General features: G+C 59.9%; 58 protein-coding genes and 1 tRNA gene (1 of these 59 running past the window's edge). 27 read left to right on the plus strand and 32 right to left on the minus strand.

Going from position 1 to position 57,093, the window contains the following annotated elements:
• Window positions 1-16 precede the first annotated feature (16 nt).
• On the plus strand, window positions 17-1,213 hold the full coding sequence (locus HRH33_RS21250) for an MFS transporter (protein ID WP_034114969.1): 1,197 nt from the start codon (window positions 17-19) through the stop codon (window positions 1,211-1,213).
• Here the strand turns inward: HRH33_RS21250 and arfB are convergent.
• Window positions 1,210-1,623 (minus strand): alternative ribosome rescue aminoacyl-tRNA hydrolase ArfB, encoded by a 414-nt coding sequence (gene arfB / locus HRH33_RS21255; RefSeq protein WP_034114970.1) that lies wholly within the window; start codon window positions 1,621-1,623, stop codon window positions 1,210-1,212. The two genes, HRH33_RS21250 and arfB, sit on opposite strands and share 4 nt — an antisense overlap.
• A 109-nt stretch (window positions 1,624-1,732) precedes the next feature.
• Window positions 1,733-3,154: an amino acid permease gene (locus HRH33_RS21260; protein ID WP_034100097.1), complete on the minus strand. Its 1,422-nt coding sequence runs from the start codon at window positions 3,152-3,154 to the stop codon at window positions 1,733-1,735.
• Between the two features lie 635 nt (window positions 3,155-3,789).
• Here HRH33_RS21260 and HRH33_RS21265 point away from each other — a divergent pair.
• Complete coding sequence (locus tag HRH33_RS21265) at window positions 3,790-3,927, plus strand: hypothetical protein (protein ID WP_034100099.1); 138 nt, start codon at window positions 3,790-3,792, stop codon at window positions 3,925-3,927.
• Window positions 3,928-4,000: 73 nt separating this feature from the next.
• Entirely contained in the window at window positions 4,001-4,960 is a 960-nt protein-coding gene (locus HRH33_RS21270) for a CgnE/CgnB domain-containing protein (protein WP_094065424.1), read from the plus strand.
• A 159-nt stretch (window positions 4,961-5,119) separates the two neighbouring features.
• On the opposite strand, the gene rluB is transcribed toward HRH33_RS21270, so the two are convergent.
• From rluB to HRH33_RS21295, 5 genes are all read right to left on the minus strand, one after another.
• Window positions 5,120-6,328: a 23S rRNA pseudouridine(2605) synthase RluB gene (gene rluB / locus HRH33_RS21275; protein WP_034100103.1), complete on the minus strand. Its 1,209-nt coding sequence runs from the start codon at window positions 6,326-6,328 to the stop codon at window positions 5,120-5,122.
• Between the two features lie 291 nt (window positions 6,329-6,619).
• On the minus strand, window positions 6,620-7,534 hold the full coding sequence (gene scpB / locus HRH33_RS21280; RefSeq protein ID WP_040269289.1) for an SMC-Scp complex subunit ScpB: 915 nt from the start codon (window positions 7,532-7,534) through the stop codon (window positions 6,620-6,622).
• Between the two features lie 12 nt (window positions 7,535-7,546).
• A complete protein-coding gene (locus tag HRH33_RS21285) occupies window positions 7,547-8,245 on the minus strand; it encodes a segregation and condensation protein A (RefSeq protein ID WP_164365898.1) in 699 nt (232 codons plus the stop codon).
• A gap of 120 nt (window positions 8,246-8,365) precedes the next feature.
• Window positions 8,366-8,995 (minus strand): L-threonylcarbamoyladenylate synthase, encoded by a 630-nt coding sequence (locus HRH33_RS21290; protein ID WP_034100108.1) that lies wholly within the window; start codon window positions 8,993-8,995, stop codon window positions 8,366-8,368.
• Window positions 8,996-9,008: 13 nt separating this feature from the next.
• Entirely contained in the window at window positions 9,009-9,872 is an 864-nt protein-coding gene (locus tag HRH33_RS21295) for a PHP domain-containing protein (RefSeq protein WP_034114972.1), read from the minus strand.
• Between the two features lie 87 nt (window positions 9,873-9,959).
• Here HRH33_RS21295 and HRH33_RS21300 point away from each other — a divergent pair, with 87 nt between their 5' ends.
• The 7 genes from HRH33_RS21300 (at window position 9,960) to HRH33_RS21330 (ending at window position 15,459) form a co-directional block, all read left to right on the plus strand.
• The gene (locus HRH33_RS21300) at window positions 9,960-10,556 is read left to right on the plus strand and encodes a septation protein A (protein ID WP_167416678.1); all 597 of its coding nucleotides are present in this window, start codon (window positions 9,960-9,962) and stop codon (window positions 10,554-10,556) included.
• 1 nt (window position 10,557) lies between these two features.
• Window positions 10,558-10,857 carry a YciI family protein gene (locus tag HRH33_RS21305; RefSeq protein ID WP_034139113.1) on the plus strand — a complete coding sequence of 100 codons (300 nt, stop codon included), beginning with the start codon at window positions 10,558-10,560 and terminating at the stop codon, window positions 10,855-10,857.
• Window positions 10,858-10,964: 107 nt separating this feature from the next.
• A complete protein-coding gene (locus HRH33_RS21310; RefSeq protein WP_034100116.1) occupies window positions 10,965-11,372 on the plus strand; it encodes an SH3 domain-containing protein in 408 nt (135 codons plus the stop codon).
• Between the two features lie 7 nt (window positions 11,373-11,379).
• Complete coding sequence (locus tag HRH33_RS21315; protein WP_034139114.1) at window positions 11,380-12,057, plus strand: response regulator transcription factor; 678 nt, start codon at window positions 11,380-11,382, stop codon at window positions 12,055-12,057.
• A gap of 135 nt (window positions 12,058-12,192) precedes the next feature.
• Window positions 12,193-12,657: an LTXXQ domain protein gene (locus HRH33_RS21320; RefSeq protein WP_040269291.1), complete on the plus strand. Its 465-nt coding sequence runs from the start codon at window positions 12,193-12,195 to the stop codon at window positions 12,655-12,657.
• Window positions 12,658-12,724: 67 nt separating this feature from the next.
• Window positions 12,725-14,071: a sensor histidine kinase gene (locus tag HRH33_RS21325; protein WP_167416677.1), complete on the plus strand. Its 1,347-nt coding sequence runs from the start codon at window positions 12,725-12,727 to the stop codon at window positions 14,069-14,071.
• Window positions 14,072-14,109: 38 nt separating this feature from the next.
• On the plus strand, window positions 14,110-15,459 hold the full coding sequence (locus HRH33_RS21330) for a CoA transferase (RefSeq protein ID WP_167416676.1): 1,350 nt from the start codon (window positions 14,110-14,112) through the stop codon (window positions 15,457-15,459).
• Between the two features lie 51 nt (window positions 15,460-15,510).
• Here the strand turns inward: HRH33_RS21330 and arcD (HRH33_RS21335) are convergent, their stop codons facing one another.
• Window positions 15,511-16,938, minus strand: coding sequence for an arginine-ornithine antiporter (gene arcD, locus HRH33_RS21335; protein ID WP_167416675.1), 1,428 nt, complete (start codon window positions 16,936-16,938; stop codon window positions 15,511-15,513).
• Between the two features lie 446 nt (window positions 16,939-17,384).
• Here arcD (HRH33_RS21335) and arcD (HRH33_RS21340) point away from each other — a divergent pair, with 446 nt between their 5' ends.
• The 12 genes from arcD (HRH33_RS21340) to HRH33_RS21395 all read left to right on the plus strand — a co-directional run bounded on the left by arcD (HRH33_RS21340) (window position 17,385) and on the right by HRH33_RS21395 (window position 31,771).
• Entirely contained in the window at window positions 17,385-18,812 is a 1,428-nt protein-coding gene (gene arcD / locus HRH33_RS21340) for an arginine-ornithine antiporter (RefSeq protein ID WP_034100127.1), read from the plus strand.
• A gap of 24 nt (window positions 18,813-18,836) precedes the next feature.
• The gene (gene arcA / locus HRH33_RS21345; protein ID WP_094065430.1) at window positions 18,837-20,093 is read left to right on the plus strand and encodes an arginine deiminase; all 1,257 of its coding nucleotides are present in this window, start codon (window positions 18,837-18,839) and stop codon (window positions 20,091-20,093) included.
• Window positions 20,094-20,162: 69 nt separating this feature from the next.
• Window positions 20,163-21,173 (plus strand): ornithine carbamoyltransferase, encoded by a 1,011-nt coding sequence (locus tag HRH33_RS21350; protein ID WP_034100131.1) that lies wholly within the window; start codon window positions 20,163-20,165, stop codon window positions 21,171-21,173.
• Between the two features lie 88 nt (window positions 21,174-21,261).
• Complete coding sequence (gene arcC, locus HRH33_RS21355) at window positions 21,262-22,191, plus strand: carbamate kinase (RefSeq protein ID WP_034100134.1); 930 nt, start codon at window positions 21,262-21,264, stop codon at window positions 22,189-22,191.
• Between the two features lie 18 nt (window positions 22,192-22,209).
• Window positions 22,210-22,572: a DUF5064 family protein gene (locus HRH33_RS21360; RefSeq protein ID WP_034100136.1), complete on the plus strand. Its 363-nt coding sequence runs from the start codon at window positions 22,210-22,212 to the stop codon at window positions 22,570-22,572.
• 186 nt (window positions 22,573-22,758) lie between these two features.
• Window positions 22,759-24,267: a sigma-54-dependent transcriptional regulator gene (locus HRH33_RS21365; RefSeq protein WP_167416674.1), complete on the plus strand. Its 1,509-nt coding sequence runs from the start codon at window positions 22,759-22,761 to the stop codon at window positions 24,265-24,267.
• 424 nt (window positions 24,268-24,691) lie between these two features.
• Complete coding sequence (gene gcvH, locus HRH33_RS21370; protein WP_034139123.1) at window positions 24,692-25,075, plus strand: glycine cleavage system protein GcvH; 384 nt, start codon at window positions 24,692-24,694, stop codon at window positions 25,073-25,075.
• Window positions 25,076-25,085: 10 nt separating this feature from the next.
• Window positions 25,086-27,926: an aminomethyl-transferring glycine dehydrogenase gene (gcvP, locus tag HRH33_RS21375; RefSeq protein ID WP_167416673.1), complete on the plus strand. Its 2,841-nt coding sequence runs from the start codon at window positions 25,086-25,088 to the stop codon at window positions 27,924-27,926.
• Between the two features lie 115 nt (window positions 27,927-28,041).
• Entirely contained in the window at window positions 28,042-29,418 is a 1,377-nt protein-coding gene (locus tag HRH33_RS21380) for an L-serine ammonia-lyase (RefSeq protein ID WP_034100144.1), read from the plus strand.
• Window positions 29,419-29,458: 40 nt separating this feature from the next.
• Window positions 29,459-30,583, plus strand: coding sequence for a glycine cleavage system aminomethyltransferase GcvT (gene gcvT / locus HRH33_RS21385; RefSeq protein ID WP_094065437.1), 1,125 nt, complete (start codon window positions 29,459-29,461; stop codon window positions 30,581-30,583).
• Window positions 30,584-30,976: 393 nt separating this feature from the next.
• Window positions 30,977-31,189: a cold-shock protein gene (locus HRH33_RS21390; RefSeq protein WP_003365337.1), complete on the plus strand. Its 213-nt coding sequence runs from the start codon at window positions 30,977-30,979 to the stop codon at window positions 31,187-31,189.
• 93 nt (window positions 31,190-31,282) lie between these two features.
• Complete coding sequence (locus HRH33_RS21395) at window positions 31,283-31,771, plus strand: RDD family protein (protein ID WP_034100149.1); 489 nt, start codon at window positions 31,283-31,285, stop codon at window positions 31,769-31,771.
• A 66-nt stretch (window positions 31,772-31,837) separates the two neighbouring features.
• On the opposite strand, the gene nadA is transcribed toward HRH33_RS21395, so the two are convergent.
• The 18 genes from nadA to HRH33_RS21485 form a co-directional block, all read right to left on the minus strand.
• Window positions 31,838-32,896, minus strand: coding sequence for a quinolinate synthase NadA (nadA, locus tag HRH33_RS21400; RefSeq protein ID WP_034100151.1), 1,059 nt, complete (start codon window positions 32,894-32,896; stop codon window positions 31,838-31,840).
• Between the two features lie 340 nt (window positions 32,897-33,236).
• Window positions 33,237-33,312: transfer RNA gene (locus HRH33_RS21405), tRNA-Lys, on the minus strand.
• Window positions 33,313-33,459: 147 nt separating this feature from the next.
• On the minus strand, window positions 33,460-34,107 hold the full coding sequence (gene queE, locus HRH33_RS21410) for a 7-carboxy-7-deazaguanine synthase QueE (RefSeq protein ID WP_034139129.1): 648 nt from the start codon (window positions 34,105-34,107) through the stop codon (window positions 33,460-33,462).
• Window positions 34,108-34,271: 164 nt separating this feature from the next.
• Window positions 34,272-35,105 carry a tol-pal system protein YbgF gene (gene ybgF, locus HRH33_RS21415; protein ID WP_034100154.1) on the minus strand — a complete coding sequence of 278 codons (834 nt, stop codon included), beginning with the start codon at window positions 35,103-35,105 and terminating at the stop codon, window positions 34,272-34,274.
• A 6-nt stretch (window positions 35,106-35,111) separates the two neighbouring features.
• On the minus strand, window positions 35,112-35,612 hold the full coding sequence (gene pal / locus HRH33_RS21420; protein WP_034100156.1) for a peptidoglycan-associated lipoprotein Pal: 501 nt from the start codon (window positions 35,610-35,612) through the stop codon (window positions 35,112-35,114).
• 55 nt (window positions 35,613-35,667) lie between these two features.
• The gene (tolB, locus tag HRH33_RS21425) at window positions 35,668-36,948 is read right to left on the minus strand and encodes a Tol-Pal system beta propeller repeat protein TolB (protein WP_034100158.1); all 1,281 of its coding nucleotides are present in this window, start codon (window positions 36,946-36,948) and stop codon (window positions 35,668-35,670) included.
• A gap of 17 nt (window positions 36,949-36,965) precedes the next feature.
• Window positions 36,966-38,039: a cell envelope integrity protein TolA gene (gene tolA, locus HRH33_RS21430; RefSeq protein WP_034139130.1), complete on the minus strand. Its 1,074-nt coding sequence runs from the start codon at window positions 38,037-38,039 to the stop codon at window positions 36,966-36,968.
• A complete protein-coding gene (gene tolR, locus HRH33_RS21435) occupies window positions 38,039-38,491 on the minus strand; it encodes a protein TolR (protein ID WP_162276712.1) in 453 nt (150 codons plus the stop codon). The genes tolA and tolR overlap by 1 nt, the downstream gene beginning before the upstream one ends.
• A gap of 23 nt (window positions 38,492-38,514) precedes the next feature.
• The gene (gene tolQ / locus HRH33_RS21440) at window positions 38,515-39,210 is read right to left on the minus strand and encodes a protein TolQ (RefSeq protein ID WP_010208111.1); all 696 of its coding nucleotides are present in this window, start codon (window positions 39,208-39,210) and stop codon (window positions 38,515-38,517) included.
• 1 nt (window position 39,211) lies between these two features.
• A complete protein-coding gene (ybgC, locus tag HRH33_RS21445; RefSeq protein WP_034100165.1) occupies window positions 39,212-39,667 on the minus strand; it encodes a tol-pal system-associated acyl-CoA thioesterase in 456 nt (151 codons plus the stop codon).
• 139 nt (window positions 39,668-39,806) lie between these two features.
• Window positions 39,807-40,865 (minus strand): Holliday junction branch migration DNA helicase RuvB, encoded by a 1,059-nt coding sequence (ruvB, locus tag HRH33_RS21450; protein ID WP_034100167.1) that lies wholly within the window; start codon window positions 40,863-40,865, stop codon window positions 39,807-39,809.
• Entirely contained in the window at window positions 40,866-41,477 is a 612-nt protein-coding gene (ruvA, locus tag HRH33_RS21455) for a Holliday junction branch migration protein RuvA (RefSeq protein ID WP_034100169.1), read from the minus strand.
• Window positions 41,478-41,544: 67 nt separating this feature from the next.
• Window positions 41,545-42,069, minus strand: coding sequence for a crossover junction endodeoxyribonuclease RuvC (gene ruvC, locus HRH33_RS21460; RefSeq protein ID WP_173603548.1), 525 nt, complete (start codon window positions 42,067-42,069; stop codon window positions 41,545-41,547).
• Between the two features lie 158 nt (window positions 42,070-42,227).
• Window positions 42,228-42,974 (minus strand): YebC/PmpR family DNA-binding transcriptional regulator, encoded by a 747-nt coding sequence (locus HRH33_RS21465; protein ID WP_094065439.1) that lies wholly within the window; start codon window positions 42,972-42,974, stop codon window positions 42,228-42,230.
• A gap of 149 nt (window positions 42,975-43,123) precedes the next feature.
• Window positions 43,124-44,899 carry an aspartate--tRNA ligase gene (aspS, locus tag HRH33_RS21470; RefSeq protein ID WP_034139132.1) on the minus strand — a complete coding sequence of 592 codons (1,776 nt, stop codon included), beginning with the start codon at window positions 44,897-44,899 and terminating at the stop codon, window positions 43,124-43,126.
• A 108-nt stretch (window positions 44,900-45,007) separates the two neighbouring features.
• Entirely contained in the window at window positions 45,008-45,229 is a 222-nt protein-coding gene (locus tag HRH33_RS21475) for an FmdB family zinc ribbon protein (RefSeq protein WP_003193872.1), read from the minus strand.
• 170 nt (window positions 45,230-45,399) lie between these two features.
• Entirely contained in the window at window positions 45,400-45,741 is a 342-nt protein-coding gene (locus tag HRH33_RS21480; protein ID WP_034100178.1) for a ribbon-helix-helix domain-containing protein, read from the minus strand.
• A 180-nt stretch (window positions 45,742-45,921) separates the two neighbouring features.
• Complete coding sequence (locus HRH33_RS21485) at window positions 45,922-46,395, minus strand: Dps family protein (RefSeq protein ID WP_034139133.1); 474 nt, start codon at window positions 46,393-46,395, stop codon at window positions 45,922-45,924.
• Window positions 46,396-46,795: 400 nt separating this feature from the next.
• On the opposite strand from HRH33_RS21485, the gene HRH33_RS26545 reads away from it, so the two are divergent.
• Window positions 46,796-47,398 carry a cold-shock protein gene (locus HRH33_RS26545; RefSeq protein ID WP_034139134.1) on the plus strand — a complete coding sequence of 201 codons (603 nt, stop codon included), beginning with the start codon at window positions 46,796-46,798 and terminating at the stop codon, window positions 47,396-47,398.
• Window positions 47,399-47,467: 69 nt separating this feature from the next.
• On the opposite strand, the gene HRH33_RS21495 is transcribed toward HRH33_RS26545, so the two are convergent.
• Both HRH33_RS21495 and HRH33_RS21500 read right to left on the minus strand, forming a co-directional pair.
• Complete coding sequence (locus HRH33_RS21495) at window positions 47,468-47,674, minus strand: SlyX family protein (RefSeq protein ID WP_034139135.1); 207 nt, start codon at window positions 47,672-47,674, stop codon at window positions 47,468-47,470.
• A 3-nt stretch (window positions 47,675-47,677) separates the two neighbouring features.
• On the minus strand, window positions 47,678-48,103 hold the full coding sequence (locus tag HRH33_RS21500; protein WP_094065440.1) for an HIT domain-containing protein: 426 nt from the start codon (window positions 48,101-48,103) through the stop codon (window positions 47,678-47,680).
• A 746-nt stretch (window positions 48,104-48,849) separates the two neighbouring features.
• Between HRH33_RS21500 and HRH33_RS21505 the strand changes: the two genes are divergently transcribed.
• Window positions 48,850-50,148 (plus strand): OprD family porin, encoded by a 1,299-nt coding sequence (locus tag HRH33_RS21505; protein ID WP_167416672.1) that lies wholly within the window; start codon window positions 48,850-48,852, stop codon window positions 50,146-50,148.
• Window positions 50,149-50,331: 183 nt separating this feature from the next.
• On the opposite strand, the gene HRH33_RS21510 is transcribed toward HRH33_RS21505, so the two are convergent.
• Together HRH33_RS21510 and HRH33_RS21515 are read right to left on the minus strand one after the other, a co-directional pair.
• Complete coding sequence (locus HRH33_RS21510) at window positions 50,332-51,174, minus strand: mechanosensitive ion channel family protein (RefSeq protein WP_167416671.1); 843 nt, start codon at window positions 51,172-51,174, stop codon at window positions 50,332-50,334.
• 122 nt (window positions 51,175-51,296) lie between these two features.
• Window positions 51,297-51,782: a YajQ family cyclic di-GMP-binding protein gene (locus HRH33_RS21515; protein ID WP_034100192.1), complete on the minus strand. Its 486-nt coding sequence runs from the start codon at window positions 51,780-51,782 to the stop codon at window positions 51,297-51,299.
• A gap of 123 nt (window positions 51,783-51,905) precedes the next feature.
• Between HRH33_RS21515 and HRH33_RS21520 the strand changes: the two genes are divergently transcribed.
• From HRH33_RS21520 to HRH33_RS21530, 3 genes are read left to right on the plus strand one after another with little or no spacing between them, the layout of a single operon-like run.
• Window positions 51,906-52,823 carry a putative 2-dehydropantoate 2-reductase gene (locus HRH33_RS21520; protein ID WP_167416670.1) on the plus strand — a complete coding sequence of 306 codons (918 nt, stop codon included), beginning with the start codon at window positions 51,906-51,908 and terminating at the stop codon, window positions 52,821-52,823.
• Between the two features lie 46 nt (window positions 52,824-52,869).
• Complete coding sequence (locus HRH33_RS21525) at window positions 52,870-54,906, plus strand: sensor histidine kinase (RefSeq protein WP_167416669.1); 2,037 nt, start codon at window positions 52,870-52,872, stop codon at window positions 54,904-54,906.
• A 2-nt stretch (window positions 54,907-54,908) separates the two neighbouring features.
• Complete coding sequence (locus HRH33_RS21530; RefSeq protein ID WP_034100196.1) at window positions 54,909-55,487, plus strand: cob(I)yrinic acid a,c-diamide adenosyltransferase; 579 nt, start codon at window positions 54,909-54,911, stop codon at window positions 55,485-55,487.
• A gap of 117 nt (window positions 55,488-55,604) precedes the next feature.
• Here the strand turns inward: HRH33_RS21530 and HRH33_RS21535 are convergent, their stop codons facing one another.
• Together HRH33_RS21535 and argJ are read right to left on the minus strand one after the other, a co-directional pair.
• A complete protein-coding gene (locus HRH33_RS21535) occupies window positions 55,605-56,549 on the minus strand; it encodes a Nudix family hydrolase (RefSeq protein WP_167416668.1) in 945 nt (314 codons plus the stop codon).
• A 19-nt stretch (window positions 56,550-56,568) separates the two neighbouring features.
• Window positions 56,569-57,093, minus strand: the end of a protein-coding gene (gene argJ / locus HRH33_RS21540; protein ID WP_034100200.1) for a bifunctional glutamate N-acetyltransferase/amino-acid acetyltransferase ArgJ. The gene runs 693 nt beyond the window's last position; the window shows 525 of its 1,218 coding nt (coding positions 694-1,218); its start codon lies beyond the right edge, outside the window; the stop codon is at window positions 56,569-56,571.

Here is a 57,093-nt window from a genome sequence, read left to right on the forward strand (position 1 = left end):
AATGTGGACCCTTCCCATGCCCGATACCCAGCGCCCCATGGCGGTCACGCTGCAAGTTGTTTCCATCGTCTTATTCACCTTTATCGGTTACCTGAATATCGGCATTCCCCTGGCCGTATTGCCAGGCTATGTGCACAGCGAACTGGGGTTTGGCGCAGTGATCGCCGGGCTGGTGATCAGCGTGCAATACCTGGCCACATTGCTGAGCCGCCCGTACGCGGGGCGCATCATCGATAACCTGGGCAGCAAGCGCGCCGTGCTGATCGGCCTGACGGGCTGCGGCCTGAGCGGTGTGTTCATGCTGCTGGCGGCGTGGTTTTCCAGCCTGCCGGCGCTGAGCCTGGGCAGCCTGCTGATCGGCCGTCTGGTGCTGGGCAGCGCTGAGAGCCTGGTGGGTTCGGGCGCCATCGGTTGGGGCATCGGCCGCGTAGGCGCGGCCAACACCGCCAAAGTCATCTCGTGGAACGGTATCGCCAGCTATGGCGCGCTGGCCGTCGGCGCGCCGTTGGGGGTGCTGCTGGTCAGCCATCTGGGGCTGTGGAGCATGGGGGTGAGCATCATCCTGCTGGCCGCCGTGGGGCTGTTGCTGGCGTGGAACAAAGTCGCGGCGCCGATTGTGAGCGGTGTGCGCCTGCCATTTATGAATGTGTTGGGGCGCGTGCTGCCTCACGGCTGCGCGCTGGCCCTGGGCTCTATCGGCTTTGGCACTATCGCCACGTTCATCACCTTGTATTACACCACCCAGCACTGGGATAACGCGGTGTGGGCCTTGAGCCTGTTCGGTGCCAGCTTTATCGGGGCGCGCCTGTTGTTTGGCAACCTGATCAACCGCATCGGCGGCTTTCGCGTAGCAATCGCCTGCCTGTCGGTGGAGATCCTCGGTCTACTGTTGCTGTGGCTGGCCCCGGACGCCAACCTGGCCCTGGCGGGCGCGGCGTTGAGCGGCTTCGGGTTTTCCCTGGTGTTTCCGGCGCTGGGGGTGGAGGCGGTCAACCTGGTGCCGGCCTCCAGCCGTGGCTCGGCGGTGGGGGCTTATTCGTTGTTCATCGACTTATCACTGGGCGTCACCGGCCCGCTGGCCGGCGCCGTGGCGGCAGGCTTCGGCTTTGCCTCGATCTTTCTGTTCGCCGCCCTCGCCGCCCTCGGTGGCTTGCTGCTAAGCCTGTACTTGTATCGTCAGGCGCCCAAAGCCCGCGAAGCACGCGACGCCTAGAAATCGACCTTGCCGCGCCCGGCCTTGATGCTGCCGCGCTTGGTCTTGGATTCCAGGCGACGCTTCTTCGAACCCAGGGTCGGCTTGGTCGGGCGACGCTTCTTCTCCACCTTGGTGGCGCTCTGGATCAATTCCACCAGCCGCGCCAGCGCATCGGCGCGATTCTGCTCTTGGGTCCGATACGACTGAGCCTTGAGCACCAGCACACCGTCGCTGGTGATGCGACTGTCACGTAGCGCCAGCAGCCGCTCTTTGTAGAACTCCGGCAGCGACGACGCAGGGATATCGAATCGCAGGTGCACCGCGCTCGACACCTTGTTGACGTTCTGCCCGCCAGCACCCTGGGCGCGGATGGCAGTCAGCTCGATTTCGGCATCGGGCAGGTGGACGTTGTTGGAAATCACCAGCATGGGCAATAGGTTCCTCTGGGGGCGGCCAAGGATACGCGAATGCGCTCAGCCTATGCCCTAAAACGACAAACCCGGCGCATGGCCGGGTTTGCTCGACTGCAAAAAATCCTTACTTCAGCGCAGACGCGACCAAGTCCAGACGCTGCTGCGCACTGCGTTTGTTCTTGATCCAATAACACACGGCCATGAACGCCACCCACACCGGGATCGCATACACCGACACCTGGATGCCCGGAATCATCAGCATGACCACCAGGATAAACACCACGAACGCCAGGCAGATGTAATTACCGTACGGGTACCACAGCGCCTTGAACAACGGCACCTGGCCGGTGCGGTTCATGTGTTGGCGGAATTTGAAGTGGGAAAAGCTGATCATCGCCCAGTTGATCACCAGCGTGGCCACCACCAACGACATCAACAGTTCCAACGCGTGCTGCGGGATCAGGTAGTTCATCAGCACCGCCACCAGGGTGATCGCCGCCGAGGCGAGGATCGAACGTACCGGCACGCCGCGCTTGTCGATCTTGGCCAGCGCCCGCGGGGCATCGCCCTGTTCGGCCATGCCCAGCAGCATGCGGCTGTTGCAGTACGTGCCGCTGTTGTACACCGACAGCGCCGCCGTCAACACCACGAAGTTGAGGATATGTGCCGCGGTGTTGCTGCCCAGCATCGAGAACACCTGCACGAACGGGCTGCCGCTGTAGGCATCGCCGGACGCGTTGAGGGTCGTCAATAGGCTGTCCCAGGGCGTCAGCGACAACAGCACCACCAGGGCGCCGATGTAGAAAATCAGGATGCGGTAGATCACCTGATTGATCGCCTTGGGGATCACGGTGCGCGGCTGATCGGCTTCGGCAGCTGTAAAACCGAGCATTTCCAGGCCGCCAAACGAGAACATAATGATCGCCATGGCCATCACCAAGCCGCCGACGCCGTGGGGGAAGAAGCCGCCGTGGTCCCACAGGTTGCTCACCGACGCCTGCGGGCCGCCGCTGCCGCTGACCAACAAGTAGCTGCCCAGGGCAATCATGCCGACAATCGCCACCACTTTGATGATGGCAAACCAGAACTCGGCTTCGCCGAACACTTTGACGTTGGCCAGGTTGATCACATTGATCAGCACGAAGAAGGCCGCCGCAGAGACCCAGGTCGGGATCTCCGGCCACCAGTAGTGCACGTATTTGCCAACAGCCGTCAGCTCCGACATGCCCACCAGAATGTACAGAATCCAGCAGTTCCAGCCCGACAGGAAGCCGGCGAAACCGCCCCAGTACTTGTGGGCAAAATGACTGAAGGAACCGGCAACCGGCTCTTCGACGATCATTTCGCCAAGCTGGCGCATGATCATGAAGGCAATGAAGCCGCAGATGGCATAACCCAGGATCATCGACGGGCCGGCGGACTTGAGCACGCCGGCCGAGCCCAGGAACAGGCCGGTGCCGATGGCGCCACCGAGGGCGATCAACTGGATATGACGGTTTTTCAGGCCACGTTTCAGTTCGCCTGAAGAGGAATCGGGTCCACTCATGGAAAGGGTCTCACGCAAGGTTTGATGATGTTGAATGCACGTTGCTGTCTTGAATCTCTGCTCAAGCAGCGCCGCTCAAACCCCAGCGCAGGCACCAGGAATACAGCGTCTTTCTAAGGGTCATGCGTCACCTGTTTGTTTTTATCTGTGACGAAATCGAACCCGTCCGGCTCGTGGCCGGGCGGAGTGATCGGGGTGGTTAACCCCAGGTTTTGGCCTTTTGCGCAGGTACGCAAAGGGGGGTCACAGTAAAACGCGCGCATTGTACACCGCTCGACAGCCTGGGGCGGCCATTGCAGCGGGCGTGCGACGATCTGTCAGGCATTCCTTACAGCGCCGAATAACTCAATAATGCGGCGAACAAGTCGTAAATTAATCGTTACAGCGCGGAAAATCCTCGTTACAGCTGTAACTCACGGGAAAATTGACGCTCAGAAATTTCCTTCATGATGGCCATCCCCAGTGTCTTGAATTTCCTCGGAAAAAAATTCGCGCGGAAAATCAGAACAAAAAATCCAAATGAAACCGTGTCAATAAAAATTTTGCATTCTGAAACACCCTCACCTAGGTTTCCCACTTGCCCAGCGAGACCGCTGGCAAGCCGTTCTCAAACAACGTCCTCTAGGAGATACACCATGCAAGTACTGGAAAACGACCTGGAAACCGAACTGCAACTCGACGATTGGTTTGAAGCGCCGACCCATGAGGCCGCCGTAGAAATGATGCAAGCCGATGCTGTAGTGCCGTTTGGCACCGCGATGTGGCCTTTCTAACCCACGACAGGCATCCAGCGGGTGCTGTGCACGGCACCCGCTCCCTTACCCAAGACACACAAGGACATCCGTCATGGACAAGGCCCGCGCCGTCGAACATTTCCTCTACTACCTGGCTCATCATCCGGCCCTCAACGGCCTGAGCTGCCCGACCGTGCTACTGGGCCATACCGAGCGCTATGACGCTATCGCCCGCGCCATTACCCAAGGCAGCGCCGGTCGCTTCAATTTCCAAGTGCAGCGCCTGGACCTGACCGCCAGCGATGCCATGGCTCAGGCCATCGAAGCCTGCGACCTGTACCTGTTTCTCTACGATTCCTCCACGCTGCCCAACCCACGCGCCGAAGGCCCGGACTTTATCCGCGCCCTGCAAGCGGTGATGGCCGAACACTGGAAGAAGTCCCTGCTGTTCAAGGATTACGGCGACTATTTCTACGATACGTTCAGCGTCGAGCCGCAACGCATCGCCGACCTCAACGCCACGCTGATCCGACGCATGGGCCAGGCCACGGTGCTGAGCTTCACCGACAAGCACGGCTCACGCCTCCAGGCGCCCCTGAGCAGTATCAAGAAGTGGACGAATATCAACGGCGTCGGCAACCACGACCTGGCTCCCGGCGAGATCGCCACCCACAGCGAAGCGATCAATGGTCAGGTGCGGTTTGTCGGCACCTTCCTCAGCACCATCCCCTTCGCGCGTAAATACGGCGTGCTGCAATCACCGCTGGAGCTGTGGATCGAGAATTCGACCATCTGCAGCGTGGCCAGCGACGTGCCGGGGCTGGCCGATGACTTCAACAAATACCTCAACGCCAACCCGTCCAACCGCCGTGTGGAGGAACTCGGCATCGGCACCAATGAAGGGGTCAAGGATTTATACGCACGCAATGCTGGCTTCGAGGAGCGCCATTGCGGTCTGCATCTAGGCTTGGGTGGCGGGCAGAAAGGCAGTCATCACCTGGACTTGATCTTTGCCAGTGGGGTGTTGGCGTTGGATGACAAGCCGGTGTTCGATGGCAGGTTTGCGTTCTAGCGCCAGCTACAAGTCGCAAGCTACAAGTCACGAGTCGAGAGTCGAGAGTCGCGAGCTACAAGCTACAAGCTACAAGTCGCAAGCCTCAAGAAAAAAGCGCCAGCCTGTGAGGGCTAGCGCTTTTTCTTACAGCTTGCAGCTAAAAACTTACCACTGCTCTTAAGGCTTCTTGCGACCAAACCCTGGACGCTGACCGGAACCGCCCGGAGCGCCACGGCGCTTGCCCGATGGCTCGTCCGCGACCAGTTTCGGGCCAGGGCGTTTGTTCGCCGCCGGCTTGGCTGGGCGCTTGGTGCTGGCGCTGTCGGCCGGGCGATCGGCTTCACCGCGGTTGCTGCGGCCACCGGTCGGTGCAGGTCGCGGAGCGCGTGGCGCACGTTCGCCTTCCTGACGCGACGGCGCTGTCGGGCGACGCTCGCCTTCGATGTGCGGTTCGCGGGAGATGCGCCCGCCAGTCGCCGGTGCATTCAGGGCCGGGCGCAGGGTGCGCGCAACGCGTTCGGTACGGGCTACCGGGCGCGACGATTTACGCTGCATCCGCTCAAGCTTGTCTTTGCTCTTGGCGTTCATCTGCGGCATCGCCACCGGGGTCAGGCCCACTTCGGCACTGAGGATGTCGACTTCGTACTGGCTCATTTCGCGCCAGCGCCCCATCGGCAGGTCGGAATTCAGGAACACCGGGCCGAAACGCACGCGCTTGAGGCGGCTGACCACCAGGCCCTGGGATTCCCACAGACGGCGCACTTCGCGGTTACGGCCTTCCATCACCACGCAGTGGTACCAGTGGTTGAAGCCTTCGCCACCCGGTGCCTGCTTGATGTCGGTGAACTTGGCGGGGCCGTCTTCCAGCACCACACCGGCCTTGAGGCGTTCGATCATCTCGTCGTCGACTTCGCCACGTACACGCACGGCGTATTCGCGGTCCATCTCGTAGGACGGGTGCATCAGACGGTTGGCCAGCTCGCCGTCAGTGGTGAACATCAGCAGGCCGGTGGTGTTGATGTCGAGACGACCGATATTGATCCAGCGGCCTTCTTTCGGCTTAGGCATCTTGTCGAACACGGTCGGACGGCCTTCCGGGTCGTCACGGGTGCAGATCTCGCCATCGGGCTTGTTGTACATGATCACGCGGCGCACCGATTCGGCGGCCTCTTCGCGCTTGATGACCTTGCCGTCGATGGTGATTGCATCATGCAGATCGACGCGCTGGCCAAGGGTGGCTTCCACGCCATTGACCTTGATGCGCTTCTGGGTGATCCAGGCTTCGACGTCGCGGCGCGAGCCCACGCCGATACGCGCCAGCACCTTTTGCAGCTTTTCGCCTGCTGGGCCGATTTCCTGGCTGTCGTTCTGGTCTTTATCGTTCATCTTAAGCACCTCCCGGTGGGTCGATTCAGGCGTGGCCTGAAGAGTGTTGAAAGCGGGGCTTTGGCCGAATAGCTCGGCAAAGGGTCGCGAATCATACGCGCATGGCGCGCGTTGCGCATCAGAGAGTAGTCGATAAGCGCCAGGTCATTGATTTTTCCGCCGACCGGTGATGCCCAAAGCACCGCTGAATCCTTGTGGAAGGGGCTTGCCCCCGATTGCGGTGTATCAGCCCCAACCTGCTTGACTGAACCACCGCGATCGGGGGCAAGCCCCTTCCTGCATTGGACTGCGTCAGTCTTCGAACTGGCGGCGTTCGTTCTCGATGGCTTCGGCCAGGGCCCGGGCTTCGTCTTCTTCGTCGCTCAGGGGCGGTTGTTCGAGGGCGGCGACGGCGGCCAGGAGTTTTTCGCGGGCTTCGGCCACGCCGAGGATATCGTCCTCAGGTTCAGGTTCGACCTCCACGCTCGCCTGGGCTTCGGGCTCGGCGTCACCATCGCGCAGCAAGTCATCGAAGTCGGTCTTGATGCCCTGCTCCATGTCGTCCAGTTCCAGCAACAAGGTGTGGAAACTGGTCTCGTCCTTCGGCTCCTCCGGCTCGGCGCTGGCGTCCGCCAGTTCCTGCAACCCCGCCGGAACCGGCGCGTCGTCGAAATCGAGTACCGGTTCGGCCTCCATTTCGCGCAATTCGGCGAGCGGCGGCAGGTCATCGAGGTTTTTCAGGTTGAAGTGGTCGAGGAACACTTTGGTGGTGGCGAACATCGCCGGTTTGCCCGGCACGTCGCGGTAGCCGACGATGCGGATCCACTCACGCTCCAGCAGCGTCTTGACGATATGGCTGTTGACCGCCACGCCGCGCACATCCTCGATCTCGCCCCGGGTGATCGGCTGGCGATAGGCAATCAATGCCATGGTCTCCAGCATCGCCCGCGAATAGCGCTGCGGACGTTCTTCCCACAGGCGCCCCACCCAAGGGGAAAATTTCTCACGGATTTGCAAGCGATAACCCGACGCTACTTCGCGCAGTTCAAAGGCACGGCCGTCGCAGGATTTACGCAGGATCTCCAGGGCCTTCTTGAACACCGGCGGCTCGGGACGCTCGGCCTCTTCAAACAGTTCGAACAAGCGCTCCAGGGACTGCGGCTTGCCCGAGGCCAGAAGAAAAGCCTCCAGCAAGGGGGCCAGTTCGCGAGGTTCAGTCAGATTCATGGTGTCAGCTCTTTATTCGGCTCGCGCCCGCACGTGGATAGCCGCAAAAGGCTCATTCTGGACCAGCTCGACCAAGGACTCCTTGACCAGTTCGAGGATCGCCATAAACGTCACCACCACACCCAGGCGCCCTTCTTCGGCGGTGAACAGCTCGACAAACGGCACAAACCCGCCACCCTTGAGGCGCTCCAGCACATCGCTCATGCGCTCGCGGGTGGACAGCGCTTCGCGGCTGACCTGGTGGCTTTCAAACATATCGCCCCGGCGCAGCACCTCGGCCATGGACATCAGCAATTCTTCCAGGCTCACGTCCGGCAGCAACTTGCGCGCGCGGGCCTCGGGGGCGTCGAGCTTGGGCACCACCACATCACGACCGACGCGGCTCAAGCCGTCGATGCCCTCGGCGGCGGCCTTGAAGCGCTCGTACTCCTGCAGGCGTCGGATCAGTTCGGCGCGCGGGTCATCCTCTTCGGCCTCCACCGTCTCCGAGCGCGGCAACAGCATGCGCGATTTGATCTCGGCGAGCATGGCCGCCATCACCAGATACTCGGCGGCCAGCTCCAGACGCACCGACTGCATCAGCTCGACATAGCCCATGTACTGGCGGGTGATTTCCGCCACGGGGATGTCGAGGATATTGATGTTCTGTTTGCGGATCAGGTACAGCAGCAAGTCCAGCGGGCCTTCGAACGCTTCCAGGAACACTTCCAGCGCATCCGGCGGGATGTACAGGTCCAGCGGCATTTCCATGACCGCCTGGCCGTAGACCATGGCGAACGGCAGTTCCTGCTGGGCGCCTGCCTGGGGATCGACGGATTCCACAGCCGACATTCAGGCCTCGGCCATAAAGGGCGCGGGGTCGCCGCAACCGACGCGGATCACTTCCGGCTCGCCATCGGCCAGATTGATCACGGTGGACGCCTTGGCGCCGCCGAAACCGCCGTCGATGATCAGGTCCACCTGTTTTTCCAAGAGCTGACGCATCTCGTACGGATCTTCCAGCGGCTCGGTCTCGCCGGGCATGATCAGCGACACACTCATCAGGGGCTCACCCAGCTCGGCCAACAGCGCCAGGGCAATCGGATGCTCCGGCACGCGCAGGCCGATGGTGCGCTTCTTGGGGTGCAGCAGCAGGCGCGGCACTTCGCGGGTGGCGTTGAGAATAAAGGTGTAAGGCCCCGGCGTGTGGGCCTTGAGCAGGCGGAAGGTGCCGGTATCGACCTTGGCGAACAGCCCCAATTGGGACAGGTCGCTGCAGATCAGCGCAAAGTTGTGTTTGTCGTCCAACTGACGCAAACGTCTGACCCGTTCGACCGCGCCTTTATCGCCGATCTGACAACCGATGGCGTAGGACGAATCGGTGGGGTAGATCACCACGCCGCCGGCGCGAATAATCTCCACGGCCTGTTTAATCAGGCGTGGCTGGGGGTTTTCCGGATGAATCTGGAAGAATTGACTCACGTGCTCTACCTGTTCAGACGGTGGCAATAATGGGGTCATGCTTGAATCGCCCCCACAAGAGCGGCAAATCCTCCGGGACCGGACGATACTCGCCGATCTCGGACCAGCCGCCTGGGCCATGAAAGTCACTGCCGGCACTGACCAGCAGACCAAATTCGCGGGCAAGAATCGCCAGACTGCCAACCTGCTCGGCGGGTTGATGCCCGTTGACCACTTCGATAGCGTGGCCTCCCGCTCCAATATAGTCGCCGATCAGCTTGCGACGTTTGCTGCGGGTGAAATCGTAATGCCAGGGATGCGCCAGGCTGACCCAGGCCCCGGAGGCCCGCAGGGTCTCGACGGTGTCCTCCAGGCTTGGCCAGTGTTGCTTGACGTCACCGAGCTTGCCGGCGCCCAGCCATTTGCGAAAGGCTTCGGCACGGTCCCGCACGAACCCTTGGCGCACCATCCAGTCGGCAAAATGCGGACGGGCCGGCGCGTTGCCGCTGTCGCCCAGTTCCTGCTGGATAGCCCGCGCGCCGTCGAGGGCGTTGGGCATGCCTTTAAGGCCGAGCTTGCGGCTTATTTCTTCGGACCGCAGCCAACGCCCATCGTGCAAATCGGCGATGGCCCGGACCAGCGGCGCGGCATTCTGGTCGAAACCGTAGCCAAGCACATGAATAGTGGCGCCGCCCCAGGTGCAGGACAATTCCACACCGTTGACCAGCTGCATGCCCAGCGCCTGGGCCGCCGCGCGGGCTTCGTCCAGGCCTTCGAGGGTGTCGTGGTCGGTCAACGCCAGGACTCGCACGCCGTGTTCAAACGCTCGCGCAACCAGTGCCGCGGGCGCCAGGGCGCCGTCGGAGGCTGTGCTGTGGCAGTGCAAATCAACATTCACGGGGGGTTGTAACCTCAAGTCAGCTGGCGCTTTCGCTACCAAGGATGTTTGTTATTATGCCGACACATCCAGCTTCTGGCTCTTACTGTGAAACAATTCATCGACTTCATCCCGCTGTTGCTGTTTTTCATCGTTTACAAACTCGACCCCAGGGTCATCGATATCGCCGGCCATGAGCTGACCGTCGGAGGCATCTACAGCGCCACCGCAGTGCTGATCATCAGCTCTATCGTGGTCTATGGCGCCCTCTTCATCTCCCAGCGCAAACTGGAAAAAAGCCAATGGCTGACCCTGGTCGCGTGCCTGGTCTTCGGCAGCCTGACCCTGGCCTTCCACAGCGAAACCTTCCTTAAATGGAAAGCCCCGGTGGTGAACTGGCTGTTCGCCCTGGCGTTCATCGGTAGCCATTTCATCGGTGATCGCCTGTTGATCAAGCGGATCATGGGCCATGCGCTGACTTTGCCGGAGCCGGTCTGGACCCGCTTGAACGTGGCGTGGATCGCGTTTTTCCTGTTCTGCGGCGCTGCCAACCTGTTTGTGGCCTTTACCTTTCAAGAATACTGGGTCGACTTCAAAGTGTTCGGCAGCCTGGGCATGACTGTGTTGTTCCTGATCGGCCAAGGCATCTACCTGTCGCGCCACCTGCATGACACCGACCCCACCACGCCGAAGACCGAGGACTGACATGCTCTACGCCATCATTGCCACCGATGTTGCCCACTCCCTGGATAAGCGCATGTCCGTGCGCCCGGCGCACGTCGAACGCCTCAAGCAGCTGCAGGCCGAAGGCCGCATCGTGCTGGCCGGCCCGCACCCTGCCGTCGAGAGCGATGACCCGGGCGAGGCTGGTTTCACCGGCAGCCTGATCGTCGCCGAATTTCCATCCCTGGCTGACGCCAAAGCCTGGGCCGACGCCGATCCGTACGTGGCAGCAGGCGTCTACGCCAACGTGGTGATCAAACCGTTCAAGCAAGTCCTGCCTTAATCCGCAGGCGTGCCGAACCTATTGCGTTCGGCACACTCCTAATGGCTCATTATTCCCGGTAACCTGCCGACAACCTTCTGAATATTCGTGTGGAATCAGGAGTTCCGATGCGCTTACGTCAGTTGTGTCTGTTGGCAGTGTTAATGATCGGGGCTACGGCCCACGCTGAAGAACCCTCGAACACCGGCAGCTCCACGCCCCTGTCCTTGAGTGCCGGCGCCCAGATCACCGAGTTGCAGCAACGCTTGAAAGACAGCGAACGGCAACGTGAAGAACTGAGCAAGCAACTGCAAAGCGCGGATGCGACCCGCGAGAGCGCCCAATTGAGTCGCCTTCGCCAAGAGAACCAACGCCTGGCCCAGCAACTCAAAGACGCACAGGGCGGCGGCTTGACCCGATGGCTGACTGAGCAACAGCAGTGGTTCGTCACCGGTGGCGCCGTTGCTTTGATTGCCCTGTTGTGTGGGATCTTCGCCAGCGGGGGGCACCGTCGCCGTCGACAATGGCTAAATTGAGTGAGTCATGAGCGAGCTGTTACTGATAGATGATGACCAGGAGCTCTGCGAGCTGCTGACCAGTTGGTTGAGCCAGGAAGGTTTCCAGGTGCGTGCCTGTCACGATGGCCTGAGTGCGCGCAAGGCCTTGGCCGACAGCGCCCCCGCCGCCGTGGTGCTGGACGTGATGCTGCCCGACGGCAGCGGCCTGGAGTTACTCAAGCAGTTACGCACCGACCACCCGGAATTGCCCGTGCTGATGCTCTCGGCGCGCGGCGAACCGCTGGATCGCATCCTCGGCCTGGAGCTGGGCGCTGACGATTACCTGGCCAAACCTTGCGATCCTCGGGAATTGACCGCACGCCTGCGCGCCGTGCTGCGCCGTAGTCACCCGACGGCCGTGTCGACCCAGCTCGAACTGGGCGACCTGTGTTTCAGCCCGGTGCGCGGCGTGGTCAGCATCGATGAACAGGAATTTACCCTTACCGTCTCCGAAAGCCGCCTGCTCGAAGCCCTGCTGCGCCAGCCCGGCGAGCCGTTGGACAAACAGGAACTGGCGCAGATCGCCCTGGGTCGCAAGCTGACCCTATACGACCGTAGCTTGGATATGCACGTCAGCAACCTGCGCAAAAAGATCGGCCCCCACCCCGATGGCCGGCCCCGGATCGTGGCGCTGCGTAGTCGTGGCTATTACTACAGCCTCTGACCTGGCTGCCGGGTTTTGTCAGCGCCGGACAAAACCCTCTTTACCGAAGCTTTACTCACACCTGACCGCCGCTGACCTTGATCTGCGTAACCTACTCACATCCGGACTCACCGGAATAGAGACAGGAGAATCACCATGCGCAAGACCCTTATCGCTTTGATGTTCGCCGCAGCCCTGCCCACCGTCGCCATGGCCATGCCAGAAGGCCCGACCCCAGGCCCAATGGGCGGCCCTGAAGGCCATATGATGGGTGGCCCAGGTCACGGCGAACACGGTCCGCGCGGCAAAGGCGGCCCGTTCAGCCAACTGGACCTGAGCAAAGAACAGCGCGAGCAGATCGGCAAACTGATGGGCGACCAATGGCACGCTCGCAAGGATCTGGTCAAAAAGTACCTGGACAAACTGCCGGCTGCCGAGCAGAAAGCCATGCAGGATGAAATCGCCGCCGGCCGTCAGAAAACCCAGGCGGATATCCGCGCCGTACTTAAGCCGGACCAGCAGAAGAAGTACGACGAGATCGTCAAGAAGCAAGCCGAGCGTCGTGCCGAGTGGCAGCAGTTCCAGGCGTGGAAAGCCCAACAGCCGCAAAAAGCGCAATAATGCGTCCGCGTTAATCCCCCAGCCCAGTGGCCAACGCCACTGGGCTTTTCCTGTTTGAGGGTGTCCTGTGCGTTCATTGTTCTGGCGAATCCTGGCAAGTTTCTGGCTAGCCATCGCCCTGGTTGCCGGCTTGTCGATCCTGCTGGGGCATATGCTCAATCAAGATGCGTGGATTCTGAGTCGCCATCCCGGCCTGAGTAACCTGGCTCAAGAGTGGACCCAACTCTACGAAGCCCAGGGCGAGGACGCGGCTCAAGACTTGCTGCAACAGCGCAAGCGTCAGTACCACATTGACGTCCAAGTGCTGAATGAAAGCGGTGAACCTGTGGTGCGCGGCACCTTCCCACGCCGTGCGGCCGCGTTCGAAGCGCGCCAGAACGACAACAAGGACAGCCACCTGCCCTGGCGCCGACTGACCGCCGAATACACCAGCGAAAAAACCGGCGATACCTACCTGCTGATCTATCGCATCCCCCATCCGGAACTCGATGCCTGGCACCGCAGCAGCCTGGCCTGGCCCTTGAGCGCGCTGGCTATCGCCCTGGTGGTGCTGACGCTGTTCAGCCTGTTCGTCACCTTGTCCATCACCCGCCCGCTCAGCCGCCTGCGCGGCGCAGTGCATGACTTGGGCCAGGCTACCTACCAGCAGAACAGTCTGGCGCGCCTGGCCAATCGGCGTGACGAGTTCGGCGTACTGGCTACCGACTTCAACCGCATGGGCGCCCGCCTGCAAAGCTTGATCGGCAGCCAGCGCCAGTTGCTGCGCGACGTGTCCCACGAACTGCGCTCGCCCCTGGCGCGTCTGCGCATCGCTCTAGCCCTGGCCGAACGCGCCAGCCCCGATGAACGGGAACGACTCTGGCCACGCCTGACCCGCGAATGCGACCGTCTGGAGGCGCTGATCAGCGAGATCTTGGTACTGGCCCGCGTTGACGCCGACAACGCCAGCGCTGAGGAGGTGGACCTCAACCCCTTGCTCAAAACCTTGCAAAAAGATGCACAACTCAGCGCGCCGGACCAAGTGGTGAACCTGAAGGCCGACACCGACCTGCACCTCAAGGGCTGGCCGACCATGATCGAACGGGCGGTGGATAACCTGTTGCGCAATGCCCAGCGCTTCAACCCAACGGACCAGCCCATCGAGTTGCAAGCCCAACGTCAGGGTGAACGCATTGTGATCAGCGTGCGCGACCACGGCCCCGGCGTCGATGCCGAACACTTGAACCAACTGGGCGAGCCGTTTTACCGCGCGCCGGGCCAGACCGCCCAAGGTCACGGCCTGGGCCTGGCGATTGCGCGGCGCGCAGCGGAACGCCACGGCGGCAGCCTAAGCCTGGCCAACCATCCAAGTGGCGGCTTTATCGCCAGCCTCGATCTGCCGCTGCAACCCGGGGTTGTCACACCCGGCGGCTGATCTTCTATAGTGGCCCTTCTCAAAAAGGAGGGCCTTTGATGACTGATCTGCTGACTCCCATCCAAGCCGCGCTCGATCTGCCGCAAACACCGCTGCCCCTGACGGGTGCCGGCGCCCTGCCCTCGGCCTTTGCCGTGACCGATCTGGCCTGCGCCAGCATCGGCGCCGCCGGCCAGGCCGTGGCTGAGCTGATCCGGCAACAGACCGAACGTTTGCCCGCCGTCAGCGTGGACCGACGTTTGGCGTCCTGGTGGTTCTCCTCCTCGATCCGCCCGCTGGGCTGGCAAGTGCCGCCGCTGTGGGACCCGGTGGCCGGCGACTACGCCAGCGCCGACGGTTGGATTCGCCTGCACACCAACGCCCCCCATCACCGCGCCGCCGCCGAGCAGGTGCTGGGTAAAGTCCGTGATCGCACCGAGATGGCCAACAAAGTCGCGGCGTGGAAGGCCGCCGACCTGGAACAGGCGGTTGTGGAAGCCGGCGGTTGTGCCGCGCAGATGCGTGCTTGGCCGGCCTGGCAGCAACATCCCCAAGGCCTGGCAGTGAATGCCGAGGCCCTCGTGCAGCGCCAGACCTTCACAACCACCGTCAACAAACCCTGGACTGGCTCGGTGGCACGGCCACTGGCCGGGCTCAGGGTGCTGGACCTGACTCGCGTGCTGGCTGGCCCCGTGGCCAGTCGTTTTCTGGCCGGGCTGGGCGCGGATGTGCTGCGCATCGACTCGCCGACCTGGGACGAGCCAGGGGTGGTGCCGGAAATGACCCTGGGCAAACGCTGCGCGCGGCTGGATTTGAAAACCCAGGAAGGCCGGCAGCGGTTCGAAGCCTTGCTCAAGGACGCCGACCTTCTGTTCCACGGTTATCGCGCCGACGCCCTTGAACACTTGGGCTATAACGCCGAGGGCTTGCAACGCATCGCCCCCGGTCTGATCGAGGTCAGCCTCAATGCCTACGGCTGGAGCGGCCCATGGCGCAACCGCAGAGGGTTCGACAGCCTGGTGCAAATGAGCAGCGGCATCGCCGAGGCGGGCATGGCCTGGCAGCAGGCCGACAAACCGGTGCCGCTTCCCTTGCAGGCGCTGGACCATGCCACCGGTTACCTGATGGCCGCCAGCGCGCTACAAGCCTTGAGCGAACGCTTGAAGTCGGGCCGGGGTGGATCGGCGCGCTTGTCCCTGGCGCGCACGGCGAAACTGTTGGTAGACGCCGGGCAGGCGCCGCAACAACCGGCGCTGAGGCCCGAGGAGCCTGACGATCAAGGGCTGCTGGTTGAACAAACCGCCTGGGGCCCGGCGCATCGGCTGCTGCCCCCCGTCAGTATCAACGGCACACCGTTGCAGTGGGATCTGCCGGCCGGAGAACTGGGCTCACATCGGCCACAGTGGTGATCGACTGCCCTTGTCGAGATGCCGATAAGGGCTGCGCCGCGCTGCTCACTGTCACAACGACAGTACCCCGCTGTATAACCCATAGGCTGCCAGCCCCGCGCCGGCAATCACGCAGCTGAAAATGCCTTTTTCCACATGGGTGAACAACGGCAGGCCCTGTTCGCGCTTGGCCAGGGCGAACAGGATCACACCCGGCGCATACAGCAGCGCCGACAATAGCAAGTACTTCAACCCGCCGGCATACAGCAGCCACACCGCGTAGCCAAGGGCGACCAGGCCGATAAGCAAGTCTTTGAGACGCTGGCGGTGGGCGCCTTCGTAGGTCTCGCCGCGCCCGCTCAACAACACCGCATACGCCGCCGACCATAGGTAAGGCACCAGAATCATTGAAGACGCCAAGTAGATCAGCTTGGTGTAGGTACTGTGGGAAAACAGGGTGATCACCAGGAACGCCTGGATCATCAGATTGGTCAGCCACAGCGCGTTGACCGGCACCTGGTTGGCGTTTTCCTTTTTGAGGAAGGCCGGCATGGTCTTGTCATGGGCGGTGGCGTAGAGAATTTCCGCGCACAACAAGGCCCACGACAGCAACGCACCGAGCAGCGACACCGCCAGCCCGACGCTGATCAACAGCGCCCCCCACGGCCCGACGATACGCTCCAGTACGCCGGCCAGCGACGGGTTTTGCAGCCCCGCCAACTCTGGCCGGCTCATGACCCCCAAGGACAACACATTCACCAGCACCAGCAACGCCAACACGCCGAGAAAGCCGATCACCGTGGCCCGGCCGACGTCAGAGCGCTTCTCGGCCCGCGCTGAATACACGCTGGCGCCTTCGATGCCGATAAACACAAACACGGTGACCAGCATCATGTTGCGCACCTGCTCCACCACCCCGCCGATCTGCGGGTTGCCCAGGCCCCAGATATCCCGGGTGAACACGTCGGCCTTGAATGCCACGGCGGCAATCACGATAAACATCAGCAGCGGTACGATTTTCGCGACGGTGGTGACCTGGTTGATAAACGCCGCCTCCTTGATCCCGCGCAGCACCAGAAAATGCACAGCCCACAGCAACAACGAGGCACAGCCGATGGCCACCGGGGTATTGCCCTGGCCAAAGGCCGGGAAGAAATAACCGAGGGTGCTGAACAGCAGCACGAAGTAACCGACGTTGCCCAGCCACGCACTGATCCAGTAACCCCAGGCCGACGAAAAGCCCATGTAGTCGCCGAAGCCGGCCTTGGCGTAGGCATACACCCCGGAATCCAACTCGGGTTTGCGGTTGGCCAGGGTCTGGAATACGAAAGCCAGAGTCAGCATGCCTACGGCAGTGATCGCCCAACCGATCAATACGGCGCCGACTTCGGCGCGTGCGGCCATGTTCTGGGGCAACGAGAAAATCCCCCCACCGATCATAGACCCCACCACCAAAGCGATCAGGCCACTGAGGCGAAGTTTCTGGGTTGTTTGAGACATGAGTACTCCTGACTGAAACCACTTGAGCCAACAACTGTGCACTCAACTTACTTAATCGCTCGAGTGTAGCGCTTATTACCGAGTGTCATTTAACCGCGATGCTCATAACGCAAAGGCATGACAGTTAATAGAGTTTAGGCTTATTTAGAATTTAAATACGACTGGCCACACCAGATATTGCTCGCTAGTTCGCAGGCGGCTCTGAAAAAGTTTGCACATTCAGGAATCCCGTCTAGCTTCAAACGTTCATACATTGCAACAAATGATTAATCACATCGTACAAAGCGCTCTAGAAAGCGCTTTTGCGGGGCAAACCAAGGTTTATCGGTTTGCCTTTAAGTCATTAATTCACAATGGAATGTGCCAATGAAGTGATCTGAGTCAGCTGTTTGATTAGCACACGGAATTATTCTGTGGTCTCTCTTCTCCTGCATTGGAGTTATGCAATGTCTGAATCTCCCGGAAAACTTCGATTAGGCGCTCTGGTTGCACTTGTCGTCGGCTCGATGATCGGCGGCGGCATTTTCTCACTACCGCAAAACATGGCCGCCAGCGCCGATGTCGGTGCGGTATTGATCGGTTGGGTCATTACGGCCATCGGCATGCTGACCCTCGCGTTCGTGTTCCAGACCCTGGCCAACCGCAAGCCCGACCTCGACGGCGGTGTGTACGCCTACGCCAAGGCCGGTTTCGGCGACTACATGGGTTTCTCCTCAGCCTGGGGTTATTGGATCAGTGCCTGGCTGGGCAACGTCGGTTACTTCGTGCTGCTGTTCAGCACCCTCGGTTACTTCTTTCCAATCTTTGGCGAAGGCAACACCCCGGCTGCGGTAATCGGCGCCTCGGTGCTGTTGTGGGCCGTGCACTTTCTGGTGCTGCGCGGGATCAAGGAAGCGGCGTTCATCAACCTGGTGACCACCGTCGCCAAAGTGGTGCCGCTGGTGCTGTTCGTGCTGATCGCCCTGTTCGCGTTCAAGCTGGACATCTTCACCGCTGACATCTGGGGCGTGAAAAACCCGGACCTGGGCAGCGTGATGAACCAAGTGCGCAATATGATGCTGGTCACCGTATGGGTGTTCATCGGCATCGAAGGCGCAAGCATCTTCTCGGCCCGTGCGGAAAAACGCACCGATGTGGGCAAGGCCACAGTGATCGGGTTTATCACCGTGCTGCTGTTCCTGATGCTGGTCAACGTGTTGTCCCTGGGCATCATGACCCAACCGGAACTGGCCAAGTTGCAGAACCCATCGATGGCTGCCGTGCTGGAGCACGTGGTGGGCCACTGGGGCGCGGTGTTGATCAGTGTCGGCTTGATCATCTCGCTGTTGGGGGCCTTGCTGTCGTGGGTGCTGCTGTGTGCGGAGATCATGTTCGCCGCCGCCAAGGACCACACCATGCCGGAGTTCCTGCGCAAGGAAAACGCCAACCACGTACCGGCCAACGCCCTGTGGCTGACCAACGCGATGGTGCAACTGTTCTTGATCATCACTTTGTTCTCGGCCAGTACTTACCTGTCGCTGATCTACCTCGCCACCTCGATGATTCTGGTGCCCTACCTGTGGTCGGCCGCTTATGCCCTGCTGCTGGCGGTGCGCGGCGAAACTTACGAAAACGCCCTGGCCGAGCGCAAGAAAGACCTGTTTATCGGTGCCATCGCGCTGATCTACGCGATCTGGCTGCTCTACGCCGGCGGTACCAAATACCTGCTGCTGTCCGCCCTGCTCTATGCACCCGGCGCGATTCTGTTCGCCAAAGCCAAGCATGAACTGGGCAAACCGATTTTCACCAACGTCGAGAAGCTGATTTTCGCCGCGGTAGTCATTGGCGCCCTGGTGGCGGCCTATGGACTCTACGACGGCTTCCTGACCTTGTAATTGTTGTTCATTGGAGGATCTGAAATGACCACGGAAAAAGTGAAGTACGGCGTCCACTCCGAAGCCGGCAAACTGCGCAAAGTCATGGTGTGCTCCCCAGGTTTGGCCCACCAGCGGCTGACCCCCAACAACTGCGATGAACTGCTGTTCGATGACGTGCTGTGGGTGGCCCAGGCCAAGCGCGACCATTTCGATTTCGTCACCAAGATGCGCGAGCGGGACATTGATGTGCTGGAAATGCACAACCTGCTGACCGATATCGTCGCGATGCCCGAAGCGCTGGACTGGATCCTGGCGCGCAAAATCACCGCCAACACGGTGGGCCTGGGCCTGGTCGAAGAGGTCAATTCCTGGCTGCGCAGCCTGGAGCCGCGCAAGATCGCCGAATTCCTGATCGGCGGCGTGTCCGCCGATGACCTGCCAAGCAGCTTCGGCGGCCGAACCATCGAGATGTTCCGCGACTTCCTCGGCCATTCCAGCTTCATTCTGCCGCCGTTGCCCAACACCCAGTTCACCCGCGACACCACTTGCTGGATCTACGGCGGCGTGACGCTCAACCCGATGTACTGGCCGGCGCGACGCCAGGAAACCTTGCTGACCAGCGCCATCTACAAATTCCATCCCGAGTTCACCAACGCCGACTTCCAGATCTGGTACGGCGACCCCGACCAGGAACACGGCGCCGCCACGTTGGAAGGCGGTGACGTGATGCCAATCGGCAATGGCGTGGTGTTGATCGGCATGGGCGAGCGTTCGTCCCACCAGGCCATCGGCCAACTGGCGCGCAACCTGTTCAAAAACAAAGCGGTGGAACGAGTGATCGTGGCCGGCCTGCCGAAGTCCCGCGCCGCAATGCACCTGGACACCGTATTCAGCTTCTGCGACCGCGACCTGGTCACCATTTTCCCCGAAGTGGTCAGCCAGATCGTGCCGTTCACCCTGCGCCCCGACGAGAGCAAGCCCCACGGCATCGATATCCAACGGGAAACAACCAACTTCGTCGACACCGTGGCCGCGGCGCTCAACCTCAAGGCCCTGCGCGTGGTCGAGACCGGCGGTAACAGCTTCGCCGCCGAGCGCGAGCAGTGGGACGACGGCAACAACGTGGTGGCCGTGGAGCCGGGCGTGGTGATCGGCTACGACCGCAATACCTACACCAACACCCTGCTGCGCAAGGCCGGCGTGGAAGTCATCACCATCAGCGCCGGTGAACTGGGCCGCGGCCGTGGCGGCGGCCACTGCATGACCTGCCCGATCATCCGCGACCCAATCGACTACTAATTTTCAAGCCATGGCCGCCGCTCATAAGGCGTCGGCCATGGGGATAACCTAAACAGAAGGAGATCCATCATGGCTTTCAATATGCGCAACCGCAGCCTGCTGTCGCTGATGCACCACACCACCCGTGAGCTGCATTACTTGCTGGACCTGTCCCGCGACCTCAAGCGCGCCAAGTACACCGGCACCGAGCGTCCGCACCTGCAAGGCAAGAACATTGCGCTGATTTTCGAAAAAACCTCCACCCGTACCCGCTGTGCGTTCGAAGTGGCGGCCCATGACCAGGGCGCCCACGTCACCTACATCGACCCGGTCTCGTCGCAGATCGGCCACAAAGAAAGCATGAAAGACACCGCGCGCGTGCTCGGCCGCATGTTCGACGCCATTGAATACCGTGGCTTCGAACAGGAAATCGTCGAAGAGCTGGCCAAGTTCGCTGGCGTGCCGGTATTCAACGGCCTTACCGCCGAGTTCCACCCTACCCAGATGATCGCCGACACCCTGACCATGCGCGAACACAGCGACAAACCGCTGCATGACATCAGCTATGCCTACCTGGGCGACGCGCGTTACAACATGGGCAACTCGTTGCTAATGATCGGCGCCAAGCTCGGCATGGATGTGCGCATCGGCGCACCGAAGGCCTTGTGGCCGCATGAAGATTTCATCAAGCAGTGCCAGGCTTTCGCTGAAGAAAGTGGCGCTCGCATCACCATCACCGAAGACCCCAAAGAAGCCGTGAAGGGCGTGGACTTCATCCACACCGATATCTGGGTATCCATGGGCGAACCGGTGGAGGCTTGGGATGAGCGCATCGAGCAACTGCTGCCGTACCAGGTCAACGCCCAGATGATGAAAGCCTCGGGCAACCCTCGGGTGAAATTCATGCACTGCCTGCCGGCGTTCCACAACAGCGAAACCAAGGTCGGCAAAGATATCGCCGCGCGCTACCCGAACCTGGCCAATGGTGTGGAGGTGACCGAAGAGGTGTTCGAGTCGCCGGCCAACATCGCCTTTGAGCAGGCGGAAAACCGCATGCACACCATCAAGGCGATTCTGGTATCGGCGCTGGCGGATATCTAAAGGCTACACGGGTTAAGTGTGGAGGGGCTTGTCCCCTCCCACATTTGGTCCTGTGTTCGCATCATCGAACTCTAGAAGGACATTCTTTATGCGCATCGTCGTAGCCCTGGGCGGCAACGCCCTGCTCCGCCGTGGTGAACCCATGACCGCGGACAACCAACGCGCCAACATCCGCATCGCCACCGAACAGATCGCCAAGATCCACCCTGGCAACGAACTGGTAATCGCCCACGGCAATGGTCCGCAGGTCGGCCTGTTGTCATTGCAGGCGGCGGCCTACACCAGCGTCTCGCCCTACCCGCTGGACGTGCTGGGCGCCGAGACCGAAGGCATGATCGGCTACATCATCGAACAGGAACTAGGCAACCTGCTGGACTTTGAAGTGCCGTTCGCCACCTTGCTCACCCAAGTGGAAGTGGACGCCAACGACCCGGCGTTCAAGCACCCCACCAAGCCCATCGGCCCGGTGTACTCCAAGGACGAAGCGGAAAAACTCGCCGCTGAAAAAGGCTGGGCGATTGCACCGGACGGCGATAAATACCGCCGCGTAGTCGCCAGCCCACGGCCCAAACGCATCTTTGAAATTCGCCCGATCAAGTGGTTGTTGGAAAAAAGCGCCATCGTGATCTGCGCCGGCGGCGGCGGCATCCCAACGATGTATGGTGAAGACGGCAAGCTCAAGGGCATTGAAGCCGTGATCGACAAAGACCTGTGCTCGTCGCTGCTGGCCTCGCAACTGGACGCCGACTTGTTGGTGATCGCCACCGACGTCAACGCCGCCTTCATCGACTATGGCAAACCCACGCAAAAGGCCATCGGCCAGGCCCATCCCGACGACATGGAAAAACTCGGCTTCGCCGCCGGCTCCATGGGGCCCAAGGTTCAGGCCGCCTGCGAGTTCGCCCGCCGCACTGGCAAAACCGCGGTGATCGGTTCACTCTCGGACATCGAAGCGATCGTCCAGGGCACCGCCGGCACACGCATCAGCACGGCAACACCTGGCATCACCTATCTGTGAAGTAGAGGAGATTCGCCTATGGCCACCTTTGAATCCGGTCACTTGCATATCGAGCGACATGCGCTGAACAAGGACGACTACAGCTACAACCTCTGTATCGACTATCAGGTTGAGCAGGACCCGAAGGAAGGCAAGGGCATGCAGTTCACGATCCATGGCTCGGTACAGGGCAATGAACTCAAGGAGACGTTTTTCCTGCCCAAGGACCAGGCATTCGACTTTGCCCGTCATGCGATGAATATCGCGCAGAAATACGGCATGCCCAAGGTCGCGGTATTGAACGGCTCGATGCACAAACAGTACGACCTGATGTTCGAGGATGTGCGGCACCAGCTGGATGTGAAATCGGGCGATCCGGTCAAACCCGAACACCTGGCATAATCCGTTCACACTGACACACTACCGTTAAAACTGTGGGAGGGGGCTTGCCCCCGATAGCGACGAATCAGCCACCGATACCTTGGCTGACACGTCGTGATCGGGGGCAAGCCCCCTCTCACAGTTTGATCTCTATCGCCTGCAAGGCATACTTGGCACCCTCCGCATTCCAGAACCCAACGCCATCCCATGCGTATCCACGTCAGCTTCATCGACCGCGTCGGCATCACCCAGGAAGTCCTGGCCCTGCTGGGTGGGCGCAATCTGAATCTGGATGCGGTGGAGATGGTGCCGCCCAACGTCTATATCGATGCACCGACGTTGAGCGCCGAAGTGCTGGAAGAACTGCGCGACGCCCTGTTCAGCGTGCACGGCGTGCAGGCGGTGACCGTGGTGGACATCCTCCCTGGCCAACGCCGTCACCTGCAATTGGATGCCCTGTTGGCCGCCATGACCGCCCCGGTGCTGGCCGTGGACAGTGCGGGCAAGATCCTGCTGGCCAATCCGGCGTTGATCACGCTGTACGGCCGCGAACCGGCCGGCGAAAGCATCAGCGCGCTATTCAATGACCCGGCCTTGCTGGAAACCCTGCTGGAACAGGGCTTTCGCCTGCCGCTGCGCGAGATCAGCGTGAACGGCCAGACCTGGTTGCTCGACGCCACGCCGATCACCGATGCCGGCGCTCTGCTCACTCTCTACCAACCCAACCGTATCGGCGAACAGCTGTCGGCCCTGCATCACGACCATGCAGAGGGCTTCGATGCGCTGCTTGGCGAGTCCCCGGTGATCCGCACTCTCAAGGCCCGCGCGCAAAGGGTGGCGGCGCTGGATGCACCATTGCTGATCCAGGGTGAAACCGGCACCGGCAAAGAGCTGGTGGCCCGCGCCTGCCACGCCATCAGCGCACGCGCCAGTGCACCGTTCCTGGCCTTGAACTGCGCGGCGCTGCCGGAAAACCTCGCCGAGAGCGAGCTGTTCGGTTACGCACCGGGTGCCTTTACCGGCGCCCAACGCGGCGGCAAACCGGGCCTGATGGAACTGGCCAACCAGGGCACGGTGTTCCTGGATGAAATCGGCGAAATGTCGCCGTATCTGCAGGCCAAACTGCTGCGTTTTCTCAATGACGGCAGCTTCCGCCGGGTCGGCGGCGACCGTGAGGTGAAGGTCAACGTGCGCATCCTCAGCGCCACCCACCGCGACTTGGAAAAAATGGTCAGCGAAGGCACCTTCCGCGAAGACCTGTTTTACCGCCTCAATGTGCTCAACGTGGAAGTGCCGCCCCTGCGCGCGCGCGGCCAGGACATCCTGCTGCTGGCGCGCTACTTCATGCAGCAGGCCTGCGCGCAGATCCAGCGCCCGGTGTGCCGCCTGGCGCCAGGCACCTACCCGGCGCTGCTGGGCAACCGCTGGCCGGGCAACGTACGCCAATTGCAGAACGTGATCTTTCGTGCCGCAGCCATTTGCGAAAGCAGCCTGGTGGACATCGGCGACCTGGACATCGCCGGCACCTCGGTGGCGCGCCAGAGCGACGTGGAAATCGACAGCCTGGAACAGGCCGTGGAAGACTTCGAGCGCGATCTGCTGGAAAAGCTCTACACCAGCTACCCCTCAACCCGCCAACTGGCCAGCCGTCTGCACACCTCGCACACGGCCATCGCCCATCGATTGCGTAAGTACGGTATTCCCAACAAGCCCTGAACAGGTGGATGGGATTCGGCTGTGAAACACAGACATTGTGGGAGGGGGCTTGCCCCCGATGGCGGTGGGCCAGTCACAGGTTAGTTGGCTGATCGGTAGTCATCGGGGGCAAGCCCCCTCCCACATTGAATGCACTGCCAAGGTTTGGTCTGAGAACGACATCCGCTGTACTGAAAGCGCTACAGCGTAACGATATCGCTACAACCCTGCTTTTTGCGCGCCATGCAAGGCTTTGATCCACATAGGCTTTTTTTCAAGGGCCTAGCTGTATCGAAATCGCTACACCTCACGCTCACCTCATATCGTCAATTTTTTATAACCCATTGATTTATAAGATCTAAATAACATTGGCCGCGATTTTGCTAAGCAACTGCCACTGTTCCCATTCCGTCCACCAGACGAATTCTGGCCCTGAGGAGTTTGCATGAGCGAGTTGCGTTTTACTGAAGATCACGAATGGCTGCGCGCCGAAGCCGACGGCAGCGTCACCGTGGGCATCACCGCTTTCGCACAGAACGCACTGGGTGATGTGGTTTACGTGCAACTGCCAGAGCTGCAGGCCTATACCAAGGGCGACGAAGCCTCCACCGTGGAATCGGTCAAAGCCGCCAGCGGCGTGTACATGCCGTTGGACGGTGAAGTGCTCGAAGTGAACGACAAGCTCAGCGAAAGCCCGGAGCTGGTCAACGAAGACCCGATGGGCGATGGCTGGTTCTTCCGCTTTAAGCCGGCCGATGCAAATGCAGTGACTACGCTGTTGGATCAGGACGCGTACGACCGCCTGATCAAAGCCAACGCCGAAGCCTGAGGAGCACGCCATGACCGTTAATCTCACCACCGCCAACGAATTCATCGCCCGCCATATCGGCCCGCGCCAGGCAGACGAGCAACACATGCTCGCCAGCCTGGGCTTTGACTCCCTGGAAGCCCTCAGCGCCAGCGTGATCCCGGAAAGCATCAAGGGCACCAGCGTGCTTGGCCTGGAAGACGGCCTGAGCGAAGCCGAGGCGCTGGCGCGAATCAAAGCCATCGCCAGCCAGAACCAACTGTTCAAGACCTACATCGGCCAGGGCTACTACAACTGCCACACGCCGGCACCGATCCTGCGCAACCTCCTGGAAAACCCGGCCTGGTACACCGCCTACACCCCTTACCAGCCGGAGATTTCCCAGGGCCGCCTGGAAGCGCTGTTGAACTTCCAGACCCTGATCAGCGACCTCACCGGCCTGCCGATCGCCAACGCCTCCCTGCTCGACGAAGCCACCGCCGCCGCCGAGGCCATGACCTTCTGCAAACGCCTGAGCAAGAACAAAGGCAGCAATGCCTTCTTCGCCTCGATCCACAGCCACCCGCAGACCCTCGACGTGTTGCGCACCCGTGCCGAGCCATTGGGCATCGATGTGGTGGTGGGCGATGAGCGCGAACTGGGTGACTTCAGCCCATTCTTCGGCGCCCTGCTGCAATACCCGGCCAGCAATGGCGATGTGTTCGACTACCGCGAACTCACCGAGCGCTTCCATGCCGCCAACGCCTTGGTGGCCGTGGCCGCCGACCTGCTGGCCCTGACCCTGCTGACCCCACCGGGTGAATTCGGCGCCGACGTGGCCATCGGCAGCGCACAACGCTTCGGCGTGCCGCTGGGCTTCGGTGGCCCGCATGCGGCCTATTTCTCCACCAAGGATGCGTTCAAGCGCGATATGCCAGGCCGTCTGGTGGGCGTGTCTGTTGACCGTTTCGGCAAGCCGGCCCTGCGTTTGGCCATGCAGACCCGCGAGCAGCACATCCGCCGCGAGAAAGCCACGTCCAACATCTGCACCGCCCAAGTGCTGCTGGCCAACATCGCCAGCATGTACGCGGTGTATCACGGCCCCAAAGGCCTGACGCAGATCGCCCAACGCATTCACCAGTTGACCGCCATCCTCGCCAAAGGCCTGAGCGCGCTGGGTGTGAAGGTCGAGCAAACGCAGTTCTTCGATACCCTGACCCTCAACACCGGCGCCGCCACCGCTGCCCTGCACGACAAGGCCCGCGCCCAGCGCATCAACCTGCGCGTGGTCGACGCTGAGCGGGTTGGTCTGTCGGTCGATGAAACCACTACCCAGGCCGATATCCAGGCCCTGTGGGCGATCTTCGCCGACGGCAAGGCCCTGCCCGCTTTCGACGCCCAAGCCGACAGCTGCCTGCCGGCGGCGCTGCTGCGTCAATCGCCGATCCTCAGCCACCCGGTGTTCAACCGTTACCACTCCGAAACCGAGCTGATGCGCTACCTGCGCAAACTGGCCGACAAGGACCTGGCGCTGGACCGCACCATGATTCCGTTGGGCTCGTGCACCATGAAGCTTAACGCCGCCAGCGAAATGATCCCGGTGACCTGGGCCGAGTTCGGCGCCCTGCACCCGTTCGCCCCAACCGAACAAAGCGCCGGTTACCAGCAACTGACCGCCGACCTGGAAGCCATGCTCTGCGCGGCCACCGGTTATGACGCCATCTCCTTGCAACCGAACGCTGGTTCCCAAGGCGAATACGCCGGCCTGCTGGCGATCCGTGCTTACCACCAGAGCCGTGGCGAAGCCCGTCGCGATATCTGCCTGATCCCCTCGTCCGCCCACGGCACCAACCCAGCCACCGCCAACATGGCCGGCATGCGCGTGGTCGTCACCGCCTGCGACGCCCGTGGCAACGTGGACATCGAAGACCTGCGCGCCAAAGCGATCGAGCACCGCGAGCACCTGGCCGCGCTGATGATCACCTACCCGTCCACCCACGGCGTGTTCGAAGAAGGCATCCGCGAAATCTGCGGGATCATCCACGACAACGGCGGCCAGGTGTACATCGACGGCGCCAACATGAACGCCATGGTGGGCCTGTGCGCGCCGGGCAAGTTCGGCGGCGACGTGTCCCACCTGAACCTGCACAAGACCTTCTGCATCCCCCACGGCGGTGGCGGCCCAGGTGTTGGCCCGATTGGCGTCAAATCGCACCTCACGCCTTTCCTGCCGGGCCATGCGGCCATGGAGCGCAAGGAAGGCGCGGTGTGCGCGGCGCCATTCGGCAGCGCGAGCATCCTGCCGATCACTTGGATGTACATCAGCATGATGGGCGGCGCGGGCCTCAAGCGCGCGTCACAACTGGCGATCCTGAACGCCAACTACATTTCCCGTCGCCTCGAAGAGCACTACCCCGTGCTGTACACCGGCAGCAACGGCCTGGTGGCACACGAGTGCATCCTGGACCTGCGCCCGCTCAAGGACAGCAGCGGTATCAGCGTGGATGACGTGGCCAAGCGTCTGATCGACTTCGGCTTCCATGCCCCGACCATGTCGTTCCCGGTGGCGGGTACCCTGATGATCGAACCGACCGAAAGCGAATCCAAGGAAGAACTGGATCGCTTCTGCGACGCGATGATTGCCATCCGCGAAGAAATCCGCGCGGTGGAAAACGGCACCCTGGATAAAGACGACAACCCACTGAAAAACGCCCCGCACACCGCCGCCGAACTGGTGGGTGAGTGGAGCCATCCGTACAGCCGTGAACAGGCGGTGTACCCGGTTGCATCGTTGATCGAAAGCAAGTACTGGCCGCCGGTGGGCCGGGTCGACAACGTGTTTGGCGATCGCAACCTGGTGTGTGCGTGCCCGTCGATCGAGCTTTATGCCTAAAGCAGTTGGAAGCGGCAAGCTACGAGCTGCAAGTTAAAAGCCGAATGGCTCTTTCTTGCCGCTTGTGGCTTGCCGCTTGCCGCTGCTCCTATAACAAGAAACCGGAGAACCACTCATGTCTTTAAGCGTGTTCGACCTGTTCAAGATTGGCATCGGCCCCTCCAGTTCCCATACCGTCGGCCCGATGCGCGCCGCCGCTCGATTCGTCGAGGGGCTCAAGCGTGACGCGCTGTTGAGCGCCACCACTCACGTCAAGGTGGAACTCTATGGCTCCCTCGGCGCCACCGGCAAAGGCCACGGCAGCGACAAAGCCGTGCTGCTGGGCCTGGAAGGCGAACACCCGGACACCGTGAACACCGAAACCGTGGCCACGCGCCTGGCGCAGATGCGCAGCGACGGTCGCTTGAACCTGCTCGGCGAACACAGCATTGCGTTCAACGAGAAAGAACACCTGGCGATGATCCGCAAGCCCCTCGCCTATCATCCCAATGGCATGATCTTCCGCGCCTTCGACGCCGCCGGCCTGCAGATCCGCAGCCGCGAGTACTACTCAGTCGGCGGTGGCTTCGTGGTGGATGAAGGTGCCGCCGGCGCTGACCGGATTGTCGAAGACGCCACGCCCCTGACCTTTCCATTCAAGAGCGCCAAGGACCTGCTTGGGCATTGTGCGACGTACGGATTGTCCATCAGCCAAGTGATGCTGACCAACGAAAGCGCATGGCGTCCAGAGGCGGAAACCCGGGCCGGCCTGCTGAAAATCTGGCAGGTCATGCAGGACTGTGTCGACGCGGGCTGTCGCAACGAAGGCATTTTGCCCGGTGGTTTGAAGGTCAAGCGCCGCGCCGCGGCCCTGCATCGTCAACTGTGCAAAAACCCGGAATCGGCGTTGCGCGATCCCTTGTCGGTGCTTGATTGGGTCAACCTGTACGCCCTGGCGGTCAACGAAGAAAACGCCAACGGCGGGCGCGTGGTCACAGCGCCCACCAACGGTGCGGCCGGGATCATTCCGGCGGTGCTGCATTACTACATGCGCTTTATCCCAGGAGCGAACGAAGACGGCGTGGTGCGTTTTCTGCTCACCGCCGCCGCCATCGGCATTCTTTACAAGGAAAATGCGTCGATCTCCGGCGCCGAGGTGGGCTGTCAAGGTGAGGTCGGCGTGGCTTGCTCCATGGCCGCCGGCGCACTGTGTGAGGTGCTGGGCGGCAGCGTTTCGCAAGTGGAAAACGCCGCCGAGATCGGCATGGAGCACAACCTCGGCCTGACCTGCGACCCCATTGGTGGCCTGGTGCAAGTACCTTGCATCGAGCGCAACGCAATGGGCTCGGTGAAGGCGATCAACGCTGTGCGCATGGCCTTGCGCGGTGATGGGCAGCACTTCGTGTCCCTCGATAAGGTCATCCGCACCATGCGCCAGACCGGCGCCGATATGAAAAGCAAATACAAGGAAACCGCCCGTGGCGGTTTGGCGGTCAACATTATCGAGTGCTGACGCCTAAAGGCGCGCCAGCACGTTTTTTCAGGAGCTGAACATGTCCACCGAAACCCTATTGAAAACCCCGCTGCATGCCCTGCATATCGAGCTGGGCGCACGCATGGTGCCCTTCGCCGGGTACGACATGCCGGTGCAATACCCGCTCGGTGTCATGAAGGAGCATCAGCACACCCGTGATCAGGCCGGGTTGTTCGATGTGTCCCATATGGGTCAGATCCGTTTGAGTGGCGCCAATGCCGCCAAAGCCCTGGAAACCTTGGTGCCGGTCGATATCATCGACCTGCCGGTGGGCATGCAGCGCTACGCGATGTTCACCAACGATCAGGGCGGCATCCTCGATGACCTGATGGTGGCCAATCTAGGTAACGATGAGCTGTTCCTGGTGGTCAATGCGGCCTGCAAGGATCAGGACCTGGCCCACCTGCGCCAACACATCGGTGATCAGTGCACCATCGAGCCGCTGTTCGAAGCGCGCGCCCTGTTGGCGCTGCAAGGCCCGGCAGCGGTGAAGGTGCTGGCGCGCCTGGCGCCGGAAGTGACCAAGATGACCTTTATGCAGTTCGCCGCCGTGCGCCTGCTGGGTGTGGATTGCTATGTCAGCCGCTCCGGCTACACCGGCGAGGACGGCTTTGAAATTTCCGTGCCCGCGGCCAGCGCTGAAAGCCTGGCCCGCAGCCTGCTGGCCGAAACCGAAGTACAACCGATCGGTCTGGGCGCCCGCGATTCCCTGCGTCTGGAAGCCGGCCTGTGCCTGTACGGCCATGACATGAATACGGACACCACGCCTATCGAGGCCAGCCTGCTATGGGCCATTTCCAAGGCACGCCGCGCCGACGGTGCCCGCGCCGGTGGTTTCCCGGGAGCGGACCGGATCTTCACCCAGCAACAGACTGGCGTGAGCCGCAAGCGCGTGGGCTTGCTGCCCCAGGAACGCACGCCAGTACGTGAAGGCGCTGAGATCGTCGACGCACACGGCAGCGTGATTGGCAGCGTCTGCAGCGGCGGCTTCGGCCCAAGCCTGGGCGGCCCACTGGCCATGGGTTACCTTGACAGCGCCTTTACCGCTCTGGATACAGAAGTCTCTGCGTTGGTGCGTGGGAAAAAGGTGCCACTTCGTGTAAGTAAAATGCCATTTGTGCCACAGCGTTACTACCGTGGCTGATTGACTGTTCCTATAAGTAACGCGGTCGCGCCAAGGCGCACTAAACTGTAACGCGACCGCCATAAAACAGTGCATTTACGATAGTTAATATGACTGGCGGCTGCCTATATCAAGTGATTAGGACTATCGAATAAGTCAGTTCCATTATATTCAACGAAGTGTCATCAGCCCGCGCAATGCGGGGCGTCCGGCAGGGCTTGTTTTTATCGTATTAGTTGGCGTAGAGTTTGCCCACTGTGTTTGCATGGGTCGCTTGGAACCTGGACCTGGGCAGTAGCTGAAGTAGTTTTGCTACAACCCGTTCGACGTCTCTTACTTTCCTGCAACCCAGCCCAGTACTCTTTCGCGTGAAAGGGGCTGTCATTAATTTTTTAGCGTCAAGGAAATAAGAAAATGGCTGAACGTCAGAGCGGTACCGTCAAGTGGTTTAACGACGAGAAAGGGTTTGGTTTTATCACTCCAGAAAGCGGTCCGGATCTGTTCGTGCATTTCCGCGCTATTCAGGGCAACGGCTTCAAGAGCCTGAAAGAAGGCCAGAAAGTGACCTTCGTTGCGGTGCAAGGCCAAAAAGGCATGCAGGCTGACGAAGTTCAAGCAGAAGGCTGATTCCTCTGCGACAAAAAGCCCCTGATATGACATCAGGGGCTTTTTTATGGGCGCAATTCCGTAAAATGGCTTTTTCCTTCCGAGAGCCCTGCCATGTCCAAACCCCTGCTGAGCCCCCAAGGCGAATTTCCCGCCGTTGGCCTGGGCCGTCGTTTGGCAGCGATGTTCTATGACTTCCTGTTGTGCACAGCCCTGATGATCGTCACCGCGTTTATCTACAAACTGATCTGGATCGCGTTCGTGGGCGAAGCCAGGATGCGCACGTTGACCGAATCGGGCGCCTTGGATGGCGACCCACTGCTGTCGACGATTCTGTTGTTTGTACTGTTTGGGTTCTTCGCCAAGTTCTGGACCCATTCCGGTCAGACCCTGGGCATGCAGGTGTGGGGCGTACGCGTGCAGAACGCCGACGGCTCGCGGATCAGCCTGTGGCAAGCGTTGCTGCGCTTTGTGGTGTCAATTGCGTCGTGGTTGTGCGTGGGGCTCGGGTTTCTCTGGTCGCTGTTCGACAAGCAGAAACGCAGCTGGCATGACATCTACTCGGATACGCAGTTGGTGCGGATTCCGAAGCAGAAAAAATAACCCCGTGCCTGGTACAGATCGACAGGTGGGAGGGGCGTACCCTCCCACGTTTTTTACCAAGCTCGACTATGCGTTACCGGCCAGCTTCAGGCGCGCAGCCTGAGTAAAATCCAGCATGCGCTTGAGCGGTCTCACAGCCTGTGGGATTACCGACGGTTCGACGAAGATCTCGTTGCTGCCCTCACGCAGGCACTGCAGCGTGCGCTCCAGCGTATTCATGGCCATCCACGGGCAGTGTGCGCAACTGCGACATGCCGCACCGTTGCCGGCCGTAGGCGCTTCTACGAAGACCTTGTCCGGGCATAGCTGCTGCATCTTGTAGAAGATCCCGCGGTCGGTCGCCACGATGAAAGTCTTGTTCGGCAAACGCTGCGCGGCGGCAATCAGTTGACTGGTGGAGCCCACCGCATCGGCCAGCTCGATCACCGACGTGGGAGACTCCGGGTGCACCAGGATGGCTGCATCCGGGTACAGCGCCTTCATATCTTCCAACTGCTTGGACTTGAACTCCTCATGGACGATGCAGGCACCGTCCCACAGCAGCATGTCGGCGCCGGTCTGGCGCTGGATGTAGGTGCCCAGGTGTTTATCCGGGCCCCAGATGATGGTTTCGCCGTTGTCCATCAGACTCTCGACAATTTCCAGCGCACAGCTGGACGTCACCACCCAATCAGCCCGCGCCTTCACCGCAGCCGAGGTATTGGCGTACACCACCACGGTACGCTCGGGATGCTGATCGCAAAACGCCGAAAACTCATCTACCGGGCAGCCCAGGTCCAAAGAGCAGGTCGCTTCAAGCGTAGGCATGAGAATGCGTTTTTCAGGTGTAAGGATCTTGGCCGTCTCCCCCATGAAACGCACGCCGGCAACCAGCACGGTCTTGGCCGGGTGCGCGGCGCCGAAGCGAGCCATTTCCAGGGAGTCGGAGACACAGCCACCGGTCTCTTCGGCCAGGGCCTGAATCACCGGATCGCAGTAGAAGTGGGCAACCAGTACCGCGTCTTGAGCTTTGAGCTCAGCGGCGATGGCGGTACGCAGGCTCGCCTCTTCTTCGGCGCTCAGAGCCTTAGGCTGCTTGGCGTCGAGATGGGCTTGAACCAGTAAGCGTTCGGAAATGTGCGTCATGTTCGCAAGACCTGCAGGCGCAGAAGCGCGAAAGTCGAGTGTACCACCGGCTCTGGAGCCCTTCGGGCACCGCCGGACGAAGTGATTGTGTTCATCAAGCACGGGTGAAACTGAAGCTGGGCAAGGCTACAGAATATCGAATGGATTCAAAAGCCTAATCTGGTATTCGCGGGGGTGCCTGTCGGGTAAAAAATGGGAACCTCCGAGATCATCGCTGTAGAACTGCCCGAGGCGTCTTTTCAAACCTTTCCGACTCCGTCCGCCCCCCAAATCGCAGGCAAAAAAAAACCCGGAAATCCTCACTTACGTGGGCCTTCCGGATTTTCTAAACCGCTAAAAATGGTGGGTCGTGTGGGATTCGAACCTACGACCAATTGGTTAAAAGCCAACTGCTCTACCAACTGAGCTAACGACCCGCTGTGTGGTGGCGCGTATAATACTGATTTCTAAGGACTATTCAACACTTTATTTAAAATAAATCAGAAAAAACACCTTATCGCCGTGATTCAGGCTATTTGCAAGCCCCATACAACCCACCAAGGCCGAGCCCGAGAAGCTGAATTTCAACGACCCGGCTCGTCGTTCCACAGGTATTTATGCAGTTGCAGCTGCAAGCGCACCGGCAGATTGTCTGCCACTATCCAGTCGGCCAGGTCACGGGCATTCAGGTCATGGTGGCTTGGGGAGAACAGCACCTCACCTGCGCGCCGCTCAAGACCATACTGAATCAGCTTTGATACTGCCCAATCGTAGTCATCACGAGAACAAATCACGAACTTGACCTGATCGTTGACGCTCAGCAGATCCATATTCTCGTAGCGGTTGCGATGCGCCTCTTTTGAATCCGGAGTTTTGAGGTCGACCACGCGGCTCACGCGAGGATCGACCGCAGAGATATCCAGGGCGCCGCTGGTTTCCAGAGACACTTCATAACCTGCGTCACACAGCTGTTTGAGCAACGGGATGGCATTGGGCTGTGCCAGGGGCTCACCACCCGTCACGCAGACGTAACGGGGCTTGAAACCTGCCACCTGCTCCAGGATATCGTCGAGGGTACGCACGGTGCCGCCACTGAAGGCGTAAGCGCTGTCACAGTACTGGCAACGCAGAGGGCAACCTGTCAGCCGTACAAATACAGTAGGCAGGCCTGCGGTTCGCGTTTCACCCTGTAACGAGTAAAAAACTTCGGTAATACGTAATGTGTCTTGCATAGTCGCCACGGGCGTAACAGCTAAACAGGCTGTCCGCCTCCGTCAGGCACTTCCAGGAACCCCGCCAACGCGTAGACCCCAAGAAGCGTGTTTCATAAAAGGGCGTGGATTCTAACGAAAAAACCCGCGCCAGGCGCGGGTTTCTTCTAAACGGGCCGCTTCGCTTACAAGCGTTGCAGGTCGCGTTGAGCCAACTGGGCAGCGGACGTCCCCGGATATTGGGCCACTACTTGCTGCAGAATGCCTTTGACCTTGTCGGTATGACCCAGGCGGCGCTCTACGTCAGCCAGCTTATACAGCGAGTCCGGCACCTTGGCGTGCTTGGGGTACAGCTGACTGACCTTGGCAAATGCCTGGCCGGCACCTTGCAAATCACCCTTGGCGAGGTTGACTTCGCCAAGCCAGTATTGAGCGTTGCCCGCATACTGGCTGTTGGGGTATTTGCGCAGAAATGCGGTAAAAGCCTGGCTGGCTTTATCGAAGTCCTTGGCTTTGATCAGGTCGAAGGCAGCATCGTAATAGAGCTTTTCCTTCGCTGGGTCACCCGGTTCGCTGCTGGCGGCGGGGGCTTGGCTAGCGGCCGCCCCGGCTGCTGCACCACCGGCAGCAGCGCTTGGCGCGCCACCGGCAGAAGAATTATCAGGAGTAGCGGCAGGTGTAACGCCGGCTCCTATACGTCGATCAAGATCCTGGTATCGCTCCAGGCCTTCTTGCTTGAGCTGGTTCACTTGATTCTGCAGAACTTCAATCGCGCCTTGTTGCTGCGCAAGTTGATCCTGCATGCGTTGCAGCTGGTTGAACAGTTCGCCCTGTGCCGAGGGCGCGGACGTAGCCGCCCCCCCAGCATAGGCGCCGTTCGTGCCATAACCCGCTGGCGGATAACTGCTCCCGCTATTGTTATAGCCAGAGTTGCTATCTTCCACAGGAACCGCAGCCCACACCGCAAGCGGTGCGAAGCTGAGAGCCAATACAGTTAGAGCACGACGGCACGTTCGCATGACGAATTACTTACGCAGTTCGACGCGACGGTTTTGAGCCCAGGACTGCTCGTCGTGGCCAGTAGCAACTGGACGCTCTTTACCGTAGGAAACCAGTTCCAGCTGAGCTGGCGAAACGCCTTGCAGGACCAGGTAGCGTTGAACGGCTTTAGCACGACGCTCGCCCAGTGCCATGTTGTACTCACGAGTACCACGTTCGTCGGTGTTACCTTCCAGAACAACGCGAGCGCCGTTAGCTTTCAGGTCCTTCGCGTGAACGTCCAGAGCGCGCATGGCTTCTGGCTTCAGGTCCGAACTGTCGTATTCGAAGTAGAAAGTAGTGATCGCGCGCAGAGCAGCTTCTTCGCTCAGGGAGCCGTCAACTGCACCAGTGTTAGCGCCATAACCAGCGTTTGGATCAACAGCTGCGCCTTCACCGGCATTGTCGCCGCCTTTGGACGAGCAACCAACGGCTACGGACAGAGCCAGAGCCAGAGCAGCAAACTTACCAAACTTCAGCATTTCCATCGTGAAACTCCTAATGAACCCCAGTGTGTTAAGCAAATCTTTTTGTAGCGCCGCGTCAGTTCAGGTAAGGGGACCAGGATGGTTCTCTGACTTCGCCTTGTGCGGTAGGAAGCGGGAGCCTTACGCGTCCATTAATGGACACGAGCATCAAGACTCCCCGGCCCTGCTGGCGGGTGGCGTAGATTACCATGGTGCCGTTGGGCGCAACAGTAGCTGACTCATCAAGGTTGGTATCTGTAAGGATTTTTACGGTTCCGCGCTGCAAATCCTGGGCCGCAACCCGGAAATTAGTGAAACCATCCTGACGGTGAATCATCACCAACGTCTTTTCATCAGCCGACAGTTTAGGGTTGGCGTTGTAGTTACCGATAAAGGTCACTCGTTCCGCACCGCCACCGCCAATACTGGACTTGTAGATTTGTGGCTTACCGCCACGGTCGGAGGTGAAGTAGATGGTCGAGCCATCCTTGCCCCAGAACGGTTCGGTATTGATGCCCGGGCCGCTGGTAACACGGGTGATCTGACGCGAAGCCATGTTCATCACGTAGATATCCGGATTGCCATCTTTAGACAGCACAAACGCCAGGCGCGAGCCATCCGGTGACCAGGCAGGCGCGCCGTTAAGGCCTTCGAAGTTGGTGATCTGCTCACGGCGACCGGTATCGATATGCTGCACAAAGATACGTGGACGCTTCTGTTCGAAGGACACATAGGCAATACGCTTGCCGTCCGGTGCGAAGCGCGGCGACAGAATCGGCTCGCGCGATTGCAGCAAGGTCACTGCCCGCGCACCGTCGTAGTCCGAACGTTGAAGGGTGTAGCGCGTGTTATCTACCGAAAAGCGTTCAGCCGTTACATAGAGCAGACGCGTAGAGAAAGCACCTTTGATACCGGTGAGCTTTTCAAACGACTGGTCCGAAATGTAGTGGGCCATGTCACGCAATTGTTCGGTGGTGCCCGACACGCTGCCGGTCAGGACCTGCTGCTCCGTCGCCACGTTGAACAACGCGTAGGTGATTTGCAAGCGGCCGCCGGCCGGCACAATGTTGCCGACCATCAGGTACTGGGCGCCAACGGCTTTCCAGTCACGGAACACGACTTCGCTGGCCTGGTTTGGCTGGCTGATCATGTTACCTTTTGGAATTGGCGCGTAATAACCGGAGTTGCGCAGGTCGTCACTGACGATCTGTGCCATGTCGTCCGGCAATACACTGCCGCCTTGCCAACCGAACGGCACTACCGCGATCGGAGTGGCCCGATCGCTACCGCTGGTAACCAGGATGTTCTTTTCATCCGCCGTCGCTATCCCTGCCATACAGCAAATAACGACAAGCATTCCTCGAAGAAGGTTTCTCACAAGGCTAGATCCTCAGGTGTGAATGTCATCTTGAATGAACGATAGGGAGCGAAGTCGCTTGGTTTCATTCCCTGCATCTCGGTCAACCGGCCAATGTTCTTGACCGCGGCAACCGCCGAACTGTCGAACGAACCGTCACCACTGGACTTGGCCACGCTGACCGAAGTCACCGTACCGTCCGGCAACATGCCGATCTGCAGTACTACTGTCATGCCTTTGCGTGCCGAAGGTGGACGTGTCCAGCCTTCTGCTGCCCGCGCCCGAATCAGGTCGTCGAAACTGCCCGCGACTTCATCGCCACGCTCATCGGCCAAGGCTTGCTGACGCTGCGGCGTGTCGGAAAGCAAATCTGCCAAGGCCTGGGCCTTTTTCTCTTCGGCGGATTTACGCGCTGCTTCCTGAGCCTTTTTCTTCTGGGCATCGGCGGCAGCTTTCTTCTTCGCTTCGTCGGCGACTTTTTTCTTCGCCTCGTCTGCTTCAGCTTTTTTCTTGGCGTCTTCGGCGGCTTTCTTCTTCGCGTCTTCGACTATCTTCTTCTTGGCTTCCTCAGCGGCCTTTTTCTTGGCCTCTTCTTCGGCAGCTTTCTTGGCTTCTTCTTCAGCTTTCTTCTTGGCTATATCAGCCAATTGTTTCTCTTCGGCCTTCTTGGCTTCGGCAGCTTTCTCGGCTTTTTTGGCTTCATCAGCCTTTTTCGCCTCGTCGGCCTTCTTGGCTTCGTCTGCCTTTTTCGATTCCTCGGCCTTTTGAGCCGCCTCTTCTTTCTTTTGTTCCGCAGCAGCCTTCACCGCTTCCTGCTCGACCTTCTTCTGTTCCATCTGCTCGACTTCAGTCTGACGCGCGGCCGACTTCTGCGCCTCACCCGCAATCTTCTGATTGGTCTGGGTAGTGGCCTGACTTTTCGATTTCAGCTGATACAGGGTCGCCTGCACGATAGGCTTGGCTGGCGGCAGGTCAGGGGTCATGGCAAAGCTGACGAACAGCATGCCGAAGACCAGGACGTGCAGGGCAATCGCCCAAACGCTAGGCCAGAAGTAGCTTTCCGAGGCGGACGGCTCTCGCTGTTGGTGCATCAGGGCGCCTCGGTAATCAAGCCAACGTTACCGACGCCGGCCTTCTGCAGCCCGCCCATGGCGCCCATGACGGAACCATAGTCGACTGCTTTGTCACCGCGGATGAATACTTGGGTGTGCTTGCCACCTTCGTTACCGGCGCGAATGATCTTGGTCACCGCATCGGTCATCGCCGGCAACGTCAGGGCCTTGTCCTGTTGCTTCTGAGTGTCGACTTCGCTGCCAAGGTTCCAGTAATAGGTCTTGTCGGACTTGATCGAAATGGTCAGCACCTGAGTGTTGTTGTCTTGCGGCAAGGCTTCGCTAGAAACCTTGGGCAGATCAACTTTCACACCCTGGTTGAGCATCGGCGCGGTCACCATGAAGATCACCAGCAGCACCAGCATCACGTCGATGTAAGGCACTACGTTCATCTCGGCGACCGGCTTGCGCTTGGTTCGAGCTCGAGTGATTAAAGCCATCGGGAGGTACCTGCTTATTCTTCGCTGGTGTGCACTTTACGGTGCAGGATCGCCTGGAATTCATCGGCGAAGGTGTAGTAACGGCCAATCAGGTTCTCGCCGCGTGCGGCAAAGCGGTTATAGGCGATCACCGCAGGGATGGCGGCAAACAGACCGATTGCAGTGGCGATCAGGGCTTCGGCGATACCGGGGGCCACGGTGGCCAGGGTCGCTTGTTGAGCCTGGGCCAGACCACGGAAGGAGTTCATGATCCCCCACACCGTACCGAACAGGCCGATATACGGGCTGACGGAACCAACGGTGGCAAGAAAAGGCAGGCTCTGCTCAAGCTTCTCTTCTTCGCGGGAAATGGCGACGCGCATGGCGCGAGCCACGCCTTCCATCACCGCTTCCGGGTCTACGCCTGGCTGCTGGCGCAGACGGGAGAATTCCTTGAAGCCAGCACGGAAGATCTGCTCCACACCCGAATCCGGGTCCGGGTTGCTGCCGGCCTGGCGATAGAGCTTGGACAGGTCGATACCCGACCAGAAGCGCTCTTCAAAGCTCTCCAGGGCACGTCGACCGGCACGCAGCAGGTTGCTGCGCTGAAAAATCATGACCCAAGAGGTAACCGATGCGGCTACCAGGGTCAGCATGACCAGTTGAACCACAACACTGGCATTGCTGACCAGGCTCCACATGGAGGAATGGTCGACGACGGTAGGTTCCACGCTAAATCTCCTGCTTTGATTGTTTACCCGCGCCGCTCACGGCGGCAAAGGCCACACGTAGAGTTTCGGGAATGGCCCGAGGTTTCAAACTGTTGGTGCGTACACACGCCACCAAAAACTGCCCCTCACAGAGCAGCGTTGCATCCGTTGCCCGCCTGACCTGCTGTTTGAAGCGCAGGCTGGCACGGTTCAATTCGATGACTTCAGCGCTAACCAGCAGTTCATCATCCAGTCGCGCCGGGGCGTGATAACGCGCCTCGCTGGAATGCACGACGAATAACAGGTCCTCCCCTGCCAGCTGGGATTGGGCAAAGCCCAGCTCCCGTAGCCGCTCGGTTCGAGCCCGTTCCATGAACTTAAGGTAATTGACGTAATAAACGATGCCGCCGGCATCGGTGTCCTCGTAATAAACGCGACAGCGATGTGCGAACGACTGATCCCCGTTTTGCGCGCGCATACTCTAGTGCTTACTCCTGAGGTTGCCAATCCGGCCAGGCAACTGTTTTTTCATTCTCTGAAACATTTTCACTGACAGAATGACGACGCCAGTCACTGGGACAGCACAAACCTCGAATAAATCGTCGAGCCAAGCGCTTTTAATCGTCCACTGCATCAAGGAATTCGTCTACCACGGGCATCTCGCCCAATCGTGACGGAATGTTTAATCCAAAATGCAGATAAGCATGACGCGTCACCACCCGCCCCCTTGGCGTGCGCATGATGTAGCCCTGCTGGATCAGGTAAGGCTCAAGCACATCCTCGATGGTGTGGCGCTCTTCGCTGATGGCAGCGGCCAGGCTGTCCACGCCTACCGGGCCACCGTCGAACTTTTCGATCATGGTCAAGAGTAGACGCCGATCCTGATGATCGAAGCCATGTTCGTCCACATCCAGCAGGTTGAGCGCCAGGTCGGCCACCGCCTTGGTAATGTGCCCCTTGGCGCGCACTTCGGCGAAGTCCCGCACCCGCCGCAGCAAACGGTTGGCGATACGCGGTGTGCCCCGGGCACGCCGAGCGATTTCAAACGAGCCTTCAGGGTCCAGCGGCAAGCCAAGGATGCTCGCCGAACGACTGACGATCGTGGCCAGATCCGCCGTGCTATAGAACTCCAGACGTTGAACAATCCCAAAACGGTCTCGCAGCGGATTGGTCAGCATCCCCGCTCGCGTGGTGGCGCCCACCAAAGTGAACGGCGGCAAATCGAGCTTGATCGAGCGAGCCGCCGGGCCTTCGCCAATCATGATGTCGAGCTGGAAATCTTCCATCGCCGGGTACAACACTTCTTCGACAATCGGCGAGAGCCGGTGGATTTCGTCGATAAACAGCACATCGTGCGGCTCTAGGTTGGTCAACAACGCTGCCAGATCACCGGGACGTTCCAGCACCGGACCTGAGGTGGACTTGATCGACACCCCCATTTCCTGGGCAATGATGTTGGCCAGGGTGGTCTTGCCCAGCCCCGGCGGACCGAAGATCAACGTGTGATCCAGGGATTCACTGCGCCCGCGCGCCGCCTGGATGAACAGCTCCATCTGCTCGCGCACAGTGGGCTGGCCGATGTATTCAGCCAGGCTCAGGGGGCGGATGGCCCGGTCCTGGATTTCTTCACGGTCGCGCGGGCCGGTGGCCGCGATCAGACGATCAGCTTCAATCACTTAAATCATTCCCTTCAGGGCGCGGCGGATCATGTCTTCACTGCTCAGGTTCTTATCCTTGATGGCCGATACCGCTTTGCTCGCTTCCTGGGGTTTGTAGCCCAAGGAAATCAACGCGCTGACGGCATCGCTTTCGGCGCTGGCAACCTGGGACGCTGGCATATCAGGCTGGTTCGGCACCAAGGCAAACATGCTCGGCACCACCTCCCAGGCCTTGAAGCGGTCCTTGAGTTCCACCAGCAAACGCTCGGCGGTTTTCTTGCCGACGCCCGGCACCTTGGTCAGCGCCGAGGTATCCTGCGCCGATACGGCGCGCACCAGTTCGTCTACTTCCAGACTGGACATCAAGGCCAGCGCCAGTTTCGGTCCCACGCCATTGAGGCGGATCAGTTCGCGGAAGAAGTCACGGTCGCGCTTGCCAATGAAACCATAGAGCAATTGCGCGTCTTCGCGCACCACCAGATGGGTATGCAGCGTGAGCGGCTCGCCGACCGACGGCAGGCGATACAGGGTGGTCATGGGCACTTCCAGCTCATAGCCCAGCCCGTTGACATCCAAAATAAGGTGCGGCGGCTGCTTTTCAGCCAGGGTGCCGCGCAAACGTCCAATCACGGTACAGATCCTTAACACTTAGGGTCAGATCAACGCCTGACCGGAAATCACGATTGCGCTGATGCTATCAGAGACGCAGGCGACCGCCACGACTGCGTGCCGTACCCAGGCCATGAGGCAGCAGACTGGAACGGGTGTGCGCATGACAGATGGCAATGGCCAGGGCATCGGAGGCGTCGATTTGCGGTTTAGCCGTGAGTTTGAGCATGTGCATGACCATCATCTGCACCTGCTCTTTATTGGCACCACCAGTACCGACCACAGCCTGCTTGACTTGGGTCGCGGTGTATTCGGCGATCTCCATGCCCTCCTCCGCGCCAGCAACAATGGCCGCACCACGGGCCTGGCCGAGTTTGAGCGCCGAGTCGGCGTTCTTGGCCATAAACACTTTTTCGATACCCATGGTCAACGGCCCGTAGGTCTGGATCACTTCACGCACGCCGCGATAGACGATCTGCAAGCGCTCGGCCAACTCCCCCGAACCGGTACGAATACAACCCGACGCAACGTAGACGCAGCCACGCGGAGTCTGCTGCACCACGCCAAAACCGGTGATGCGCGAACCGGGGTCGATACCTAGGATTAAAGTCATAACGCCTGCGGGTTGGGTTAAACACATTTTTTGATACAGGGAAGATTCAATGTGGGAGAGGGCTTGCCCCCGATTGCAGAGTATCAGTCGCCACATACAGCGACTGATACACCGCTATCGGGGACAAGCCCCCTCCCACCATCAATCCACATCGTGCTTCAGCCTAGCTGTTCGGCCACTGACTCTGGAATATCGGCATTCGAATAGACGTTTTGTACATCGTCCAAGTCTTCAAGCATATCCAGCAGCTTCAACACTTTCTGCGCGCCTTCCAGGTCCAGTTCGGCACTGGTCGTCGGCAGCATCACGATTTCTGCGTCGGTGCCTTTAAATCCCGCAGCTTCCAATGCATTGCGCACAGCATAGAAACTGGCAAACGAGGTGAAAACATCGATGGAACCGTCGTCGTTGGTGACCACGTCGTCGGCATCCGCCTCCATCGCCGCTTCCATCAGCGCGTCTTCATTGGTGCCCGGCGCGAAGGTGATCTGCCCCTTGCGCTCGAACAGATAGGCCACCGAACCGTCTGTGCCGAGGTTGCCACCGCACTTGCTGAACGCATGGCGTACGGCTGCGGCGGTACGGTTACGGTTATCGGTCATGCACTCGACCATCACCGCCACGCCGCCCGGGCCGTAGCCTTCGTAGGTCAGCTCGACCATGTCGTCGGTATCGGCAGCACCGGCACCACGGGCCACGGCGCGATCAATAATGTCGCGGCTCATATTGGCGCCCAGCGCCTTGTCCAGCGCCAGGCGCAGACGCGGGTTGGAGCCCGGATCACCGCCGCCCTGACGGGCAGCGACGGTCAATTCGCGAATCCACTTGGTGAAGATCTTGCCTTTCTTGGCATCCTGACGCTCTTTGCGGTGCTTGATGTTCGCCCACTTGGAATGGCCAGCCATAACACAACTCCGAATTCTCTAGAAACCTGATCAATCCCGCCCCAGGCCGGACCTTTCTCTTTGAAACACAACCCTTGTAACGCAAAGGCGCATCCGAAGATGCGCCTTTTTAGACCGCGTAAACCTCAGTGCGCTTTCACGCAGCGGCTTTACTCAGCCTTCGGCGTCTCGCGCAGGCGGATATGCAGCTCGCGCAATGCCTTGGCATCCACTACGCCCGGTGCCTGGGTCATGACGTCCGCGGCACTCTGGGTTTTCGGGAAAGCGATCACTTCACGGATCGACTGGGCACCGGTCATCAGCATCACCAGACGGTCCAGACCGAAGGCCAGGCCACCGTGGGGCGGGGCCCCGTACTTCAGGGCGTCAAGCAGGAAGCCGAATTTCTCTTCCTGTTCCGCTTCGTCGATGCCCAGCAGACGGAAGACCGCTTGCTGCATCTCTTTACGGTGGATACGGATCGAACCGCCACCCAGCTCAGTGCCGTTGAGCACCATGTCGTAAGCGCGCGACAGTGCGCCCGCCGGGTTGGCCTCCAACTCGGCCGGGGAGCATTTCGGCGCGGTGAACGGGTGGTGCAAGGCGCTGAAGCTGCCGTCGTCGTTCTCTTCGAACATCGGGAAGTCAACGACCCACATCGGCGCCCATTCGCAGGTCAGCAGGTTCAGGTCGTGGCCCAGCTTGATCCGCAGCGCGCCCAGCGCTTCGCTGACAATCTTGGCCTTGTCGGCACCGAAGAACACGATGTCGCCATCGACCGCACCCACGCGATCGAGGATCACGTTCAGATTGGCTTCCGGGATGTTCTTCACGATGGGCGATTGCAGGCCATCAACGCCGTTGGCGCGCTCGTTGACCTTGATGTACGCCAGGCCCTTGGCACCGTAGATGCCGACAAACTTGGTGTAGTCGTCGATCTGCTTGCGCGGCATGCTCGCGCCGCCAGGCACGCGCAGGGCAGCGATGCGGCATTTAGGGTCGTTGGCCGGGCCGCTGAACACCTTGAATTCAACCTCTTTGAGCTGGTCGGCCACGTCCACCAGTTCCAGCGGGTTACGCAGGTCAGGCTTATCGGAACCGTAGCGACGCATGGCTTCTTCGAAGGTCATGTGCGGGAAGTCACCGAACTCCAAGCCCAATACTTCCTTGAACAGGTTGCGGATCATCTGCTCGGTCAGGCCCATAATCTCTTTTTCATCGAGGAAACTGGTCTCGATGTCGATCTGGGTGAATTCCGGCTGACGGTCGGCGCGCAGATCTTCGTCGCGGAAGCACTTGGCGATCTGGTAGTAACGGTCGAAGCCGGCCACCATCAGCAACTGTTTGAACAGCTGCGGCGATTGCGGCAGGGCAAAGAAGCTGCCGGCGTGGGTGCGGCTAGGCACCAGGTAGTCACGCGCGCCTTCCGGGGTGGCCCGGGTCAGGATCGGCGTTTCAACGTCGAGGAAGCCATTCTCGTCGAGGAAGCGACGGATGCTGGTGGTCATGCGCGAGCGCAGACGCAGCTTCTCGGCCATTTCCGGACGACGCAGGTCCAGGAAGCGGTAGCGCAGGCGGGTTTCTTCGCCGACGTCGGAGTATTCGTTGAGTGGGAACGGCGGGGTTTCCGACTCGTTCAACACTTCCAGTTCGTAGCCCAACACCTCGATACCGCCGGAGGCCATGTTCTTGTTCACGGCACCTGCCGGACGCAGACGCACCTTGCCGGTGATTTTCACGACGTATTCGCTGCGCACGCGGTCGGCGGCGGCAAAGCTCTCGGCACGGTCCGGGTCGAACACCACTTGGGCCAGACCGTCACGATCACGGATATCGAGGAAGATCACCCCGCCGTGGTCGCGGCGACGGTGAACCCATCCGCAAAGGGTAATTTCCTGACCTTCCAAGGTCTCGTTCAGTTGGCCGCAATAGTGGCTGCGCATCATGGTCGTGGTTTCACTTCTCGTAATTCGAAATTCGGTGGAGGCCCGCCTCGTCACCGTTCATATAAGCCAGGTGACGGATAATGCAGGAGCCTGCGCGTAGAGTTCAACTCAGTCTGCTTTGTCGCCGCCCGCCAGATTCTTCTTGGCGCCGGTCTTGAAATCGGTCTCGTACCAGCCGCTGCCACTGAGGCGAAAGCCCGGCATGGACAACATCTTCTTGAGTTCAGGAGCCTGGCAGGCCGGGCAATCGACCAACGGCGCGGCGCTGATCTTCTGGATGGCTTCCAACTGATGACCACAGGAAGCACATTGATAGTCGTACATGGGCATGGCGATGTCTCGGCGAACAGATCGTTACTGCGCCACGCCTGCCCGAAGGGTAAAGCCCCGGCCTGCGCAGCAAAGCGCGGGATTATATCTGGTAAATCGAGCCAGCGCAGCCGGCTTTCTGCCCGGGAGCCAGCCCGCCAACACAGCGAGCCGACCCCGGGCACCTTTGTTTACTCCGGGTCGGGCGCAGCCGTACGGCCTTTTAACAGGTGAACCACGCACACTACCCTGACCAAACCGCTGAAGTTCTTCACACCTCCATAACGCAAGTGCACCTCCCGATCGACATAAGACAGTAACGCACTGACTGAACAGGCGTTGATCCTGGCGATTTCCGTAAGGATATTCCAATAGATCTGCTCAAGTCGCAGGCACGTCGAAAACCCGTTGAGCCTGACTGATCGGGACAATGGCCTTGCCAACCCCATATCGAACCCTTTGGCAAAGGGATCGATCTTTATCTGATGAAAGCCACAGGATTCCATGACTCCATTACTCACTGCGCGTGACATACACCTGACACTCCATTGCCAAACAGCAGCCAATGGGTTGCTCCCATTGGACAGTGGGCTTATCAAACAGCAGGAAGCGCGGGGTCAGCCAGAAGACGGGGAGTCGATACCTGTAGGACAACGCCAGGAAGCGTGCAGAAACGAGCGAGCGACGCCAGGACGGCGCCGCTCAGGCTCGGCTTACTTGGCTTCGAGCAGGGAGCGCAACATCCACGCGGTCTTTTCGTGGACCTGCATACGCTGGGTGAGCAGATCCGCAGTCGGCTCATCGCTGACCTTGTCGAGCAACGGGAAGATGCCGCGGGCAGTACGCGTAACGGCCTCCTGGCCCGCCACTAGTTGCTGGATCATCTCTTCGGCGCCCGGCACGCCCTCCTCCTCCTTGATCGAGGAAAGACGGGCGTAGATCGAATAAGCGCCCGGCGCCGGGAAGCCCAATGCGCGGATACGTTCGGCAATGGAGTCCACCGCCAGCGCCAGCTCGTTGTACTGTTCCTCAAACATCAGGTGCAGCGTTCGAAACATGGGGCCCGTGACGTTCCAGTGGAAGTTGTGGGTCTTCAAGTACAGTACATAGGTATCGGAAAGCAGACGCGAAAGCCCATCGACGATAGATTTACGATCTTCTTCACTGATACCGATATCGATTGCCATGTTTATCCCCTTCAATTGACAAGCATTCATTGATCAGGTGCAACACCACTCTAGCAAGCGCACAGGTGACGCGCAGCGAGCGAGGTGCGACAAATCGCCCTTGAGTGGTAATTCGCCAATCAAGGTAGGAAATATCCTAAAAAGCCATTCCAAAACAAGCACACCTGTCTAGGACAAGCGTTTGCCAAGGAAATGCCCCGCCCCTTCCAACACCCCGAAATGCTTGATTTGAGAAGGCACGGCCTTTGCTGTTAAATAGGCAGCGTGTCGCCATCGTTAATGTCTGCGATGGCCGGCATAGGCTGATACCCGCGCACGTGCCCAACGCCTCCCATTGTTCAGAAGCGAACCGTGCCAGTCAGCTCTTCCTAGTGATCCGTCTTAACGTGAGTTAATCAAAATGTTGAAAATCGTCCACCTGCTAACGGGCGTTGCAGCTTTGCTGCTGTCCTTTATACCGAGCCTGCAACCAGAGAGCCTGCCGTACCTGCAACAACACGACGCGCTGTACCTGGCACTGTTCGGCCTTCTTAACCTGACGTTGGCACCCGTGGTCCCGTACTGGAACAAGGGCACTCGTCATCAACTGCAAAACCTGGTCAGCGCGCTGTTGGTTCTGACCGTTGTCGTACAAACCCTCACCCTCCTGGCACCCATGCCTGAAGTGGGCGGCCACCCGGCCATCCTGCTCAGCCTGGTCATTGCTGTGGTCGCAATCGCTCTTCATCTGGCTATCAGCTTCTACCGTTCATCTCCGGCGGCCGCGTCGCAAACCTACGACATGACCAATCGGGATACCGGTACCGTCAAGTGGTTCAACACCTCCAAAGGCTTCGGCTTTATTTCCCGCGATTCGGGCGACGACATCTTCGTCCATTTCCGGGCCATTCGCGGCGAAGGCCATCGCGTCCTGGTGGAAGGCCAGCGCGTGGAGTTCTCCGTAATGAATCGCGACAAAGGCTTGCAAGCCGAAGACGTGATCGCTGCACTGCCGCGCCGCTGACTCCAGCCCTGGCAGCAAAAAAAACCGCGATCCAGCCTGGCTGGGTCGCGGTTTTTTCATGGCCCCTCTTTAATAGTGAGGCGGTGGCGCTTCCTCTTCGGACGTTTCGAACTGGCCGCCCATCTCTTCCTGACGCTTGAGCAGCGCGGTTATCTGCAGCTGCAGCCGCTCGACCGCGCGTTGCTGGGTGACCAGGATGTCGTTAAGGGTCTCAATGGTGTCATCCTGAAAGGCCAGGCGGCTTTCCAGGTCGGTAACACGGTCTTGCAAGTCCATGATTCAGTCCTGGGCAAAATTGAAATCGGCAGGCAGCAGCTCGCGCAGACGCGCACGCAAGGCCACCACCTGTTCTTGCGTATAAGGACGAGCCGGATGCTTGCCCCATACCGGAGCAGGCCAGGCGGCGTCGTCGCGTTTGCGCACGATCACATGCACATGCAACTGGCTGACGACGTTACCCAGCGCGCCGATATTCATTTTATCCGCGCCCAGACCATCGTTGAGCAACTGCGCCAGACCGGTCGTCTCTTCCCAGAGCTTTTGTTGATCTGCGACATCCAGGTGAAACACCTCGCTGATACCGTTGATGCGCGGGACCAGGATAAACCAGGGGTAGTTCGAGTCATTGGACAGCAGCAGGCGGCATAACGGGAAGTCCCCGATGACCAGTGTGTCTTGTTGCAGGCGTTGATCTAGGGCGAACACCGCGGGCACTCCATTCGGCAAGTCAGAATCAGGCCCCAGCATACCTTCGAATGCCGGCCGCTTCACAACGATTGAAGATAAGCCCGCGAGGCAGCCGGCCAAAAAACCTGCACCCTTTCGATGCAGGTAAATATTTGAGCTACGCTAGAACGGGCCCTGCCGAGACGCACCAAAATGACCCACCCGTGCCTCAAAGGGATCCGCCGACTACCCACCTAACGGGGTGAACCGGTAACGTTTCACACAAGAACCGATTTTTTACACCTGACAACATGCATTCCACAGAGAGGTCAAGCCCTAACCAAACGGCGTAAAAAGCCCGTACTTATGCGGTTTTCGCAGGCACGGAACTTTTTTCACGAAAAAATGACATTCGGTTACCGCTTTGAGCACGCTTGTTGCATTCACACCCACATCGTCGGCAACGGCACGGGTTCGGAAACCGGTGTTTCGCGATAAAAAACAACAGCGAGTCAGTACGAGGCAAGGATGCATTCGAACTTCGAAGGGAGTTTTGAAACAGTACTGAAGTTGTCAGTCCAGATACATTTTGGGCTGTGAATTTGCGACATGGAGCTAGCAATTTACGACAGCCTCGTAAAGAAGCTGAAAGGAAAGATGGGTAAGTATCGTCAATAGGGTCTGCGTGATATAACTTTGCGCCGACACAAAAAAGAAAGAGCCGCCCAGATAAAAATACAGGTGGGACGGCAGTACTCTTCCGAAAACCAAAGGAGCAAATCACGATGCGCGTGATGAAGTGGAGCATGATCGCACTGGCTGTTTCAGCCGGTACCTCGCAGTTCGCAATGGCGTCCGCCCAGGACGATTCCAAGGGCTTTGTTGAAGACAGCACTTTCAGCATCAATACTCGCGCTCTGTACTTCAGCCGCGATTTCCGTAATGAACCAGCGAGCGGCTACGCCACGGTCAACGGCAAGCGCAAAAGCCGTGCAGAAGAAACCGGCCTGGGCTTCAACGCCCTGTACGAGTCGGGCTTCACCCAGGGGACTATCGGGGTGGGTGTGGATGTAATCGGCCTGATGGGTGTCAAACTCGACAGCGGTAAAGGTCGCGCAGGCACCGGTCTGTTCCCAACCGGCTCAGACGGTCGCTCGCAAGACGATTACTCCAAAGGCGGCGGCGCTGTTAAGTTCCGTATCTCCAATACCGTGCTGAAAATCGGTGACCAGTACACCACCGCTCCTGTGTTCGCTTCCGATGACAGCCGTCTGCTGCCTGAGCTGCCACAAGGTATCTCGATCACCAGCAACGAAATCAAGGGCCTGAAACTGGAAGGCGGTCACTTCACTTCCAGCGTCGCGCAGAACCAGACCTACCATGACAGCCTTGGCCTGACCAAGACTGACTTTGTCGGCGGCGTCTACTCGTTTACCCCAGAGTTCACCGGCAGCCTGTACTACGCGAAAACCGAAGACTACTTCCGCAAGTACTACAGCAACCTGAACTGGACCCATGCCCTGAGCGATGACCAGTCCTTTGCCCTTGACTTCAACATCTACGACACCAAGAGCGACGGCGCAGGCCTTCAGCGTGCCGAGAAAGATGGTGTAACCAAGCTCGACAACCGCGCATTCAGCTTGCAGGGTGCGTACACCATCGGCGCTCACACCTTCACTCTGGCAGCCCAGAAGGTCACCGGCGACGGCGACTACGGCTATGGTGTAGACGGCGGCGGCTCGGTCTTCCTGGCCAACTCCGTGGCTCGCTCCGACTTCAACGCTGAAGGCGAGAAGTCCTACCAGGCACGTTACGACATCAACATGGCCACCTTCGGCATTCCTGGCCTGAGCTTCATGACTCGCTACGTGACCGGCAGCGGCGCCAACACCGGCACTACCTCGAACGGCAAAGAGTGGGAACGCGACATCGAAGCCAAGTACGTTGTACAGAGCGGTCCAGCTAAAAACCTCAGCTTGCGTCTGCGTCAAGCAACCTATCGCTCCGGGGATGGCGTTTACTACGGTTCGCCTTCGATCGACGAACTGCGTCTGATCGCGAACTACCCGCTGAACATCTTGTAATTGCCGGTTCAATTACAACGATGACTTAAGGCCCTGGCCTTAAATAAAAAGCCGCTCCCTTGCTTTCAAGGGAGCGGCTTTTTTATTGCGGAGCTTTAAATAAATAACTAGCAAGCTAACTAACTAAACTAAAGTGATACGTTTAACCTGACCTTTCGGCCAAGTTAAACGCGCCTAAGTTTTTTACTTCGACGCAGCTTCCTGCATTACACGAATAACCCGCTGCGGAAATGGAATATCAATCCCCGCCGCTTTCAAACGGTCACGTGCGAATTCATTGAGCATAAACATCACGTCCCAGTAATCCGCGGTTTTGGTCCAGCAGCGCAGCGAAACGGTGATCGAGCTGTCACCCAAAGTGGACACCACAGCCACAGCAGCTGGATCTGCGAGTACGCGAGGATCCTTGGCCAGCTCCAGTAGCACTTCGCGGGCTTTCTGCAGGTCGGCTTCATAGTCCACACCGACGTCGAACACCACCTTGCGGGTTGGTTGACGGTTGGTGTTGGTGATGATCCCGTTGGACAGGATGCCGTTCGGCACGATGACAGTTTTGTTGTCGCCCGTACGCAGCACCGTGTGGAAAATCTGAATGCTGTCGACGGTGCCCGAGGTACCTTGGGCTTCTATCCAGTCGCCGATACGGAACGGGCGGAACAGCAGAATCAGCACCCCGCCGGCAAAGTTCGCCAGGCTGCCTTGCAGTGCCAGACCAATGGCCAGGGTGGCGGCACCGATAGCGGCAACGAAGGAGGTGGTTTCTACACCGATCATCGAGGCTACGCTGACAATCAGCATCACCTTGAGCACGATGTTCGCCAGGCTGGTGATGAAATGCTGCAACGCCAGGTCAGCGTTGCGTACCGCCAGCAAACGGCCCACGCGATGGGTCAATTTATTGATCAACCACCAGCCGATGGCCAGGGTGATAACGGCGAGCAAAACCCGGCTGCCGTATTCCATGATCATCGGGATCCAGGACTGGGAAGTCTTGACCAGACGATCTACTTCAGCGTTCAAGTCCATTGCTGTTCTCCTGTTTATGGACGGTCGGCGCTTAAAGCAATTGAGCCCCGTAGGGCTCAAGAGTTGGCGCAATTATTGGGGGGTGGGACGTCAAAAACGCCCTTGGGTTCCCCAGGCAGCCATCAGTCTCGGAAGTTATTGAACTGCAGCGGCATGTCGAAGGACTTGGCGCGCAGGGCCGCGATGGCCTCTTGCAGGTCGTCACGCTTCTTACCGGTGACGCGTACCTGCTCGCCCTGGATGGCGGCCTGGACCTTGAGCTTGGCGTCCTTGATATGCGCGACGATTTTCTTCGCCAGCTCCTTGTCGATACCTTCTTTGAGGATGACTTCCTGCTTCATCAGCTTGCCAGAGGCGTAGGCGTCCTTGATTTCCAGGCACTGCGCGTCGATCTTGCGCTTGACCAGGGACAGCTTGAGGATCTCGATCATCGCTTCCAGCTGGAAATCGGCTTCAGCGGTCAGGTTGACGGTCAGTTCCTTTTCCTTGAATTCGAAGCTGCCCTTGCCCTTCAGGTCATAGCGACGGTCCAGCTCCTTGACGGCGTTCTCGACGGCGTTGGTGACTTCGTGTTTGTCCAGTTCAGATACCACGTCGAACGAAGGCATGTGATTTCTCCAATATAAGGGGCGGGTTCAGTAGAGATGGAGCGCGCCCGAGCTAAAATGCCGGGGCATTATAGCGGTTCTTTCGTCCCGTTCACTGTGAGCGACCTTGCGGAGTACAAACTGATGTCGACCACCTGGCATATTCTCGGCGCCGGCAGCCTGGGCACACTCTGGGCCACACGGCTGGCGCGCGCGGGCGTGCCTGTGCGCTTGATCCTGCGCGACGAGACGCGCCTGGCCAGTTATCAGGCGGGCAACGGGCTGACCCTGGTGGAGCATGGTGAAGCACATACCTACCCGGTGATTGGCGAAACGCCCGACAGCCCGACGCCGATCCATCGCCTTCTGGTGGCGTGCAAAGCCTACGACGCCCAAGCGGCAATCGCACAGCTGCAACCGCGCCTGGTACCGGATGCCGAGTTGATTCTGCTGCAGAACGGCCTGGGCAGTCAGGACGCGGTGGCCGCGCAGTTGCCCCTGGCGCGTTGCATCTTTGCCTCCAGCACCGAGGGCGCTTTCCGCGAAGGCGACTGGCGCGTGGTATTCGCCGGCCATGGTTACACCTGGCTGGGAGACGCCCGCCACCCGACGCCCCCGCTCTGGCTGGATGACCTGCACATCGCCGGCATCCCACACGCCTGGAGCACCGATATTCTGACGCGCCTGTGGCGCAAGCTGGCGCTTAATTGCGCGATCAACCCACTGACCGTGCTTTACCAATGCCGTAACGGCGGCCTGCAAAACCATCGCTGTGAAGTGGCAACCTTGTGCAGGGAGTTGAGCGTACTGCTGGAATGCGCTGGCCAGCCTGCCGCAGCCCTGGATTTACAGGATGAAGTGGAGCGGGTGATTCACGCCACTGCCGCCAATTATTCGTCCATGTATCAGGACGTCGCCAATGCTCGACGCACCGAAATCAGCTATCTGTTGGGCTATGCTTGCCAGGCGGCAGCCCGTCACCAATTGAAGCTGCCTCACTTGCAGCAGTTGCACGAGCGTCTGGTCGACGAGCTGCGCGCGCGCGGATTGCCCCGCGACTGAACCACGCGCTACCCTGCCCGCCTGTCTATCTCCTGGAAAAACCCTGATGCCGCTGCGCCAGCGTCTAGAAAACCTACCGGTCGGGCAGAAACTGCTGGCGGCCTTGCTGGTGCTGCTGACCACCGTCCTGCTGGTGGCCAACCTGACCTTTATCAGCGCCGCCTACTGGATCTCCCAGGAAAGCATGGCCCCCCAGGCCTTGCAGGCTATCGGGCGGCTGGTCTCCAACCCGGCGCTGGCCGCCGAAGCGCTCGAATCTCCCGACAAGGCCAATGCCCTGCTCAATGAGTTGACCAGCTACTCACCTTTGCGCGCCGCCGCTTTATATGACAGCGCAGGCAACCGCCTGGCACAGATGCAACACGGTGATCGCCTGCACCTGCCGGACAATTACAGACATATCGAAGCCTGGCGCGTGACTGAGTTTCGCACTAACCAAGTGATCACCCTGCCCCGCCCTGGGCAGCCATCCGGGCATCTGCTGCTGGTCGCCAGTAGCGAACTGCCGGTAGCGTTTTACACCGGCACGCTGACCGCCAGCCTGGGCATCCTGATTTTCAGTGTGCTGCTGTGGTTGGTCATCGCGCGTCAGATCAAACGCCTGATCACAAAACCGATCCACGAACTGGAAGAACTGTCGCGCCAAGTGACCCGGGAAGAGAACTATGCCCTGCGCGCCCGGCGTGGCAATCACGATGAGATCGGCAGCCTGGCCGAAGCCTTCAATACCATGCTTTCGCGCATCGAAGCCCGCGAGCAGCAACTCAAGCGCGCCCGCGACGACTCTCAGGCCGCCTACGATCAAGCCCAAGGCCTGGCGGAAGAGACGCGTCATACCAATCGCAAACTGGAACTGGAAGTCCAGGTTCGAAGCAAGATCGAGAAAAAACTCACCGGCTTCCAGAATTACCTCAACAGCATCATCGACTCGATGCCTTCGGCGCTGATTGCCCTGGACGAACAGCTCTACGTCACCCAGTGGAATCAGGAAGCCAGCGCACTTTCCGGTACGCGGCTGGATGAAGCCTTGAACCAGCCGATCTACCTGGCCTTTCAGCCGCTCAAACCATTTCTGCCGCAGATCAAGGCCACGGTCGAGCAACACACCGTGGAACGTATCGAGCGGGTGACCTGGTTCAAGGACGATGAGCCCAAGCATTACGCCCTGACCTTTTACCCGCTGACAGGCGGTGCCGGTCGTGGCGTCGTGATCCGTATCGATGACATCACCCAGCGCCTGTCCCTGGAAGAAATGATGGTGCAGTCGGAAAAGATGCTCTCCGTCGGCGGGCTTGCCGCCGGTATGGCCCACGAGATCAATAACCCGCTGGGGGCGATCCTGCACAACGTGCAGAACATCCGCCGCCGCCTGTCCGCAGACTTGCCCAAGAACCTGGAACACGCCGAACAGGTCGGCGTCGAACTGGCCATGGTCAACCGTTACCTGCAAAGCCGCGAAGTACCGCAATTGCTCGATGGCATCCAGCAAGCGGGCGCGCGGGCGGCGAAGATCGTGACCCATATGCTCAGTTTCAGCCGCCGCAGCAATCGACAGATGGCCCCTTGCGATTTGCCGGCGCTGATCGATCAGGCCGTGGAAATTGCCGGCAATGACTTCGACTTGACCATCGGCTTTGACTTCAAGGGCCAGGCGATCATCCGTCAGTTCGATCCGCAACTGGGCCCGGTACCCGGTACAGCCAACGAACTGGAACAGGTCCTGCTCAACCTGCTGAAAAACGCAGCTCAAGCCATTCACCTGCGTGAAGATGACCGCGAGCCGGGCCGCATCATCCTGCGCACCCGCCTGAATCCGCCCTGGGCCGAGATCCAGGTGGAAGACAACGGCATCGGCATGAGCGAAAACGTGCGCAAACGCACCTTCGAACCCTTCTTCACCACCAAGGAAATCGGCCAGGGCACCGGGCTGGGGCTGTCGGTGTCGTACTTCATCATCACCAACAACCACAAAGGCCAGATGGAAGTGCAATCCACCCTTGGCCAAGGCACCTGTATTACCCTGCGCCTCCCCTTGGCCGGCAGCCAACTGCCGGCCCACGAACTGACCCCACTGGAGCAATGACCATGGGCTTTCGCCTGTCGAAAATCTATACCCGCACCGGCGACACAGGTGAAACCGGCCTGGGTGACGGTCGCCGCGTGCCCAAGGACCACCCACGTGTCGAAGCCATTGGCGAAGTCGATACGCTGAATAGCCAGTTGGGATTACTGCTGGCCGGCCTTGAAGAACAGAGCGGGCAGCACCCGGCGCTCAACGATGTGATCGAAGTGCTCGCGCCGTGCCAGCATCGGCTGTTCGACCTGGGTGGTGAGCTGGCGATGCCGGTGTACAAAGCGTTGAATGCGGCGGAAGTGGATCGCCTGGAAGCGGCGATCGATCGCTGGAATGAGGAAGTCGGGCCGCTGGAAAACTTTATCTTGCCGGGTGGTTCCGCGCTGATTGCCCAGGCCCATATGTGTCGAAGCCTGGCCCGCAGTGCCGAGCGACGGTGTCAGCACCTGAATGCTATCGAGCCGCTGGAAGGCGTGGGGTTGGCGTATATCAATCGTCTGTCGGATTTGCTGTTTGTGGCGGCGCGGGTGATAGCCAAGCGCCAGGGTGTCGCGGAGGTTTTGTGGCAGGCTGCGGCGAAGCCCCACTGATCATGGCTCGGTGACCGGGAGGGCCCAATCGGGGGCAAGCCCCCTCCCACCTTTGATCTGTGAATACATTCCAATGTGGGAGGGGGCTTGCCCCCGATAAGGCCCGCCGGAGCAACCTCAAGCCTGCGGCCAGAACGCCCTGATACCCGCCACACCCTGGGCACCGGCTTCCCAAGCCCGCTCCCGCTCCGCAGGCCCGACCCCACCCAGCAAAAATACCGGCTTGTTGAACCCACGGATCAATTCCATCGCCTGCTCCCAACCCAATGGCTGCGCATCGGGATGGGTCTGGGTCGGCTGAACCGGCGACAGGGTGACAAAATCCACGTCCATCAATTCAGCCAACGCCAGTTCTTCAGCGTTGTGGCACGAAGCCGCCAACCAGCGATCCTTCGGCAAAGGGCGGCCCTTGCTTGCATATTTGCGCAGTTGGGCCGAGGTCATGTGCCAGCCGGCGGAAGGGAAATCCCCCAGCCACTCGAACGGCCCTTTGAGCATCAATTGCGCCTTGCCGGCGCAAAGCCCCACCGCATCCACCGCCAGGTCACGGTATTTGGGGTCGTAGCCATTAGGCGCACGCAGTTGCACCAGCTTGATCCCACCGGCGATGGCTTTTTGGATACCGCGCAACAGGGGCGCGGCGTCCAGCTCGCCGGGGGTGATCAGGTACTCGGCCGGCAACCGTGCGGCCGCAACGATCGGCGCGTTGGCCGCCGGGAACTCATAGTTGAGCAGATCCCGCGGGGCCACCCACTCCAACGGTTGCCCTTCGGCGCCATGGGGCTCGCCGGTGAAGGCCGAGACTTCCCAGACATCCAGTAACACCTGCTTGTCCGGATAGTCATGTTGCACGTTGATCAGCGGTCGCGCCGTGGTGACCTGGATACCCAACTCTTCGTGCAACTCGCGGGACAACGCGGCGGAGACAGATTCATCAGCCTCCACCTTGCCCCCGGGAAACTCCCAGAGGCCGCCCTGGTGTTGGGTGTCGGCACGTCGCGCCAGCAGGATTCTGCCGTCGGCGCCGCGGATCACCGCTGCTGCTACATGCACGCGTTTCACCGTGTGTGTCCTCCGGCTATCAGGTGCGGTATTCCGCGTTGATTTTCACGTATTCGTGGGACAGGTCGGTGGTCCAGATGGTTTCGCTGCAATCGCCGCGCCCCAGCTCGATGCGGATGGTGATTTCTTCCTGCTGCATCACCGCCGAACCCTGGGCTTCGGTGTAGCTTTCAGCACGGGCACCACGGCTGGCGATGCACACGTCGCCGAGGAATACGTCGATCTTGCTCACGTCCAGGTCTGGCACACCGGCACGGCCGACAGCCGCCAGAATGCGGCCCCAGTTCGGGTCCGAGGCGAACAGCGCGGTTTTGATCAGCGGCGAATGGGCCACGGTGTAGCCGACATCCAGGCATTCCTGGTGATTGCCGCCGCCGTTGACTTGCACGGTAACGAACTTGGTAGCGCCCTCGCCATCACGCACGATGGCCTGGGCCACGTCCATGCACACTTCGAACACTGCTTGCTTGAGGGCGGCGAAATAAGCGCCGCTGGCCTCGGTGATTTCCGGCAGATCAGCCTTACCGGTGGCGATCAGCATGCA

This window comes from Pseudomonas rhodesiae (genome assembly GCF_013285305.1).
GTDB lineage: Bacteria > Pseudomonadota > Gammaproteobacteria > Pseudomonadales > Pseudomonadaceae > Aquipseudomonas > Aquipseudomonas rhodesiae.

Coding starts and splice junctions, on each gene's coding strand:
- HRH33_RS21250 (WP_034114969.1), top strand. CDS start 17: ATGCCCGATACCCAGCGCCCCATGGCGGTCACGCTGCAAGTTGTTTCC.
- arfB (WP_034114970.1), bottom strand. CDS start 1,623: ATGCTGGTGATTTCCAACAACGTCCACCTGCCCGATGCCGAAATCGAG.
- HRH33_RS21260 (WP_034100097.1), bottom strand. CDS start 3,154: ATGAGTGGACCCGATTCCTCTTCAGGCGAACTGAAACGTGGCCTGAAA.
- HRH33_RS21265 (WP_034100099.1), top strand. CDS start 3,790: ATGCAAGTACTGGAAAACGACCTGGAAACCGAACTGCAACTCGACGAT.
- HRH33_RS21270 (WP_094065424.1), top strand. CDS start 4,001: ATGGACAAGGCCCGCGCCGTCGAACATTTCCTCTACTACCTGGCTCAT.
- rluB (WP_034100103.1), bottom strand. CDS start 6,328: ATGAACGATAAAGACCAGAACGACAGCCAGGAAATCGGCCCAGCAGGC.
- scpB (WP_040269289.1), bottom strand. CDS start 7,534: ATGAATCTGACTGAACCTCGCGAACTGGCCCCCTTGCTGGAGGCTTTT.
- HRH33_RS21305 (WP_034139113.1), top strand. CDS start 10,558: ATGCTCTACGCCATCATTGCCACCGATGTTGCCCACTCCCTGGATAAG.
- HRH33_RS21310 (WP_034100116.1), top strand. CDS start 10,965: ATGCGCTTACGTCAGTTGTGTCTGTTGGCAGTGTTAATGATCGGGGCT.
- HRH33_RS21315 (WP_034139114.1), top strand. CDS start 11,380: ATGAGCGAGCTGTTACTGATAGATGATGACCAGGAGCTCTGCGAGCTG.
- HRH33_RS21320 (WP_040269291.1), top strand. CDS start 12,193: ATGCGCAAGACCCTTATCGCTTTGATGTTCGCCGCAGCCCTGCCCACC.
- HRH33_RS21330 (WP_167416676.1), top strand. CDS start 14,110: ATGACTGATCTGCTGACTCCCATCCAAGCCGCGCTCGATCTGCCGCAA.
- arcD (WP_167416675.1), bottom strand. CDS start 16,938: ATGTCTCAAACAACCCAGAAACTTCGCCTCAGTGGCCTGATCGCTTTG.
- arcD (WP_034100127.1), top strand. CDS start 17,385: ATGTCTGAATCTCCCGGAAAACTTCGATTAGGCGCTCTGGTTGCACTT.
- arcA (WP_094065430.1), top strand. CDS start 18,837: ATGACCACGGAAAAAGTGAAGTACGGCGTCCACTCCGAAGCCGGCAAA.
- HRH33_RS21350 (WP_034100131.1), top strand. CDS start 20,163: ATGGCTTTCAATATGCGCAACCGCAGCCTGCTGTCGCTGATGCACCAC.
- arcC (WP_034100134.1), top strand. CDS start 21,262: ATGCGCATCGTCGTAGCCCTGGGCGGCAACGCCCTGCTCCGCCGTGGT.
- HRH33_RS21360 (WP_034100136.1), top strand. CDS start 22,210: ATGGCCACCTTTGAATCCGGTCACTTGCATATCGAGCGACATGCGCTG.
- HRH33_RS21365 (WP_167416674.1), top strand. CDS start 22,759: ATGCGTATCCACGTCAGCTTCATCGACCGCGTCGGCATCACCCAGGAA.
- gcvH (WP_034139123.1), top strand. CDS start 24,692: ATGAGCGAGTTGCGTTTTACTGAAGATCACGAATGGCTGCGCGCCGAA.
- gcvP (WP_167416673.1), top strand. CDS start 25,086: ATGACCGTTAATCTCACCACCGCCAACGAATTCATCGCCCGCCATATC.
- HRH33_RS21380 (WP_034100144.1), top strand. CDS start 28,042: ATGTCTTTAAGCGTGTTCGACCTGTTCAAGATTGGCATCGGCCCCTCC.
- gcvT (WP_094065437.1), top strand. CDS start 29,459: ATGTCCACCGAAACCCTATTGAAAACCCCGCTGCATGCCCTGCATATC.
- HRH33_RS21390 (WP_003365337.1), top strand. CDS start 30,977: ATGGCTGAACGTCAGAGCGGTACCGTCAAGTGGTTTAACGACGAGAAA.
- HRH33_RS21395 (WP_034100149.1), top strand. CDS start 31,283: ATGTCCAAACCCCTGCTGAGCCCCCAAGGCGAATTTCCCGCCGTTGGC.
- nadA (WP_034100151.1), bottom strand. CDS start 32,896: ATGACGCACATTTCCGAACGCTTACTGGTTCAAGCCCATCTCGACGCC.
- queE (WP_034139129.1), bottom strand. CDS start 34,107: ATGCAAGACACATTACGTATTACCGAAGTTTTTTACTCGTTACAGGGT.
- ybgF (WP_034100154.1), bottom strand. CDS start 35,105: ATGCGAACGTGCCGTCGTGCTCTAACTGTATTGGCTCTCAGCTTCGCA.
- pal (WP_034100156.1), bottom strand. CDS start 35,612: ATGGAAATGCTGAAGTTTGGTAAGTTTGCTGCTCTGGCTCTGGCTCTG.
- tolB (WP_034100158.1), bottom strand. CDS start 36,948: ATGCTTGTCGTTATTTGCTGTATGGCAGGGATAGCGACGGCGGATGAA.
- tolA (WP_034139130.1), bottom strand. CDS start 38,039: ATGCACCAACAGCGAGAGCCGTCCGCCTCGGAAAGCTACTTCTGGCCT.
- ybgC (WP_034100165.1), bottom strand. CDS start 39,667: ATGCGCGCGCAAAACGGGGATCAGTCGTTCGCACATCGCTGTCGCGTT.
- ruvC (WP_173603548.1), bottom strand. CDS start 42,069: ATGACTTTAATCCTAGGTATCGACCCCGGTTCGCGCATCACCGGTTTT.
- HRH33_RS21465 (WP_094065439.1), bottom strand. CDS start 42,974: ATGGCTGGCCATTCCAAGTGGGCGAACATCAAGCACCGCAAAGAGCGT.
- aspS (WP_034139132.1), bottom strand. CDS start 44,899: ATGATGCGCAGCCACTATTGCGGCCAACTGAACGAGACCTTGGAAGGT.
- HRH33_RS21475 (WP_003193872.1), bottom strand. CDS start 45,229: ATGCCCATGTACGACTATCAATGTGCTTCCTGTGGTCATCAGTTGGAA.
- HRH33_RS21480 (WP_034100178.1), bottom strand. CDS start 45,741: ATGTCACGCGCAGTGAGTAATGGAGTCATGGAATCCTGTGGCTTTCAT.
- HRH33_RS21485 (WP_034139133.1), bottom strand. CDS start 46,395: ATGGCAATCGATATCGGTATCAGTGAAGAAGATCGTAAATCTATCGTC.
- HRH33_RS26545 (WP_034139134.1), top strand. CDS start 46,796: ATGTTGAAAATCGTCCACCTGCTAACGGGCGTTGCAGCTTTGCTGCTG.
- HRH33_RS21495 (WP_034139135.1), bottom strand. CDS start 47,674: ATGGACTTGCAAGACCGTGTTACCGACCTGGAAAGCCGCCTGGCCTTT.
- HRH33_RS21505 (WP_167416672.1), top strand. CDS start 48,850: ATGCGCGTGATGAAGTGGAGCATGATCGCACTGGCTGTTTCAGCCGGT.
- HRH33_RS21510 (WP_167416671.1), bottom strand. CDS start 51,174: ATGGACTTGAACGCTGAAGTAGATCGTCTGGTCAAGACTTCCCAGTCC.
- HRH33_RS21515 (WP_034100192.1), bottom strand. CDS start 51,782: ATGCCTTCGTTCGACGTGGTATCTGAACTGGACAAACACGAAGTCACC.
- HRH33_RS21520 (WP_167416670.1), top strand. CDS start 51,906: ATGTCGACCACCTGGCATATTCTCGGCGCCGGCAGCCTGGGCACACTC.
- HRH33_RS21525 (WP_167416669.1), top strand. CDS start 52,870: ATGCCGCTGCGCCAGCGTCTAGAAAACCTACCGGTCGGGCAGAAACTG.
- HRH33_RS21530 (WP_034100196.1), top strand. CDS start 54,909: ATGGGCTTTCGCCTGTCGAAAATCTATACCCGCACCGGCGACACAGGT.